This window comes from Streptomyces sp. NPDC101118 (assembly GCF_044759445.1).
Lineage (GTDB): Bacteria > Actinomycetota > Actinomycetes > Streptomycetales > Streptomycetaceae > Streptomyces.
Genome location: NZ_JBIVZG010000007.1, coordinates 243,745 through 301,415 on the forward strand (window position 1 = coordinate 243,745; position 57,671 = coordinate 301,415).

Annotated in this window: 45 protein-coding genes and 1 pseudogene (2 of these 46 only partly in view); 34 read left to right on the forward strand and 12 right to left on the reverse strand. The window is 73.9% G+C overall.

What is annotated here, in order from left to right:
• Window positions 1–622: the 3' portion of a response regulator gene (locus ACIQUQ_RS15160; protein ID WP_403975553.1), read on the forward strand. 32 nt of this gene lie to the left of the window's left edge; the window shows 622 of its 654 coding nt (coding positions 33–654); its start codon lies off the left edge, out of view; it ends in the stop codon at window positions 620–622.
• A gap of 211 nt (window positions 623–833) precedes the next feature.
• On the opposite strand, the gene ACIQUQ_RS15165 is transcribed toward ACIQUQ_RS15160, so the two are convergent.
• From ACIQUQ_RS15165 to ACIQUQ_RS15180, 4 genes are all read right to left on the reverse strand, one after another.
• Complete coding sequence (locus ACIQUQ_RS15165; RefSeq protein WP_403975675.1) at window positions 834–2,039, reverse strand: ABC transporter permease; 1,206 nt, start codon at window positions 2,037–2,039, stop codon at window positions 834–836.
• 77 nt (window positions 2,040–2,116) lie between these two features.
• Complete coding sequence (locus tag ACIQUQ_RS15170) at window positions 2,117–2,821, reverse strand: ABC transporter ATP-binding protein (RefSeq protein ID WP_403975556.1); 705 nt, start codon at window positions 2,819–2,821, stop codon at window positions 2,117–2,119.
• 139 nt (window positions 2,822–2,960) lie between these two features.
• Entirely contained in the window at window positions 2,961–4,076 is a 1,116-nt protein-coding gene (locus ACIQUQ_RS15175; protein ID WP_403975558.1) for a peptidoglycan-binding protein, read from the reverse strand.
• Window positions 4,055–4,612 carry a hypothetical protein gene (locus ACIQUQ_RS15180; RefSeq protein ID WP_403975561.1) on the reverse strand — a complete coding sequence of 186 codons (558 nt, stop codon included), beginning with the start codon at window positions 4,610–4,612 and terminating at the stop codon, window positions 4,055–4,057. The genes ACIQUQ_RS15175 and ACIQUQ_RS15180 overlap by 22 nt, the downstream gene beginning before the upstream one ends.
• A 90-nt stretch (window positions 4,613–4,702) precedes the next feature.
• Here ACIQUQ_RS15180 and ACIQUQ_RS15185 point away from each other — a divergent pair, with 90 nt between their 5' ends.
• From ACIQUQ_RS15185 to ACIQUQ_RS15235, 11 genes are all read left to right on the forward strand, one after another.
• Complete coding sequence (locus tag ACIQUQ_RS15185) at window positions 4,703–5,443, forward strand: response regulator transcription factor (protein WP_403975566.1); 741 nt, start codon at window positions 4,703–4,705, stop codon at window positions 5,441–5,443.
• Window positions 5,443–6,723: an ATP-binding protein gene (locus ACIQUQ_RS15190; RefSeq protein WP_403975568.1), complete on the forward strand. Its 1,281-nt coding sequence runs from the start codon at window positions 5,443–5,445 to the stop codon at window positions 6,721–6,723. Before ACIQUQ_RS15185 ends, ACIQUQ_RS15190 begins: the two co-directional genes overlap by 1 nt.
• Before the next feature lie 130 nt (window positions 6,724–6,853).
• Window positions 6,854–8,092 carry a serine hydrolase domain-containing protein gene (locus ACIQUQ_RS15195; RefSeq protein WP_403975571.1) on the forward strand — a complete coding sequence of 413 codons (1,239 nt, stop codon included), beginning with the start codon at window positions 6,854–6,856 and terminating at the stop codon, window positions 8,090–8,092.
• Between the two features lie 51 nt (window positions 8,093–8,143).
• Window positions 8,144–8,995, forward strand: coding sequence for a hypothetical protein (locus ACIQUQ_RS15200; protein ID WP_403975573.1), 852 nt, complete (start codon window positions 8,144–8,146; stop codon window positions 8,993–8,995).
• A gap of 255 nt (window positions 8,996–9,250) precedes the next feature.
• Window positions 9,251–10,198: a TIGR03619 family F420-dependent LLM class oxidoreductase gene (locus tag ACIQUQ_RS15205; RefSeq protein ID WP_403975575.1), complete on the forward strand. Its 948-nt coding sequence runs from the start codon at window positions 9,251–9,253 to the stop codon at window positions 10,196–10,198.
• Between the two features lie 57 nt (window positions 10,199–10,255).
• Window positions 10,256–11,044 (forward strand): SDR family NAD(P)-dependent oxidoreductase, encoded by a 789-nt coding sequence (locus ACIQUQ_RS15210; protein ID WP_403975577.1) that lies wholly within the window; start codon window positions 10,256–10,258, stop codon window positions 11,042–11,044.
• 104 nt (window positions 11,045–11,148) lie between these two features.
• Window positions 11,149–12,273, forward strand: coding sequence for an LLM class flavin-dependent oxidoreductase (locus ACIQUQ_RS15215; RefSeq protein WP_403975579.1), 1,125 nt, complete (start codon window positions 11,149–11,151; stop codon window positions 12,271–12,273).
• Window positions 12,274–12,662: 389 nt separating this feature from the next.
• Window positions 12,663–14,468 carry an amidohydrolase family protein gene (locus ACIQUQ_RS15220; protein ID WP_403975677.1) on the forward strand — a complete coding sequence of 602 codons (1,806 nt, stop codon included), beginning with the start codon at window positions 12,663–12,665 and terminating at the stop codon, window positions 14,466–14,468.
• Window positions 14,465–15,934: an aldehyde dehydrogenase family protein gene (locus ACIQUQ_RS15225; protein ID WP_403975580.1), complete on the forward strand. Its 1,470-nt coding sequence runs from the start codon at window positions 14,465–14,467 to the stop codon at window positions 15,932–15,934. The genes ACIQUQ_RS15220 and ACIQUQ_RS15225 overlap by 4 nt, the downstream gene beginning before the upstream one ends.
• Window positions 15,935–16,213: 279 nt before the next feature.
• Entirely contained in the window at window positions 16,214–17,788 is a 1,575-nt protein-coding gene (locus ACIQUQ_RS15230; protein WP_403975582.1) for an APC family permease, read from the forward strand.
• A gap of 136 nt (window positions 17,789–17,924) precedes the next feature.
• On the forward strand, window positions 17,925–18,332 hold the full coding sequence (locus ACIQUQ_RS15235; RefSeq protein ID WP_403975585.1) for a hypothetical protein: 408 nt from the start codon (window positions 17,925–17,927) through the stop codon (window positions 18,330–18,332).
• A gap of 151 nt (window positions 18,333–18,483) precedes the next feature.
• Here ACIQUQ_RS15235 and ACIQUQ_RS15240 read toward each other — a convergent pair whose 3' ends face one another.
• The 3 genes from ACIQUQ_RS15240 to ACIQUQ_RS15250 all read right to left on the reverse strand — a co-directional run bounded on the left by ACIQUQ_RS15240 (window position 18,484) and on the right by ACIQUQ_RS15250 (window position 20,303).
• A complete protein-coding gene (locus ACIQUQ_RS15240; protein ID WP_403975587.1) occupies window positions 18,484–19,164 on the reverse strand; it encodes a hypothetical protein in 681 nt (226 codons plus the stop codon).
• Between the two features lie 126 nt (window positions 19,165–19,290).
• Window positions 19,291–19,476, reverse strand: coding sequence for a DUF397 domain-containing protein (locus ACIQUQ_RS15245; RefSeq protein ID WP_403975590.1), 186 nt, complete (start codon window positions 19,474–19,476; stop codon window positions 19,291–19,293).
• Window positions 19,473–20,303 carry a Scr1 family TA system antitoxin-like transcriptional regulator gene (locus ACIQUQ_RS15250; RefSeq protein WP_403658749.1) on the reverse strand — a complete coding sequence of 277 codons (831 nt, stop codon included), beginning with the start codon at window positions 20,301–20,303 and terminating at the stop codon, window positions 19,473–19,475. The genes ACIQUQ_RS15245 and ACIQUQ_RS15250 overlap by 4 nt, the downstream gene beginning before the upstream one ends.
• A 129-nt stretch (window positions 20,304–20,432) precedes the next feature.
• On the opposite strand from ACIQUQ_RS15250, the gene ACIQUQ_RS15255 reads away from it, so the two are divergent.
• The 3 genes from ACIQUQ_RS15255 to ACIQUQ_RS15265 all read left to right on the forward strand — a co-directional run bounded on the left by ACIQUQ_RS15255 (window position 20,433) and on the right by ACIQUQ_RS15265 (window position 24,465).
• Window positions 20,433–20,915 carry an ATP-binding protein gene (locus tag ACIQUQ_RS15255; RefSeq protein ID WP_403975592.1) on the forward strand — a complete coding sequence of 161 codons (483 nt, stop codon included), beginning with the start codon at window positions 20,433–20,435 and terminating at the stop codon, window positions 20,913–20,915.
• Entirely contained in the window at window positions 20,884–23,292 is a 2,409-nt protein-coding gene (locus ACIQUQ_RS15260) for a LuxR C-terminal-related transcriptional regulator (protein WP_403975593.1), read from the forward strand. Before ACIQUQ_RS15255 ends, ACIQUQ_RS15260 begins: the two co-directional genes overlap by 32 nt.
• Before the next feature lie 588 nt (window positions 23,293–23,880).
• Entirely contained in the window at window positions 23,881–24,465 is a 585-nt protein-coding gene (locus ACIQUQ_RS15265; RefSeq protein ID WP_403975594.1) for an SGNH/GDSL hydrolase family protein, read from the forward strand.
• Here ACIQUQ_RS15265 and ACIQUQ_RS15270 read toward each other — a convergent pair.
• Both ACIQUQ_RS15270 and ACIQUQ_RS15275 read right to left on the reverse strand, forming a co-directional pair.
• Entirely contained in the window at window positions 24,462–25,397 is a 936-nt protein-coding gene (locus ACIQUQ_RS15270) for an NAD-dependent epimerase/dehydratase family protein (protein WP_403975596.1), read from the reverse strand. The genes ACIQUQ_RS15265 and ACIQUQ_RS15270 overlap by 4 nt on opposite strands.
• 637 nt (window positions 25,398–26,034) lie before the next feature.
• On the reverse strand, window positions 26,035–27,708 hold the full coding sequence (locus ACIQUQ_RS15275; protein ID WP_403975599.1) for an RICIN domain-containing protein: 1,674 nt from the start codon (window positions 27,706–27,708) through the stop codon (window positions 26,035–26,037).
• Between the two features lie 303 nt (window positions 27,709–28,011).
• Between ACIQUQ_RS15275 and ACIQUQ_RS15280 the strand changes: the two genes are divergently transcribed.
• On the forward strand, window positions 28,012–28,548 hold the full coding sequence (locus tag ACIQUQ_RS15280; protein WP_403975601.1) for an RICIN domain-containing protein: 537 nt from the start codon (window positions 28,012–28,014) through the stop codon (window positions 28,546–28,548).
• A 146-nt stretch (window positions 28,549–28,694) separates the two neighbouring features.
• On the opposite strand, the gene ACIQUQ_RS15285 is transcribed toward ACIQUQ_RS15280, so the two are convergent.
• Complete coding sequence (locus tag ACIQUQ_RS15285; RefSeq protein ID WP_403975603.1) at window positions 28,695–29,999, reverse strand: hypothetical protein; 1,305 nt, start codon at window positions 29,997–29,999, stop codon at window positions 28,695–28,697.
• Window positions 30,000–30,181: 182 nt separating this feature from the next.
• On the opposite strand from ACIQUQ_RS15285, the gene ACIQUQ_RS15290 reads away from it, so the two are divergent.
• The 4 genes from ACIQUQ_RS15290 (at window position 30,182) to ACIQUQ_RS15305 (ending at window position 38,942) form a co-directional block, all read left to right on the forward strand.
• Entirely contained in the window at window positions 30,182–30,838 is a 657-nt protein-coding gene (locus tag ACIQUQ_RS15290; protein WP_403975606.1) for a response regulator transcription factor, read from the forward strand.
• A 1,189-nt stretch (window positions 30,839–32,027) separates the two neighbouring features.
• Entirely contained in the window at window positions 32,028–36,059 is a 4,032-nt protein-coding gene (locus tag ACIQUQ_RS15295) for a hypothetical protein (protein ID WP_403975609.1), read from the forward strand.
• 103 nt (window positions 36,060–36,162) lie between these two features.
• Window positions 36,163–36,864 carry a DUF4255 domain-containing protein gene (locus ACIQUQ_RS15300; protein WP_403975612.1) on the forward strand — a complete coding sequence of 234 codons (702 nt, stop codon included), beginning with the start codon at window positions 36,163–36,165 and terminating at the stop codon, window positions 36,862–36,864.
• Complete coding sequence (locus ACIQUQ_RS15305) at window positions 36,864–38,942, forward strand: ATP-binding protein (protein WP_403975615.1); 2,079 nt, start codon at window positions 36,864–36,866, stop codon at window positions 38,940–38,942. Before ACIQUQ_RS15300 ends, ACIQUQ_RS15305 begins: the two co-directional genes overlap by 1 nt.
• A gap of 100 nt (window positions 38,943–39,042) precedes the next feature.
• Here ACIQUQ_RS15305 and ACIQUQ_RS15310 read toward each other — a convergent pair whose 3' ends face one another.
• Complete coding sequence (locus tag ACIQUQ_RS15310; protein WP_403975617.1) at window positions 39,043–40,329, reverse strand: serine hydrolase domain-containing protein; 1,287 nt, start codon at window positions 40,327–40,329, stop codon at window positions 39,043–39,045.
• A 59-nt stretch (window positions 40,330–40,388) separates the two neighbouring features.
• A pseudogene (locus ACIQUQ_RS15315) lies at window positions 40,389–40,607 on the reverse strand (SAM-dependent methyltransferase); the annotation flags it as partial.
• A 178-nt stretch (window positions 40,608–40,785) separates the two neighbouring features.
• Here ACIQUQ_RS15315 and ACIQUQ_RS15320 point away from each other — a divergent pair.
• From ACIQUQ_RS15320 to ACIQUQ_RS15385, 14 genes are all read left to right on the forward strand, one after another.
• Complete coding sequence (locus tag ACIQUQ_RS15320; RefSeq protein ID WP_403975620.1) at window positions 40,786–41,580, forward strand: DUF4157 domain-containing protein; 795 nt, start codon at window positions 40,786–40,788, stop codon at window positions 41,578–41,580.
• Window positions 41,577–45,401: a hypothetical protein gene (locus tag ACIQUQ_RS15325; RefSeq protein ID WP_403975622.1), complete on the forward strand. Its 3,825-nt coding sequence runs from the start codon at window positions 41,577–41,579 to the stop codon at window positions 45,399–45,401. Before ACIQUQ_RS15320 ends, ACIQUQ_RS15325 begins: the two co-directional genes overlap by 4 nt.
• A gap of 203 nt (window positions 45,402–45,604) precedes the next feature.
• Window positions 45,605–47,191 carry a phage tail sheath family protein gene (locus ACIQUQ_RS15330; protein ID WP_403975625.1) on the forward strand — a complete coding sequence of 529 codons (1,587 nt, stop codon included), beginning with the start codon at window positions 45,605–45,607 and terminating at the stop codon, window positions 47,189–47,191.
• A 37-nt stretch (window positions 47,192–47,228) separates the two neighbouring features.
• On the forward strand, window positions 47,229–47,672 hold the full coding sequence (locus tag ACIQUQ_RS15335; RefSeq protein ID WP_399957710.1) for a phage tail protein: 444 nt from the start codon (window positions 47,229–47,231) through the stop codon (window positions 47,670–47,672).
• Between the two features lie 31 nt (window positions 47,673–47,703).
• Window positions 47,704–48,213 carry a hypothetical protein gene (locus tag ACIQUQ_RS15340; protein WP_403975627.1) on the forward strand — a complete coding sequence of 170 codons (510 nt, stop codon included), beginning with the start codon at window positions 47,704–47,706 and terminating at the stop codon, window positions 48,211–48,213.
• Window positions 48,210–48,368: a DUF6760 family protein gene (locus ACIQUQ_RS15345; protein WP_403975629.1), complete on the forward strand. Its 159-nt coding sequence runs from the start codon at window positions 48,210–48,212 to the stop codon at window positions 48,366–48,368. The genes ACIQUQ_RS15340 and ACIQUQ_RS15345 overlap by 4 nt, the downstream gene beginning before the upstream one ends.
• 594 nt (window positions 48,369–48,962) lie before the next feature.
• A complete protein-coding gene (locus ACIQUQ_RS15350) occupies window positions 48,963–51,371 on the forward strand; it encodes a hypothetical protein (protein WP_403975632.1) in 2,409 nt (802 codons plus the stop codon).
• 99 nt (window positions 51,372–51,470) lie between these two features.
• On the forward strand, window positions 51,471–51,911 hold the full coding sequence (locus ACIQUQ_RS15355) for a phage tail protein (RefSeq protein ID WP_403975634.1): 441 nt from the start codon (window positions 51,471–51,473) through the stop codon (window positions 51,909–51,911).
• Window positions 51,912–51,913: 2 nt separating this feature from the next.
• Window positions 51,914–52,705 (forward strand): LysM peptidoglycan-binding domain-containing protein, encoded by a 792-nt coding sequence (locus tag ACIQUQ_RS15360; RefSeq protein WP_403975637.1) that lies wholly within the window; start codon window positions 51,914–51,916, stop codon window positions 52,703–52,705.
• A 45-nt stretch (window positions 52,706–52,750) separates the two neighbouring features.
• The gene (locus ACIQUQ_RS15365; protein ID WP_403975641.1) at window positions 52,751–54,604 is read left to right on the forward strand and encodes a VgrG-related protein; all 1,854 of its coding nucleotides are present in this window, start codon (window positions 52,751–52,753) and stop codon (window positions 54,602–54,604) included.
• Between the two features lie 27 nt (window positions 54,605–54,631).
• Window positions 54,632–54,913: a PAAR domain-containing protein gene (locus ACIQUQ_RS15370; RefSeq protein WP_403975643.1), complete on the forward strand. Its 282-nt coding sequence runs from the start codon at window positions 54,632–54,634 to the stop codon at window positions 54,911–54,913.
• A 6-nt stretch (window positions 54,914–54,919) separates the two neighbouring features.
• The gene (locus ACIQUQ_RS15375; protein ID WP_403975646.1) at window positions 54,920–55,351 is read left to right on the forward strand and encodes a GPW/gp25 family protein; all 432 of its coding nucleotides are present in this window, start codon (window positions 54,920–54,922) and stop codon (window positions 55,349–55,351) included.
• On the forward strand, window positions 55,348–57,297 hold the full coding sequence (locus tag ACIQUQ_RS15380) for a putative baseplate assembly protein (RefSeq protein ID WP_403975649.1): 1,950 nt from the start codon (window positions 55,348–55,350) through the stop codon (window positions 57,295–57,297). The genes ACIQUQ_RS15375 and ACIQUQ_RS15380 overlap by 4 nt, the downstream gene beginning before the upstream one ends.
• Window positions 57,294–57,671 carry the 5' portion of a phage tail protein gene (locus ACIQUQ_RS15385; protein WP_403975652.1) on the forward strand. It continues 252 nt past the right edge of the window, so only the first 378 of its 630 coding nucleotides appear in the window; its start codon is at window positions 57,294–57,296; its stop codon lies off the right edge, out of view. The genes ACIQUQ_RS15380 and ACIQUQ_RS15385 overlap by 4 nt, the downstream gene beginning before the upstream one ends.

The window sequence follows — 57,671 nt, forward strand, 5'->3', positions numbered from 1 at the left end:
GTTCCGGATGGGGATGGCGGCGCTGCTCGGCTCCCTGGCCGGGGTGAGCGTGGTGGCCGAGGCCGCTTCGCTGCCGGAGGCCGTGGCGGGGGCGGTGGCCGGGGAGCCGGAGGTGGTGGTCATGGACCTCGACCTCGGCGAGGGCGCCGGCTCCGGGGTGGACGCGACGCGGGAGATCCTGCGGGTCCGGCCGCGCACGGCGGTGCTGGTGGTGACGATGCTGGACGACGACGACTCGGTCTTCGCCTCGATGCGGGCCGGGGCCCGCGGGTACCTGCTGAAGGGCGCGGCGCCGGAGGAGATCGAGCGCGCGCTGCACGCCGTGGCCAACGGGGAGGTCATCCTGGGCCCCGCCGTGGCCACCCGGGCGATGGCCTACCTGACCGGCCTGGTGGTGCCGGGCGCCGCCCGAGGCCCCTTCCCCGAGCTGACCGCCCGGGAGCTGGAGGTGCTGGACCTGGTGGCGCGGGGCCTGGACAACACGGCCATCTCCCGGCGTCTGACGCTCTCGCCGAAGACGGTCCGCAACCACCTCTCCAACATCCTGACGAAACTCCAGACGGCCACCCGCGCGGAAGCGATCGTCCGCGCCCGCGAAAGGGGCCTGGGAACGGGCCCCTGACCGGGCCGGCCGCGGGCGGCCTCTGACCGGAAGGCCGCGGTCATCTCCCGCAGAGCCGCCTCCGCCTCCTCGTACGCCGCCTCCCGGTCCTCCCGGTTGCGCCCCCAAGGCCATCGCATGCGCGTTCCCCTCCCCCTGTGTCCGTGGATCATGACACGGGCTCAGGAGAAGGGGACCGGCGTTCCGGGATCCGGGCGCCCGGCCGTGCAGGTCAGGCCGCGTGCAGGGCCAGGGTCGGGGACAGGCGGGAGGCGCGGACCGCCGGGTAGAGGCCCGCCAGCGTGCCGATGACCAGGGTCGCGCCGAAGCCGCCGGTGACCGACCACAGCGGGACCACCCACGGCAGGCCGCCCGCAGCGGCGTACGCGGCCACCGCCGCCGAGCCCAGCGCGATGCCGGCCAGTCCGCCGAGGCCCGACAGGAGCAGGGACTCCGTGACGAACTGGACGCGGACCGCCCCCTTCGTGGCCCCCAGCGAGCGGCGCAGGCCGATCTCGTGGCGCCGCTCCAGCACCGAGATGATCATGGTGTTGGCCACGCCCACCCCGCCGACCAGCAGCGCGATCCCGCCGAGCCCCAGCAGCAGCGTGGAGAACGCGCCTTCGGTGGCCGCCTTGGCCTGGAGCGCGGCCGACGGGTCCGTCACCGACACCGTCTGCGGCGAGCGGGGGTTGGCCGTCTGCGGGATCAGGTTCCGCACTGCGCCCACCCGGGCGTCCGCCGAGCGCTCGTACACGGCCGTCGGGTGTCCGTCGAAGCCCAGCAGGGACTCCGCCGCCGACCAGCCGACCAGGGCCGCCCGCTCGATCTCGGGCGCCAGCGGCACCGGTCCGAGGATGCCCGTCACCGTGAAGTACCGCCCGCCGATGAAGACCTGCCGGCCCGGCGCGGTGATCCCGAGCCGCCGCGCCGCCACGTCGCCCAGCACCACGGCCGGGTACCGGCCCGTCGCGGCGTTCAGCCACGCCCCGCTGCGCACCCCGGCCCGCAGCGTCTCCAGCAGGTCGCCCCGCGCGGCCAGCACCGCGATGCCGCCGGTCTCGTCCGGGGAGATCTTCTCGCTGCGCCGCACCGAGTGCGCCACGGCACCGGTCGCGCCGACGCGCTCCACGCCCTCGATCCGGCCGATCATGCCCGGCGCCTCCTCGGGCAGCTTGGTGTCCTGGCCGGAGAACATCGACTGGCCCGGCGTCACGACCAGCATGTTCGTGCCCAGCGCGTCCAGCTCCCGCAGCAGCTTCGCCTGGCTGGACGAGGAGATGCCGACCACCGCGATCATCGTGGCGATCCCGATCGCGATGCCGAGCGCCGACAGCACCACCCGTACCGGCCGGGCCCGCAGCCCTGCCGAGCCCACGTGCAGCACGTCCCGCAGGGAGAGCCGGGCCGGCCGCAGCCGCGTACGGTCCCGCCGCAGCCGCGTACGGCTCCTCCGCTCCCGCGTACGGTCCCGCCGGGCCGGCCGCTCCCGCGTACGGTCCCGCCGCCCCGCCCTCACGCCACCGCCCCGTTCCACTCGTCCGCCACGATCTCCCCGTCCCGGATCCGCACCTGGCGGGGCAGGGCCGCCGCGATCTCCTGGTCGTGCGTGATCACCGCGATGGTCGCGCCGTCCCGGTTCAGCTCGCGCAGCAGCTCCATCACCGCCTCGCCCGAGGCCGAGTCCAGCGCCCCGGTCGGCTCGTCCGCCAGCAGCAGGTCGGGCTCGCCGGCCACCGCCCGCGCGATCGCCACCCGCTGCTTCTGGCCGCCGGACAGCTGGTGCGGCCGGTGGCCCAGCCGGTCGCCCAACCCCACCCGCTCCAGCGCCCGGACCGCCCGGCGCCGCCGCTCGGCCCGCGGGAGGCCCGAATACAGCAGCCCCTCGGCCACGTTGTCCCGCGCGCTCAGGCCCGGCACCAGATGGAAGGACTGGAAGACGAAGCCGACGTGCCGCGCGCGCAGCGCCGACAGGGCACGGTCGGACAGGGACGGCACGTCGTGGCCGGCGATCGCGACCGTACCGGCCGTGGGCCGGTCCAGGGTGCCCACGATGTGCAGCAGCGTCGACTTCCCCGAGCCCGAGGGGCCCACGAGGCCGAGCAGTTCCCCGGCCGTCACGGTCAGGTCCACGCCCCGCAGCGCCGCGACCCCGCCCGGATACTCCTTGGTCACCCCCTTCAGCTCGACCACGGTGCTCGGCAGCCGCTCGTCCGTCATCAGGACTCCTTCGTGGATACCCCGGCCTTCAGGCCGGGGAGGGAACGGAGCACCCGCGTAGCGGGGCTGGGAAGGCCGGTTCGCCCCGTGGGCGGAACGGCGTCGTCGGTGGCGGCCAGTACGTGGGGCGGGGAGGACGTCAAATCTTCGGCACCCCGACCTTCATGCCCTCCTTCAGCGCCCCGCCCTTGACCTCGACGCGGCCCTGCCCGAACATCCCGAGCTCGACGCGGACTTCGCGGACCCGGGGCCGCCCGTCCGGGCCGTCCTCGACCACCTGGACCCCGAAGCCGCCGCCCGCCAGCGCCAGCAGCGCGTTCACCGGCACCGACAGCACGCCCTTGACCGTCTCCCCGGTCAGCCCGACGGAGACCGGCGTCCGGTCCGGGGCCCTCACCTCGCCGGGCCGGTCGAGGAGCACCGTCACCTCGACCTTCGCGGCGCCGTCCCCGGCACCGCCCGACCCCTGCCCCTGACCCTCGTCCGCGGCGGCACGGCCCACCGAGCCGATCCGCCCGGTCGCGGTCCCGCCGCCCGGCAGCGACACGGTCACCTCGTCCCCGGTCCGGGCGGACGCGGCCCGGCCGACGTCCAGCTTGAAGCGGACCACGCGCTCCGTGCCGGTCAGCGTGAGCACCGGTTTGCCGGGCGCCGCCTGGTCGCCGGTCGCGGCGTCGGCCGCCTGCACCCGCTGCGGGCCGGTGGCGAAGGCCACGTCACCGGGGCCCACCTGCCCGGTCTGCTTCAGCCCGTGGGACTTCTGCCAGCGCTTCACCGCCGTCACCGTGCCCTGGGTGAAGGTCCCGTCGTCCGGGTCCAGGCCCGTGCCGAAGCCCAGCGCCCGCAGGTTGGCCTTGAGCTGCTTGACGTCCTCGCCCTCGTCGCCCGCCTTCAGCGCCCGGTACATCGGCACCGACCCGTACATCAGCCGTACCGGCCGCCCGTCGACCTCGTACAGCCGCCCGTCGCGCGGGACCGCCGAGCCCTCCCCGGCCACCCAGGTCAGCACGCCCTGGGCCGCCGCGTTCAGCTTGCGCTCCTTGGCGTAGCCGAGGGTGCCGTCCACCTGGAGGCCGTTGCCGAGGTCGCCGCGGGTGACGGGCGCGGTGTCGGGCGGCAGCCCGTCCGTACGGCGCTCCTCGCCCCCCGCGTCGCCGCCCGGCTGCGCCACCAGTACGTACCCCCCGCCGCCCGCGGCGGCCAGCACGACCAGACCCGCCACGAGCCACTTCTTCACGGCCGCCCCGCGTTGCACTTCTCCATGGCCTTCTTGAAGGCCTCTTCCTGCCCCTTGGGTATTTCCGTGGCCTTCGTCATCCCGCCCTCGTACGACGGGTCCGGGAGGTCGATCCCGTTGTCCCGCATGCAGCGGACCCACTTCAGCTGGTCGTCCTTCTCCTTCTGGGTGGGGCCGCCGGCGCCGCCCTTCGGGCCGCTGCCGCAGGCCTCCAGCGCCTTCTGGAACTTCTGCGGGTCCGCGTTCGAGCCGCCGCCCAGCGTCATGCCGCGCGGGTCCTCGCCCGGCTTCGGGTCCGGCACGTCCAGGCCCTGCTTGCGCAGGCACTGGCGCAGCTTGAGCGCGGCGTCGGCGTCGGCCCCGCCGCCCGCCGAGGAGCCGGAGCCGGAGCCGGAACCGGAGCCGGACGAGGAACCGGAACCGGCGGAATCCGAGCCGCCCGACGAGGACGAATTCGTGCACGCGGTCACCAGCAGCGCCAGCCCGGTGAGGACGGCCGCCGCGGTCATGGTCACGGGGGAGGACGCACGCCTGCCCGAGGTGTGTGGAGTCATGGCGCCGACCTTGCGCCGAAGCGCGGTTTCGCTTCTCTAACGGCGGACCTTTACAACGCCGAAACCCCCGCCTCGGATAAAGAGGAACGCATGCGAGTTCTGGTGGTGGAGGACGAGGAATTCCTCCGGGAGATGATCGCCGAGGGCCTGCGCCGCGACGCCCTGGCCGTGGACGAAGCCGCCGACGGCCTTGAGGCGCTGCACCGGCTGCGCTTCGGCGCATACGACGTGATGGTCCTCGACCGGGACCTCCCCGGCCTGCACGGCGACGAGGTCTGCCGCCAGGTGGTCCGCGAGGGCCTGCTCACCCGGATCCTGATGCTCACCGCCTCCGGCACCGTGCGCGACCGGGTCGAGGGCCTCGGCCTCGGCGCCGACGACTACCTGACCAAGCCCTTCGCGTACGACGAGCTGCTCGCCCGCGTCCTCGCCCTCGGCCGCCGCGCCCGCCCCGCCCTGCCGCCGGTCCTGGAGCGGGCCGGCATCGTCGTCGACACCGCGCGCCGCGACGCCACCCGGGACGGGCACCGGCTCGCGCTGTCCCGGAAGGAGTTCGCGGTGCTGGAGGCGCTGGTCCGCGCGCAGGGGGCGGTGGTCAGCAGCGACGACCTGATCGAGCAGGTGTGGGAGGAGGACACCAGCTACTCCACCAACGCCGTCCGCGTCACCGTCAGCAAGCTGCGGGCCAAGCTCGGCGAGCCGCCGGTGGTCGAGACGGTCCCGGGTGCCGGCTACCGCATCGCGCCCCCGCAGGACCGCCGGGCGGCGGCCGGTCCTGCCGGCCGGGAAGACCCAGACCCGCAGGGCCCTGCCCCGCAAGGCCGCTCCTGATGCGCCGCGGTCCGGCCCGGCTGCTGCCGGGCAGCGAGCGCGTCCGCCTCACCGCCCTGTACGGCGCGCTGCTGCTGCTCGCCGGCGGCGGACTGGTGGCGCTGGTCTACGTACTGGTCAGCCAGGGCATGCTCGGCAGCCTCACGACCGCCGTGCGGACCACGGCCGCCCGACCCGGCGACGTCGTCGAGGGGACCCGCGTGGACGTGCCCGTCATGGTCCCGGCGCAGAAGCTGCCGCCCGGCACCCTCTCCAAGGAACAGCTGGCGTCCTTCCAGGTCACCCAGAACATCTCCGCCGCCGTCACGGACGCGGCCCTGCACCGGCTGCTGGTGTACTCGCTGATCGCGCTGGCCGTCTTCGCCGTGCTCTCCATCCTGCTGGCCTGGTGGATGGCGGGCCGGGTGCTGCGCCCGGTCGCGGTGATCACCGAGACGGCCCGCCGGCTGTCCGGCGAGAACCTCCACGAGCGGATCGCGCTCGACGCCCCGCCCGGTGAGCTCAAGCGGCTGGCCGACACCTTCGACGGGATGCTGGGGCGGATGGAACAGCTGGTCGCCGCCCAGCGCCGGTTCGCCGCGAACGCCGCCCACGAGCTGCGCACCCCGCTCGCCGTGCAGCGGGCCGCGGCCGAGATCGGGCTGGCGGGTGAGCCGGACGCGGAGCGGGTGGCCCGGATCAGGGCGAAGCTCCTCGCCGTCTGCGACGAGAGCGAGGCGATGATCGAGGGCCTGTTGCTGCTGGCCGCGGCCGAGGAGGGCCCGGGCGCGGCGGGCGGCGCCGGCGCGGACGACGGGGGCCGCGCGGGGGAGGGGCTGCCGGCGGTGCAGCGGGTGGCCCTGCACGAGACGGCCGCCGCGGAGCTGGCCGGCTGCGCGGAGGAGGCCGCCGGGCGCGGCCTGACCGTGGATTCGGCCCTCGCCCCGCTGGTCGTACGCGGCGATCCGGCGCTGCTGGGGCACCTGGTGCGCAACCTGCTCGCCAACGCCGTACGCCACAACCGTGACGGCGGCTCGGTCACGGTCACCACCGGCGCCCGGGAGCTGTCGGTCACGAACACCGGTCCCGTCGTCCCGCCGGGCGAGGTGCCGAGGCTGCTGGAGCCCTTCCGCCGCCGGGAGGCGCGCCGGCACGCGCCCGGCGAGGGCGCGGGGCTCGGCCTGTCGATCGTCGGCGCCATCGCGCGGGCGCACTCGGCCGAACTCACCGCCACCGCGAACCCGGCCCCGGGCGGCGGCCTGACCGTACGCCTGCGCTTCCCGGGGGCCACGACGGACTGACCGCACCACCCGCCTCCCCTGGCGCCGAACGAGTGGAATCGCGGGGCGGGCGCCGGACGGGTGCCGCCCGTCACGCGCTCGGATGGTGATGTGGTTATCCGCTCCCCGGACCTGGAAGAGGCGCCCCGACATGCGACGTACCCCCTCCCGCCGGCTGTTCGCCGCCGCCCTGCTCGTGGCGTCGGTGCTGGCCCCGGTGGCCGTCACCCCCGCGGGGGCCGTGACTCCCGCTTCCGCCGCAGACCGTTACGGCGACGGCGGCGGGGACAGGAAGGACGGCCGGGACGGGGACGGGTGCCCGCGCAACGGCCTGGACCCCGCCCTGACCGCCCGGCTGGACCGGACCGTCGAGCAGGTCCGCACCCAGGCGAACATCCCGGGCGTCGTCGTCGGCCTCTGGCTGCCGGGCCGGGGCTGCTACGTGCGGGCCACCGGCGTCGCCGACAAGACCACCGGCAGCCCGATGCGGGTCGACTCCTACGTACGGATCGGCAGCGAGACCAAGACCTTCACGGTCACCGCGCTGCTGGAGCTGGTCGACCAGGGCAAGGTCGGGCTGGACGACCCGATCGACAAGTACGTCCGCGGGGTGCCGAACGGCGAGAACATCACGCTGCGTCAGCTCGCCGGCATGCGCAGCGGGCTCTTCCCGTACACGTCCGACCCGGACTTCCTCCACGACCTGGTGAGCGAGCCGGAGCGCGCCTTCAACCCGTGGGAGGTGCTGTCGTACGGCTACCGGCACGCCAACACCTTCGCGCCGAACGCCCAGTTCCAGTACTCGAACTCCAACCTGATCCTGCTCGGCCTGGTCATCGAGAAGGTCACCGGCCAGAAGGTGCAGCGCGTCATCGACGAGCGGGTGCTGCGCCCGGCCCGCCTGCACCACACGCTCTTCCCGAAGGGTACGGAGTTCCCCGAGCCGCACCCGCGCGGCTACACCGACCAGACGCTGGACGGCACCACCGCGGACGCCACCGACTGGAACCCCAGCTGGGCCTGGACGGCCGGGGTGATGATCTCGAACTTGCACGACCTGCGCCGCTGGGCCGAGGTCGTCGCCACCGGGAAGCTGCTCAGCCCGGAGACCCAGGCGGAGCGCATGAAGATGCTGCCCACCGGCTTCCCCGGCACGAACTACGGGCTCGGCATCCTGGAGACCAGCGGCTGGATCGGGCACAACGGCTCGATCCCGGGCTACGAGACGGTGACCGTCTACCTGCCGGAGGAGAAGGCCACCATGGTCCTGATGCTCAACACCGACTCCCAGGTCGGCGGTCAGGAGCCCTCCACGCTCCTCGCCCGGGCGGTCACCCAGGTGGTGACGCCGGATCACGTGTACGACGGCGGAGGAATCGGCCCCCGTTAGAAATTTGAGTGATCAACAGAACCAAACGCACCATGTGTACGGTTTAGGGCGATGAGCAAACACGCCCGGCACCGGACAAGGACGCGGCGGCCCGCACGGCTCGGCCGGCGCTGGCCCCTCGCTGCGGCCGGCGCCGCCCTCGCCGGGCTGGCCGCCTGGCTGTGCGGCGTGCCCTTCGACCTCGGCGGGGACCTCGGTGCGGCGAAGGGCAACCAGGAGCTCCGGGGCGACGCGACGCACGGGGACGGCGACCACCCCAGCCGCGGGGAGCACCGGCCGGCGGCGCCGCACGCCGGGCCGCCGGCTCCGGCGCCGCCGAAGGTGATCCCCGGGCTCAGCGACGCCACCCGGGCGCGGATCCCCGCCGATTCCCGGCAGGTCGTCCTGGTGAGCGGCAAGGGCAAGGACTCCTCGTACAACACCGTCACCCTCTACGGCCGCGCCGAGGGCTCCCGCGACTGGACCGCCGGACCGAGCTGGCAGGGCCGCAACGGCGCCAAGGGCTGGTCCACCGACCGCCGGTACGGCGACCTCACCTCCCCCATCGGCGTGTTCGCCCTCACGGACGCGGGCGGCCTGCTGTCGGCGCCCCCGGGGACCAGGCTCCCGTACGACCAGGACGAGGCCTTCGTGCCCGGCGGGGTCGGCGTCGAGGGGGAGTCCCTGGCCGGCTCCTTCGACTACGTGGTGGCCATCGACTTCAACCGCAGGCCCGGCACGTCCCCGCTCGACCCGGAGAAGCCCGAGGGCGAGGACAAGGGCGGCAACATCTGGCTGCACGTCGACCACGACGGCCCGTCCCAGGGCTGCGTCGGCATCCCGGCGGCCGCGATGCGGAAGGTCCTGGAGACGCTGGACCCCGCCCAGCACCCGGTGATCGTGATGGGCCCGGCGGGCATGTAGCCCCGGCGCCCCCGCTTTCCCCCGCCCCGCTTTCCCCCGCCCGGCTTTCCCGTGCCGGCGCACGCCCGTTCCCCCCTGCGCCCGTGCCCCCGCACTCCCGCCGGGCCGCCCGCCGGGCCCCGCCCGCCGGCATTCCGGACCTCCGGCCTTTTGGTCCCTCCCTCCCCCTTGCCTGACGGGGCGTCAGCTACCAGCATGGGCCCCGCATCCATATGACGAATCGTCAGATGACCCGATGGTGAAGGCGGGCGGCCCATGGGACGCGTGTTTCCTGAAGGACGGCTGGTGTACGGGATGCAGCTCCCGATCCAGTCGCAGAGCTCCATCTACGCCGAGCCCTGGGAGGCCACGGCGACCGCCGCCGACCTGGCGGAGATAGCCCGGGCCGCCGACCGGGCCGGCTTCGGCTACCTCGCCTCCTGCGACCACGTCGCCATCCCGCGGCGGCTCGCGCAGGCGATGAGCACGGTCTGGTACGACCCGGTGGCCACGCTGTCCTTCCTGGCCGCCGTGACCGAGCGGGTCCGGCTGCTCAGCCACGTCGCGATCGTCGGCCTGCGGCACCCCCTGATCAGCGCCAAGCAGTACGCGACCCTCGACCAGCTGTCCGGGGGGCGGCTGATCCTGGGCGTGGGCGCGGGGCACGTGCAGGAGGAGTTCGAGGTGCTGGGCGTGGACTTCGCCCGGCGCGGGCCGGTGCTCGACGAGACCGTCGACGCGCTGCGGGCGGCCCTGGGGGAGGAGGAGTTCCCCGAGTTCGAGGGCGCGCTCTTCCGCTTCCGGGACCTCGGGCAGCTGCCGCGGCCGGTCCAGTCCCGGGTGCCGGTGTGGGTGGGCGGGTCCTCGCCCGCAGCAGTGCGCCGGGCGGCCGTGCGCGGCGACGGCTGGCTGCCGCAGGGCGACCCGCGCGACCGGCTGCCGGGCCAGATCGCCCGTATCAGGGAACTGCGCGAGGCGGCCGGGATCACCGACCCGATCGAGATCGGCGCGATCACCGAGCCGCTGTACGTCGGCGAGCCCGGCTGGGACACCGGCCGCCGCACCCGCACCGGCAAGCCGGAGGCCCTCGCGGCGGCCCTGCGCGAGTACGCCGACCTGGGCGTCGACCAGGTCCAGGTGCGCTTCCGGTGCCGCGACCGCGCCGAACTCGTGGACCAGATCACGGCCTTCGGCGCCGAGGTCGCGCCGCACCTCAACGACTGAAGCGGCCGGACGGCCACGGAACGACCGACCGCACGACCACCGACGAAGGAGCACCTGATGGGCAAGCTGGACGGACGGGTCGTCATCATCACGGGCGCCGCGCGCGGCCAGGGCGAGCAGGAGGCCAGGCTGTTCGCCGCCGAGGGCGCGAAGGTGCTGCTCGGTGACGTGCTGGACGCCCAGGGCGAGGCCGTCGCCAAGGAGCTGGGCACCGAGAACGCCCGCTACGTGCACATGGACGTCAGCCGCGAGGAGGACTGGGCGGCGGCCGTGGCCGCGGCCAAGGAGGCCTTCGGCGGCCGGGTCGACGGCCTGGTCAACAACGCCGGGATCCTGCGCTTCAACGAGCTGACCGCCACCCCGCTGGCGGAGTTCCAGCAGCTGGTGCAGGTCAACCAGGTGGGCGCGTTCCTCGGCATCAAGCACGTGGCCCCCGAGATCGAGGCGGCCGGCGGCGGCACCATCGTCAACACCTCTTCGTACACGGGCCTGACGGGCATGGCCTTCGTGGGCTCGTACGCCGCGACCAAGGCCGCCATCGTGGGCCTGACCCGGGTGGCCGCGCTGGAGCTGGCCGCCAAGGGCATCCGGGTCAACGCGATGTGCCCGGGGGCCGTGGACACCCCGATGGCGAACCCGGGACTGCTGGACCCGGAGAACCTCACGGACGAGGCGCGCGACGCGATGGCGGACCTCTACAAGCGGGTGGTGCCGCTCGGGCGGGTCGGCCTGCCGGAGGAGGTGGCCAAGCTGGCCCTCTTCCTGACCAGCGAGGACTCCTCGTATATCACCGGCCAGCCGTTCGTCATCGACGGTGGGTGGATGGCGGGCGTCAGCATCCTCTAGCCGCACCTGACGCAGTGTCAGGTATTGACGCCGCGTCCCCCCGGTGGAACAGTCGAACGCATCGATCTGACGATGCGTCAGAAAAAGAAGGACGGTGAACCCCCTTGGAATTCGGTCTCTTCGTGCAGGGATACGTGCCTGAGGCGCGCTCCAAGGTCGACCCCGAGGCAGAGCACAAGGCGCTGATCGAGGAGACCGAGTACGTCATCCAGGCCGACAAGTCCGGCTTCAAGTACGCCTGGGCCTCCGAGCACCACTTCCTGGAGGAGTACTCGCACCTCTCGGCCAACGAGGTCTTCCTCGGCTACCTGGCGCACGCCACCGAGCGGATCCACCTCGGCTCCGGCATCTTCAACCCCCTCGCGCAGGTGAACCACCCGGTCAAGGTGGCCGAGAAGGTCGCCATGCTCGACCACCTCTCCAAGGGCCGCTTCGAGTTCGGCACCGGCCGCGGCGCGGGCAGCCACGAGATCCTCGGCTTCCTGCCGGGCATCGAGGACATGAACCACACCAAGGAGATCTGGGAGGAGACCATCGCGGAGTTCCCCAAGATGTTCCTCCAGGAGGAATACGAGGGGTTCCAGGGCAAGCACTGGTCGCTGCCCCCGCGGAAGGTCTTCCCCAAGCCGTACGGCAAGGCCCACCCGGCCATGTGGTACGCCGCCGGCTCCCCCTCCTCGTACGCGATGGCCGCGAAGAAGGGCCTGGGCGTGCTGGGCTTCAGCGTCCAGAAGGTCTCCGACATGGAGTGGGTGCTGGAGCAGTACAAGACGGCGATCCAGGAGGCGAAGGCGATAGGCGCCTTCGTGAACGACAACGTCATGGTCACCTCGACCGCGATCTGCGCCGAGACCCACGAGAAGGCGGTCGAGATCGCGGTCAACGCGAACATGAACCGCTTCCAGTCGCTGGTCTTCCGCTACCACGACACCTTCCCGCGGCCCGAGGCGATCCCGGAGTGGCCCGAGACCCTGCCGGAGTACAACGCCGAGATCATCGAGCTCCTGATCGCCGAGGAGCTGCTGATCTGCGGCGACCCGTCGGAGGTCCTGGCCCAGTGCAAGCGGTGGGAGCAGGCGGGGGCGGACCAGCTGTCCTTCGGCCTGCCGACGGGTGTCTCGTACGAGGACACGATGACGACGATCAAGCTGATCGGCGAGCACGTGATCCCGAAGATCGACACCGACCCGGTCCACCGGACGACGCGCTTCCGCGAAGCGTCCGCCTGACGGTGTGCGGCGGTCCGGTACGGCTCCCCGGCCGGCGCCGCGCCCGCGGGTGCCGCGCCCCCCGGACCCCTTGCGGGGGCTCCGCCCCCACACCCCCGCTCCTCAAACGCCGGAGGGGCTGAATCGCCGGCGGCGCAGCCCCGGGAACCTCGGCCCGTCCGGCGCTTGAGGGCACAGGGGGGTCCGGGGGTTCCCCCGGTGAACGGGAGAAGGGTGGGCCGGGGCAACTTCCCCCCCCCCCCGAGAACGGGGGCGGCGTCTTCCCGGACCGCCGCCCCGCACCGGCCCCGGCCGGGAGGCACCCGTGGCCGCGGCCGGCCCGGCGCCCCCCGGCCGGGGCACGCGGGCGCCCGGACCCGCGCACCCGGCACAAGCCCGGGCAACCAGCCCTGGGCACGGGACCGGTACCGACAGGCACCCCGCAGGGGACCGGTACACGTAGGAGAAGGGACGTCATGCTCGACCACCTCATCACCGGCGCCACCGTCGTGGACGGCACCGGCGCCCCGGCCCGCGCGGCGGACGTCGGCATCAGGGACGGCCGCATCGCGGTGATCGCGGAGCCCGGCACCGTCACCGAAGCGGCCCGGACCACCGAGGACGCCACCGGCCTCGTCCTCTGCCCCGGCTTCGTCGACCCGCACACCCACTACGACGCCCAGCTCTTCTGGGACCCCTACGCCACCCCCTCCATGAACCACGGCGTCACCACGGTCGCCGGCGGCAACTGCGGCTTCACCCTCGCCCCGCTCCACCCGGACCGCCCCGAGGACGCCGACTACACCCGCCGCATGATGAGCAAGGTCGAGGGCATGGCCCTCAAGGCCCTCGAAGAGGGCGTCGACTGGAGCTGGCACACCTTCGGCGAGTACCTCGACGCCCTGGAGGGGCGGATAGCCGTCAACGCCGGCTTCATGGTCGGGCACTGCGCCCTGCGCCGGCACGTGATGGGCGAGGACGCGGTCGGCGGGCAGCCCACCCCCGAGCAGCTGGACGCGATGCTCCGCCTCTTCCACGAGGCCATGGACGCCGGCGCCTGGGGCCTGTCCACCACCCAGAGCTCCACCCACTCCGACGGCGACGGGCAGCCCGTCGCCTCCCGCCACGCGAAGCCCGACGAGCTGCTCGCCCTCTCGCGGGCCGTCGCCGAGCACGAGGGCACCCAGCTGGAGGCCATCGTCGCCGGCTGCCTCGACCAGTTCGCCGACGAGGAGATCGACCTCTTCGTCGAGATGAGCGCAGCGGCCGGGCGGCCGCTCAACTGGAACGTCCTGACCATCGACGCGTCGGTCCCCGAGCGCGTCCCGCGCCAGCTGGTGCCCAGCGAGCGCGCCCGCAAGGCCGGCGGCCGGATCGTCGCCCTCACCATGCCGATCCTCACGCCGATGAACATGTCCCTCGGCACCTTCTGCGCACTCAACCTCATCCCCGGCTGGGGCGAGGTCCTCGGCCTGCCGGTGCCCGAGCGCATCGAGCGGCTCCGCGACCCCGCCGTACGCGCCGAGCTGCTGCGCCGCGCCGACAGCAAGGAGGCCGGAGTCTTCCGGCGGCTGGCCGACTTCGGCCGGTACGTCATCGGCGACACGTACAGCGAGGAGAACGAGGGCCTCAGCGGCCGGGTCGTGAAGGACATCGCCGCGGAGCGCGGCCAGGACGCCTTCCAGTGCCTGGTCGAGATCTGCGCCAACGACGACCTCAGAACCGTCCTGTGGCCGATGCCCACGGACAACGACCCCGCCACCTGGGCGCTGCGGGCCGAGACCTGGCAGCACGAGGACGTCCTGCTGGGCGGCTCCGACGCGGGCGCCCACCTGGACCGGATGTGCGGGGCGCCGTACACGACCCGGTTCCTCGGCGACTGCCTGCGCGGACGGAAGCTCGTGCCGCTGGAGCAGGCGGTCAGGATGCTCACCGACGACCCCGCGCAGCTCTTCGGCCTGCGCGAGCGCGGCCGGATCCAGGAGGGCTGGCACGCGGACCTCGTCCTCTTCGACCCCGAGCGGATCGAGGCGGGCCCGGCGACGCTGGTGCACGACCTGCCCGGCGACAGCCCCCGGCTGGACTCGCGGGCGATCGGCGTGGTCTCCGTACGGGTCAACGGCGTGGAGACCATCCGCGACGACCAGGTCACCGGGGCGGTGCCGGGCACGGTGCTCCGCTCGGGCCGCGACACGAGGACGGTGAGCACCCGATGACGCGGGAGACCAGGCAGCGGCTGTACGTCGGCGGCGAGTGGGTGGAGCCGGCGGGCGGGCACTACGAGGTGGTGAACCCGGCCGACGAGTCGGTGGTCGGCCTGGCTCCGGAGGCCTCGAAGGAGCAGGTGCACGAGGCGGCCGCGGCCGCCCGCGAGGCGTTCGGGCCCTGGTCGCGGACCCGGCCGGAGGAGCGCGCCGCGATCCTGGACCGGGCGGCGGACATCATCCAGCGCGAGTACGAGCCCTGGGCGCAGCTCGCGCAGGCCGAGACCGGCGCCACCCCGGGGATCGCCCGCGGGATGCAGGTCGGGGTGGGCGTGGCGCGCTTCCGGAGGTACGCGAAGGGTGCCCTGGAGCCGGTGGAGCGGGGGCTCCCGCCGCAGGTCACCGAGGCCGGCCCGATGGGGAAGGCGAGCGTGCTGGGGGCGCTGGAGGTGCGCCAGCCGGTCGGTGTGGTCACCTGCATCACCTCGTACAACAACCCGTGGGCCAACCCGTCGGGCAAGATCGCGCCCGCGCTGGCCATGGGCAACACGGTGGTCGTGAAGCCGGCGCCGCAGGACCCGCTGTCGGTGTTCCGGATGGCCGAGGCGCTGCACGAGGCCGGGGTCCCGGCGGGCGTGGTGAACGTGGTGGGCGGGCAGTCGGTGGGCGTGGGCGAGGCCGCGGTCGACTCCCCGGACGTGGACATGGTGTCGTTCACCGGGTCGACGGCCGTGGGCCGGGCGATCGCGGAGGTCTGCGGGCGCGGGATGAAGCGGCAGCTGATGGAGCTGGGCGGCAAGGGCGCGGCGGTGGTCTTCGACGACGCCGACCTGGACGCGGCCGTGATGGGCATCGGCACGACGTTCTCCTTCTACAGCGGCCAGATCTGCACGGCCCCGACGCGGGTGCTGGCGCAGCGCGGCATCCACGACCGGCTGGTGGAGAAGCTGACCGGCTACCTGGCCTTCATGAAGGTGGGCCACCCGGCGGAGCAGGGCACCGTGGTCGGCCCGGTGATCTCCGCGGCGCACCGCGACCGCGTGGAGTCGTACGTGGAGCTGGGCCGCAAGGAGGGAGCCCGGGTCGTGGCGGGCGGCGAGCGGCCGGTGGTGGGGGACGGGCGCGGGTTCTACGTCGCCCCGACGCTGCTGGCGGACTGCACGAACGAGATGCGGGTGGTCCGGGAGGAGATCTTCGGCCCCGTGGTGGTGGTCGTCCCCTTCGACACGGAGGAGGAGGCGGTGGCCCTCGCCAACGACAGCGACTACGGGCTGCTCAGCTACGTGTGGGGCGGCGACGTGTCGCGGGCGTTCCGGGTCGCGCGGCAGATGCGGGCGGGCGGGGTGGGCGTGAACACCATCGGCCGGAACATGGAGGCGCCGTTCGGCGGGTTCAAGCAGAGCGGGGTGGGGCGGGACGTGGGCTCGTACGCGCTGCACGCCTACAGCGAGATGCAGTCGATCGTCTGGACGACGTGACGGCACAGGGTGACCGCAGGGCCCACATAGTGGGACGAACCAGGGCGTGAAAATCGCCACTGGAAAGTTTTGAAGCGGACAAAACGGACGGGGGTGCGGTTTCCGCATACCGGAACCCCCTGTCCGGTCCCGGCGAAAGGGTGCCTCGGCGGGTTTGTGAACCTTGAATTACGTCTACGTGAACAGGCCTGACCTCAAGAATCCAAGGCACTTCGGCGTGCAGGGAACCGGACTTAAAGCCTCCGGATAAGGAAACCGCAGCGTCTAACGTCCTTACTCATGACACAGCTGGACGCCCGACCCCTGGTCGGAGACACGGTAAGCGGCGCGGCCGACGGTGGGAGCCAGGCCCACGACGTCCGCAGCAAGGGACTCGGCAAGGGCTCCGTCGGCCTGCTCGGCAGTGCCGTCATCGGCATCTCCACCGTCGCCCCCGTGTACTGCCTGACCTCCACGCTCGGCTCCACCGCCGGCGAGGTCGGCCTCCAGATGCCCGCCGTCTTCCTCGCGGGCTTCCTCCCGATGCTCCTGGTGGCCTTCGCCTACCGCGAGCTCAACAAGGCCATGCCGGACTGCGGCACCTCCTTCACCTGGACCGTGAAGGCCTTCGGCCCCCGGATCGGCTGGATGTGCGGCTGGGGCCTGGTGATCGCCACGATCATCGTGCTCTCCAACCTGGCCGGCGTCGCGACCTCCTACTTCTGGCTGCTGGCCGGCGAGATCACGAACAACCCGTCGGTCGCGGCCCTCGACGACAACAAGTTCGTCCACATCGCGACCTGCCTGACGCTCATCGCGCTCGCCACCGCCATCAGCTACCGCGGCATGACCGCCACCAAGGGCGTCCAGTACGCCCTGGTCGGCCTCCAGCTCGCGGTCCTCGCGATCTTCGTCGCGATGGCCTTCCAGAAGGCCTCCGCCGGCACCTTCGACACCGGCCTGGACTTCTCCTGGCAGTGGATGAACCCCTTCGCGGTCGAGTCCATGGCGGCCTTCACCGCCGGCCTCTCGCTCTCGATCTTCATGTACTGGGGCTGGGACGCCTGCCTGGCCACCAACGAGGAGACCACCGGCTCCGCCAAGACCCCCGGCCGCGCCTCCCTGATCGCGATGGTCGTCCTGGTCGGCTCCTACCTGGCCACCGGCATCGCCGCCCAGATGGCCGTCGGCTCCGGTGACAAGGGCCTCGGCCTCGCCAACCCGGAGACCTCCGACAACGTCTTCGCCGCCCTCGCCGGCCCCGTCATGGGCCCGATGCTCGGGGTGCTGCTCTTCGTCGCCGTCCTGGCCTCCGCCGCCGCCTCCCTCCAGACCACCTTCATCCCGGTGGCGCGGACGGTGCTGGCGATGTCCACGTACGAGGCGCTGCCGCCCTCGTACGCCAAGGTCCACCCGAAGTTCAAGACCCCGGGCCGCGCCACCGTCATGGCGGGCGTCGCCACCGGCCTCTTCTACACGGTGATGACCCTGGTCAGCGAGAACGTCCTGACCGACACGATCTTCGCGCTCGGCCTGATGATCTGCTTCTACTACTCGCTGACGGCCTTCGCCTGCGCCTGGTACTTCCGCAAGGAGCTGCGCCGCTCGTCCCGCGACCTGTTCTTCAAGGGCGTCTTCCCGGTCCTGGGCGGCGTGCTCCTGGCCGCGGTCTTCACGAAGACCCTCATCGACATGTGGGACCCCGCCTACGGCTCCGGCTCCACGGTCCTCGGCGTCGGCAGCGTCTTCGTCATCGGCGTCGGCCTGCTGGCCCTCGGTCTGGTGATCATGTTCGTGACCGAGCGCCGCAGCCCGGCCTTCTTCCGGGGCCAGGTGCTCACCAAGGAGACGCCGGCGCTGGTGGTCGAGGACTGAGGTCCGCGCCCGAGGCCCCGTCCGCCTTCCCCAGCTGTGTCAACGCCGGACGCCCGGTACCGCCGATCGCGGTATCGGGCGTCCGGTCTTCCACGAGTTCTGTGACCGTCCCGGGGGCCGCTTCGTTGTCCCGGTCATGAACAACACCCCCATCAAGCGTGCTGTTGCTGCCCTCTCCCTCGCCGGGGCGGCCCTCGGCCTCGCCGCCACCGCGGCGCAGGCGGCTCCCCTCCCCGACCTGCCGGACGTCCCCGTCGCCGGCATCGACGACATCACGGAGCTCCCGGCCGCCGGCGTGCCGGACGTGGCCGCCCTCACCGAGGGCCAGCTGAAGCACGTCCCCGACCTGCCCGCCGGCCAGGTCACCGACGCGGCCATCGGCCTGGTGGAGGACCCGAAGAAGACGCTGGACGAGGCCCAGTTCGCCACCGTGGCCGCCGACGAGGCCCTCGGTACCACCCTGACCGGCACCGGCCCGGCCTTCGCCCCGCCGGTCGACGCGGTCCGCGGCTGGGCGGCCGAGGGCGTCGACTCCCTCAGCTGAAGCCCTGCACCGGAGCGACACCCGCGCCCCCGGGTGCCGTCGACCTCCGCACGCGGCCGGGCGGACCTGGTTCCGGCCCGGCCGCCTCGGCCGGGCGGGCCGGCCCGCCCGGAGGGCGGACTGGGGCGGGCCGGGCGCCGTGGACCGGGGCTCAGGCGGACTGGCCGACCGTGTCCTCGTACAGCTCGGTGAAGTAGAGACCGATCAGGTCGATGAAGTTCACGAGGTGCCGCTCGGCGGCGGCGAAGTCGCCGTCGGCCCAGCCCCTGACCGCGCGGTCGACGGCCGACCACATCAGGTCGTCGTGGTCGTGCTCGTCGTCGTAGTCGAGGTGGGCCTGCGAGCCCTTGACCATCTCCAGGCCGTAGGTGGTCGCGGCGTGGGTGGTGATGATCTGGTTGTAGCGGTCGGAGTACCACTCGACCAGCCAGTTCCAGACCATGGTGGGGATCGGCCCCTCCTGGTTGATCGAGAAGTACATGTACCCCATCAGGTACTCCGTGGAGGGGTACACCCGCATCGCGTCGACCTCGTCCTTGGAAAGGCCGAAGTGCTTGAGGTCGCGGAGGAACATCCCCTCGTGGTTGTTCTCCTCGGCCAGGTACTGGGCGAGGATCGAGGCGAGCCGGTTGTCCTTGTAGCCGATCTTGTAGAGGCCGTAGGCGTCCACCTCGTTGTTCAGGCGGATGCGGAGGACCGTCTCCACTAAGTGGCGGCGGTAGTAGTCGCGGTCGATCCACTCGCCCGCGTGGAACTCGCGGGCCTTCGGCACCTTGCGGAACAACCGCTCCATGCCGTCCGCCGCCAGCTTTTCCAGTCGTTCCCGTGACACGTTCTGCCCCCATGTGCTCGTCGTGCGTGCACGCTGTCGTGCGTGGCCGGATCCCGGCCGCGGGCCCCACGCTGGTTCAGGGGTCCGGGCCGGGTCAACGACCGTTCAAGACAGGGGGAGTTATGGCTAGATGTGCGCGACGAAGGCCGCCCAGGCGGTGGACGTGACCTGGAAGGAGGGGAGGGTGGTGTCCTTGGAGTCGCGGACGTGGATGGTGGTGGAGTCGTTCTGGGTGAGGGCCACTTCGACGCAGCTGTCGCCCTCGCTGCCGCTGTAACTGCTCTTGAACCAGGTCAGCTCGGCGTTGCTCATAGCGCTCCTCGCAATCGCTTCAACAGGCTCACGGAGTCCGCGTAGCTGAGAGCCTGTGAGCGCAGTTTGGCATAGCGCTGATGGAGGACGCTGACGGCTTTCACGTCCGTCGTCACCTGGCCTGTCTTCTGGCCTTCGCTGTATGCGAGCCATGTGTTGTCTTCTGTTTCGAGTAGCTGCACGGGGCCGTCGGTACCGGCGTGTTCGGGCTGCTTGAGCGGCATGATCTGAATCTCGACGTTGGTGAGCGGGCAGACCTCCAGCAGGTGGTCGATCAGCCCTCGCGTCACGTCCGGCCCGCCCGTTTCCCGCTCGATCACCGACTGCTCGATGATGAAGCTGAAGGCGGTCAGCGGCCTTCGCGTGAGAAGGCGTTGTCGTTGCAGCCGCGCCGACACGCGGTCCTCGATCTCCTCGTCCGTCGGAGGCGGCGGCACGTTCATGATGACCGCCCGCGCGTAAGCCTCGGTCTGCAACAGGCCCGGGACGACGCGGCACTCGTACGTGTACAAGCTGACGGCCGTCTCCTCCAGCTGCGCCCACGGCCGGAACCAGGACGCCAGCCCCTTCTGTTTCATCAGGTGCTTCGCGGCCGCCCGGATCGCCCCGAAGGCATCCAAGGCCTCCTCCGCGTTGTCGATGAACTTCTGCTGCGGAAAGCGGCGGCCTTGCTCGAACGAGCCCACCGACTGGACCGAGTAGTCGACCAGCGGGGCGAACTGCTCCTGGGTGTAGCCGGCCCGCTTGCGGAAGATCTTGACGACCTCCCCGAAGGTCCTGAGTGCGGGATCGGGCTCCACGTCGTACTCACCATCACCGTTAGCCATGGTCTACCTCCCCGACGGGCAATCGTCACGTTACGTGAACCACGCTGTCCAGCGCACGGACTCGTACAAGTCCCCTTGTACGAGTCCGTGTGCTGGTGAAATTCCCTGGCCAACGCTGGAGTTGGACTCATGTCAGAGCCAGAGCGGCACCCCACCGCCCCCGTACGCGTGTTCACTCAGCGTTTCAGTTCCACCCGCCGCGGCGCCCGACTGGCCCGGCGGCTGGCGCTGCTCCAGCTCCACGACTGGGGCATCCCGCACCGCACGTCCCGGTCCGTCGCCGCGGAACAGGTGCTGGCCGAGCTGGCCGCCAACGCCATCACCCACGGGCGGGTGGCCGGCCGGGACTTCGAGGTGCGGCTCACCCTCACGGGTGGCGGCGCGGTGCTCCGTATCGAGGTGGCCGACGCCCGCGGCGACCGGCGGCCGGAAATCCGCGTCGGGGACGGGGTGTCCGGGTACGGAATGCGGCTGGTTGACGCCTATGCGGATGCCTGGGGCGTCACCGACAGGGTCATCGGCAAGACAGTCTGGGCGGAGTTGGGCGCGTCCCTCTCCCCGCCCGCCCTACCATCCCCTCATGGCGATCCCCTGGCCCTTCTTCGGCCGTGAGGCGGAGCTTGCGCGGGTGGCGCGTGCCCTCGGGGCGGACGGCGTCGGCGGGGTGGTCGTGGCGGGGCTGCCCGGGACCGGGAAGTCCTGGCTGCTGGCCGAGGCCCGGCGGGCGCTGGAGCGGGAGGGGCGGCCGGTTTTCGTCGCGGAGACCTCCGAGGAGGCGCGGGAGGTGCCGTTCGGGGCGCTCAGTCCGCTGCTGCCGGTGCTCGTCCCCGAGCGGGGTGCGCTCAACCTCTTGCGGTGGGCCCGCGAGGTGCTGCTCGACGAGGGCGAGCGTGCCGGCGCGGGCGCTGGTGACGGTGCCGGCGCCGGTGAGGTGCCCGTGCTGTGCGTGGACGACGTACAGCTGATGGATCCGCTGTCCGCCGCGCTCGTGCGGCGGATGGTGCGGGCCGGGGAGTTACGGCTGCTGGCCGCCGGGGCCGTGCCCGACGGGCTGCGGCGGCTGTGGGAGGACCGGCTGCTGGAGCGGGTGGAGGTCGGGCCCTTCACGCGGGAGGAGACCGAGGCGCTGCTCGGGCCGCTGGAGCGGCGGGCGGCCCGGCGGCTGTACGAGCGCTCGCGCGGCCATCCTCTCTTCCTGAGGGAGCTGGCCCTGACCGGCGAGGAGCTGCCGGACCGGGTTGTCGCGCACGTGACGGCCCGGGTCGGCGGGGCGCGGGAGGCGCTGGAACTGGTCGCGCTCGGGGAGCCGGTGGCGTTGTCCGCGCTGGGCGAGCTGGTCGACGTATCGCTGCTTGAGGAGGCGGAGGCGCGGGGGCTGATCGTGGTGGCCGGGCCCTGGGTGCGGCTGGCGCACCCGCTGTACGCGGAGGTGTTGCGCGGGAGTTGTCCGCGGACGCGGGAAGGGCGGCACCGGCGGGCGCTCGTACGGGCCCTGGGCGGGGCCGGGCTGCTGGCCGGGGCGCGGGAGGCGTGGGCCGGGCGGGATCCCGGCGGGACGGTGCGGCTGGCCTCGGCGGCGTGGGAGGCCGGGGCCGGTGTGGGGGCGGCGCTGCTGCTGGCGGCGGCGCTGATCTGGACCGAGCGGTACGCCGAGGCGGAGGCGGTGCTCGGGGAGTGCGAGGCGTTGCCGATGGAGCGGGCGGAGCGGGCCCGGCACGCGGTGCTGCGGGCGTACGGGCTGAGCTGGGGGCTGCGGCGGTTCGACGATGCCGAGCGGGTGCTGGGCGAGGCGGAGGGCGTGCTGGGCGCGGAGGCGGTCGGGCGCCGGGTCGCGTTGCGGGGGGCGGCCGAGGACTACCGGGGGGCGTTGGAGCTGGCTTCCGCGGGGGGTGGGGGTGGTGGTGCGGGTCGGGGTGTGGGGAGTGGTGCTGCGGGGGGTGGTGGTGCTGGGGCTGGTGGTGCCGGAGGTTCTGGGGCTGGTGGTGCCGGAGGAGAGGGTGCCGCGCTGCTGACCGGGATCGCCGTGGCGCGTGCGTACACCGGGCGGCCCCTGATGGCGCGGTCCGTGCTGGTGCGGGCCGGGGAGGTGGTGGGCGGGGATCCGACCGAGGTGCTGCCGCTGCGGCTGGCCGCGTACGCCGCCGAGTTCTGGGCCGGGGACCTTGCCGGGGCGTGGCGGGCCGCCGACGCGTACGCCGAGGCCCTGGGGCGGCGCGGGGACGCGCTGTACGGGGCGGTGCTGCTGTGGCGGGGGCAGGTACGGGCGGCGCTGGCGCGCCTGCGGGGCTCGCACCCCGGGGCCGCCGCCCATGCCGCCGCGCTGGTCGGGGACGCGGAGATGGCCGAGCGGTACTTGGCGGCCGGGGGCGACCAGTGGGCGGAGCTGGCGCGGCCGTGGGTGGCCGTTGCGGGCGGGCGGGTGTCGGAGGCGGTCGAGCTGGCCTCCTCGTATGCCTCGCGAGCCGGAGCCGCCGGCCTGGTGGGCTTCGAGCTCCTGGCGCTGCACGACGTGGCGCGGCTGGGCGGCGCGCGCAAGGTGGCGGCGCGGGTGGCCGCGCTGGAACACGAGGGGGCCCTGGCTGCGGTGTGCGCCGGGCACGTGGCGGCGGCGGCCGAGCGGTCGGGGGCAGGCCTGTGGGCGGTGTCCCTGGAGTTCGAACGGCTGGGGTACCTGCTGTTCGCGGCCGAGGCCGCCGCGGGTGCGCTGCGGGCCGGCGCACCGGGGGCGGCGGCCCGGGCGCACATGCTGGCGGCGCGCTGCGAGGGCGCGCGCACGCCGCTGCTGGCGGGGCTGGCGGCACCCGCGCTGACCCGGCGCGAACTGGAGGTGGCCGGCCTGGCGGCCACCGGCCTCACCTCCCGCACCATCGCCACCCGCCTGGGCCTGTCCCCCCGCACGGTGGACAACCACCTGACCAGTGCCTACGCGAAGCTGGGCGTCACCAGCCGGGGGGACCTGGCAGCGGTACTGGGGAACCCGGGGGCGTAGGGGGCGGGGGATGTCGGGCGGGGGTGTCGGGCGGAGCCGGCGTGGGGCACGTGACCGGAGGGGCGGCACCCCCCTGGCCGGTCTCAGGGATCTGGACGTATCTGGGGCCGTCCGCCGACCGAGGGTTTCCGGGCCGGGGCACCCTGTCAAGGGCGCTCCGCTGCGCTCCGCGTCGCCTGCGGCGATTCCACTTCGTTCCACCCTTGACAGGCCACCCCGGCCCGGAAGGCAAAGACCTCGGCGGACAACCCCAGAAAAAACGCCCTGGCCACTCCTCATGCATTCCGGTACCGGGTGCGCGTCCCAGTGTCGGGGTGCAGCCCCGCCCCACGGGGCGGACGCACCACCGTCCGCAGGCCCCCCAGCCGTCTCAGCGGCCTCCGGGCCGCCTGCGCCCCTTCATAAGCCGCCAACGATCGCTACGCGCTTCTCCCGTCATGCGACGGCCCGCTCGTCGTGGTTGGACGCCTACGACCGGCCGGCAGCCGTCCGTGGGCCGAACAAGGGATCATGATGGTGAGGCCGCAGACGAGCGGTGATCCGAGACTCGGGCGGGGGAGAGGCATGATTCGGCTGGCGGACGGGCCCATGACGTGGGTGGCCGCGGGGGACAGCATCACGCAGGGCGTGTTGCACACCCACGGGGCCCGGGGATGGGTCGAGCACCTTCAGGAGCGGGTGCGGTGGCAGTCGGGCCGGCTCACCGACATCGTCGTCAACACCGGGGTCTCCGCCTGGACGGCAACGGACGTGCTCGGGGCCCATGACCACCTCATCGGCCGCTTCGCGCCCGACGTGCTGTCCGTGTCACTCGGCACCAACGACTGCCTGGCCGGCGAGGCCGGACTGCCCGCCTTCCACGACGCGATGCAGAAGATCATCGAGATGGCGGGCCACCACACCCAGGTGGTCCTCCAGACCCCCGTGCTCGTGGCCGCGTCCGGGCGGGAGCGCCGGTCGGCCCTGCCGGCCTACTGCCAGGCAGTACGCGACATCGCCGCGGACACCGGCGCCCTGCTCGTCGACCACGAGACCCACTGGCGCAACCACTTCGGTGACATGGACCCGATCCCGTGGCTCGACGACCCCGCCCACCCCAACGCCAAGGGCCATCTGGAAATGGCCAACCACCTGTTCCGGACGCTGGGGCTTGGTGAGCTGGAAGGCCTCTAGCGGCCCCGCCACCAGTCCACGGTCGCTTTGACCTGCGCGTCGAGGGGCGTGGGTCGGAGGGCAAACTCGGACTCGTAAGCCGCGCAATCGACCACGAACGGCTCGTCGAACTGGTAGCGGATCTCCTTCAGTTCACGCAGGAGGGGCGAGAAGAGGCCCGCCAGTGTCAGGACCGCGGGCGGGAGGGCGCGAACCTGCACCGGACCGCTGCCGGCCTCCCCGGCCAGCAGTTCGACCATCTGGCGGGTGGACCGGGCGGGCACCGTCGGTACGTGCCACGCCCGCCCCCACGCCCGCTCCTCGCCCGCCAACTCGACCAGCGCTCCGGCCACGTCCGGCAGGTAAGTCCAGCTGTGCGGGGCGTCCGGATCGCCAAGAGAGGAAACGGACTTCCCGCGCATCACCCGCGGCACGACCCGTCCCGCCAGGTGACCGCCTTCGACCACGCCAGGGCCGAAGAAGTCCGAAGCCCGCACCTCCACCGCCCGGATGCGCCCCTGCTCGTGCAACGCCCGAGCCTGCTCCCAAGCCGCGGCGCGCACCCGCCCCTTCGGGCCGGTCGCCGCCAGCGGCAGGTCCTCGGTCATCGGCCCGGACACCGGCCCGTACCCGTAAAGATTGCCCAGCATGACCAGCACGGCCCCGCTGGCCTCGGCCGCCGCGCACAGCGCGCCGGCGAGCGCCGGCCATGCATCCGCCCACTGGTGATAGGCCGGCGAGGCACACCCGTACAACGCCACAGCCCCCTGTGCGGCCCCGGCCAGCCGCTCACCGTCCGACGCGTCCAGCGCGACGTGCTCGATCCCCGCCTCCGGCGACCGCCCGGCCCCGCCCGCCCTCGTGATGACGCGAACCTCGTGTCCCTGCCCGGCCAACAGCCGAGCGGTGGCAGCCCCAGCGGGCCCGAACCCCACAACCACATGAAGACTCACATACGAACACTAGCGCGACACCTCCCCGCGGGCCGCCCATCGTGCCGAGCTGTTCGCACCACCGACGTGCCCCGCCGCCCGCCGAGACGTGAGAAGCACGCAGTGGCCGTTGGCGGCCTATGTCCGGCCCCAGACGGCCGTCGGTCGCCGTGAGGCAGGAGCGCGTAGCGATTTGTGGCGGCTTATGAAGGGGCACGGGCGGCCCGGAAGTCGCTGAGACGGGCGGGGGGCCTACGGACGCTGACGCGTCCGCCCCTTGGGGCGGGGGCCCGCCCACCCCCGGCTCCGGGCACCGGGGCCGACTCCGGGTTTCCGTCCGGCCGCCGGGTGGCGGAGCCACCGGCCGGACCCCCATCGCTACTGGCCGGCCCTGGGCTTTGCCCCCTGACCGTCCCTCCTGGAGCCTCCCGCCACTCGTCGTACGCCCGGGGCGGGGTGGGCGGTCAAGGGTGGAACGAAGTGGAATCGCCGCAGGCGACGCGGAGCGCAGCGGAGCGCCCTTGACGGGCCGCCCCGCCCCGGAAACACCCTCAAGTGGCGGGTGGCTCCAGGACCCATCCACAACACCGGCCCACTGCGGATGCATCCGGCCCAACAAGGTGCCGCGTGCCTGCACGGGATGCCTCCGCCCCGCCCCTCACACCCTCCACAACAACCACGGGTCTTCGCGGCAGTCCTGCTGGGTGACCTGTTCGCCGGGCTGGGCGCCCGCGCGGGCGGCCACGCACTTGCCGCTGTTCAGGTTGAGCAACTGCCATGCCCGCAGCGAGCCGTTGTAGCGGAGCGCCCAGAACTGGTCGGGGAACAGGCCCTGCCGGTCGCCGCACAGGTACTGGGTGACCAGGGCGTCGTTCGTCGTGCGGGCCGCGTCGACCGAGAGGCACAGGCCGCTGAACCGGTTGCGGACCGAGTAGACCGGCCCGGCCGGTCCGGTGGCCTCCTGGATGACGTACCAGGACCGTTCGGGGTTCTCGACGCAGCCCGCCTGTACGAGCGCGTCCGACGGTGTGGAACTGCCCGCGGGAACGGCCAGGCAGAGGCCGCTGCCGGCGTTGTTCAGCCGGAGCAGCCCGGACGGCGGGTGGGTGGCCGTGGGCGTGGGAGACGCCGAAGGCGTCGGAGAAGAGGAGGGAAGGGTGGGCGGCGCAGAGGTGGCCGGCCGCGGGGGAGGCGGCGCGGGCAAGGTGACCCGCGCCGTGGCGCTCGGCGCCGTGCCCACCGGCAGCGTGCCCACCGGCAGCGTGGGCACGGCGGGCGCAGGGCTCGTACCGGTCGCCGCCCCCGGCGGGACGAAGAGCCCCGGGGCGGAGGGCGGTCCCGCCACCGGCTGCACCGTGGCACCGGCACCGGCACCGGCACCGGCCCCCGCCGTTCCGGCAGGGCCCCGCCCGGCCAGGACGACGACGGCCGTGGTCGCGAGGGCGGCGACGCCGAGCACGGCGGCCGCGACGAACGCCGTCGCGGCGGCGCCGAGCCGCCGTACGGGATCCCGGGGCGGGGGCCCGTACGGTGCGGGCACGCCTGTCCCGGGCCGGTCCGTGCGCTCGAGCACGACGCCGTCAGCCGAATCCGTCCACGGTAACCGGCCTCCCCCGCGCAGGGCCGTCGCCTCCTCCAGGAGCTGGGCCACCTCCCACTCCAGGTGCTCCAGCGCGCCGTCCGTACGGGCCAGGGCCAAGGCCAGCTCGCTCTCGGCCGGGCCGGTTCCCGAGGCCGGCAGGGCTGCGCGCTGCTGGGCGAGGAGGCCCTCGGTCACCTGGCGGGCGGCGTGACCGACGGCCCAGGCGACACCGAGCCGGTCGACGGCGCGGTCGAGAAGGCCGTACGGAACGAGGTCGGTCCGTGAACCCACGGCACCCACCCCACCAGAACCTTCATCTTCCTCACCCTCACCCCCATCCCCCACCCCCGGCAGCAGCATCGCGATGATCGACACCAGACTCCGCACCAGCCGGGCCGACGCGCCCAGGTCCTCCTCGGCGCGCCGCAGCGCCTCCGCCACGTCGGGCGCGGGCCCCTCCGCCACGTCCGCCAGCAGCGCCGCCTCGTGCAGCCGCCGCGCGCGGGCCAGCGTGGCCGCCAGGCCGCGGGCGTCCCGTACCCGGTCCCGCACCACGCCGTTGAGCCGGCCCAGCGGGATGATCCGTGCCCCGCAGCGGTACTCGCTCCACATGGTCTTGCCGCCGCCGTAGCGGCGGGCCATCTCGCGGACGGTCAGCTCCCCGGTGAGCTCCACGAGCAGCCCGGCCAGCTCGTTGGCCTCCGTCGTCGCACCCTTCATCGCGCCCTGCGGGCGCCCTGGCCTGGCCACTTCCGCTGCCCCTCCACCGCCGGCCACCGCCGACCACGATGTCCGCGGACAACCCGTGGCCGCCCGCCCCGGTGGACCAAGCAACACCGCGGCGCCCCCACCGTCCACCCGGCCCGGGCTCGTTGGCGGGAAAGGGGTGGGGATGCGACGCGCGCCCGCCCCTGGACGCCAGGTTGTCCACCCGCCGCACGCCGCGGACCTGCGGACCCGGACAACCCCGGCGGCGGCCAATCCGATGCCCCGGAAGCGTGTGCCGGGCCAGCCGCACCACCACTCGCAACAACCACCACGAAAGGCAACACGGTGACGTTACTCAAGCGCGCTGCCGCAGCCCTCGCATGCTCGGCGGCACTGCTCCTCACCCTGGGCACGGCACAGACGGCCGCCGCACAGGAGCAGGGCGAGACCGGGACCGCCGCGACGTACGTGCACATCAAGAACGGCAACAGCGGCCAGTGCCTGGCCGTACCCGGAGGCAGCACCGAAGCCGGCAAGGGCCTCATCCAGTGGGGCTGTGGCAACTGGAACGACCACTACTGGTCCTTCCAGTACGGGTTCACCAGCGGCGGCATCGCGTACTACCGCCTGGAGAACCTCAACAGCCACCAGTGCCTCGCCGTCCCCGGCGGCAGCAAGACAGCCGGCACCCAGGTGATCCAGTGGCCCTGCGGCACCTGGAACGACCACTACTGGGGCGTCCAGTACACCTCGGGCGGCACCCGGCTCGTGAACTACAACAGCGGCCAGTGCCTGGCCATCCCGGGCGCGAGCACGACGCAGGGCGAGAAGGTCATCCAGTGGCCCTGCGGAACCTGGCGCGACCACTACTGGACCTGGTAGCCGCCCGCGCGCCCGCACAAAGGGACACGGAGAAGCACGAGGGACCACGGGGGAACGGGGGAACGGGGGAACGGGGCACGGGGGAACGGGGTGGCCGCAGCGCGCACGCGCCGCGGCCACCCCGCACGTCGTCCCGTGTCCCGTCCCTACTCCAACGTCCCGCTGAACAGCGCCGCCGTGCTGCACCGCGTGGGCACCGGCCCCGACGGCGGCCGGCCCACCGTCCGGCACGTGATCGTGACCGTGATCTCCTGCTTCGGGCCCGCCAGGATGGCCGAGGCCCAGTGGAAGTCCTGTTCGCGGAAGTTCTCCAGGGCCGGGGCCAGCAGCGGCTTGCCGCCCACCGAGATGGTGACCGTGCCGGTGTCGCCCTGGGGGTTCTCCAGGACCAGGTCGGTCAGGCGGAGCACCTTGTCGTCCGGGACCTTGTAGGTGGCCGAGTCCGTGCCGCCCGCCGGGGCCGACGCGGTGAGCCGGGACGCGAAGAGGTTGGCCTGCGGCTGGGGTCCCGGGCCCTCGCCCGGCTTGACGGAGACCGAGGGCGACGGCGAGGCGTTCGGGCCGGGCTTGCCGCCCCCGCCGCCACCGCTCCCGTTCTCCTTGGCCTTCTCGGCCTCCTTCTTCGCCTCCGCTGCATGCGACTGCGCCGCCTTGACCGGCTCCTTCACCGCCTCCTTGGCCGCCGACCTGACCACCGGCCGCAGCAGCCCGAACCACAGCCCGGCCAGCAGGGCGAGCACGAGGAACAGGAGGAGAAGCGCCCGCAGCAGCCCCGGCGAGATCACCGGCCGCTGGAGCAGCGTGCCGTCCAGTGCCACCGGCGGCACCTCGGGCGCGCCCTCAGGGCCCGCCGCGGGGACCGCGTGCACCTGGAAGACGTGCGTGACCGGGGTCCCGCGCCACAGGAGCCGCTTCGGTTTCACGGGGACCTTGACGAAGGCCGCCCGGCCCGGGTCCACCACCGTGGCCCCAGTGGGCAGCTTGAACTTCAGGAGTTCCCCTGCGTCCTTGCCCGAAAGGGCAACGGACACCGGGTAGTTGCCCCGGTTGTCGATCGCAGCCTGGAAGGTGGCGCCGCCCCGCCCGGTGCCCATGCGCGGCGACAGCTCCGCGCCGAAGTCGGCATACGGGCGGATGTGCAGGACGCCCTCCGGCACCGTCTGGTGCTGGGGCTGTTCCTGGGGGAGCACGCGTACGCCGTACGTGAGTTCCCCTGGTGGGACGGTCGTGTCGCGGGGCGGCCGGACCACCAGCTCCACCTGGCCCGCGGTGTCCGGGTACAGCGATATCGAGGCGGGCTCGACCACCGACCACCGCGCGGCGGGCCCGAGCACCTCGAAGCCGTACGCCTCGACGACGTTCCCGCTGTTGCGGATTTCCAGCGGGATCCGGGCCTCTTCTCCTGGCAGCACCGAAGTCGGAGAGGCGTCCAGATGAGCGGAAGTGGTCATGAAAGGACGGTAGGGAGCGCGCCGAACCCCCCGCCGGACCCGTAGGGACACACCCGAGGGCACGCTGCGTTGCCCGTTGAGTCCGCGTGGAGTGCCTGCTGATTGCCCGGGTGTTCACTGGACGCACGGAGAGGTGGGGCTCTCGCGTGGGCGCGGGGGCGCTGAGCAAGGGGGGCACGTACATGCGGTACCACGGTGTGAGCGGCGCGGAGCGCATCCCGGTGCGGCTGACGGCGCAGGACCCGATCTCCCAGGCGGGCCTGGCCGGGCAGCTGAGGAACTGCCCGGAGCTGCGCCTGCTGGGCGAGGACGAGGAGGTGTCCGAGGACCAGCCCTGCGTGGCAGTGGTCTCCGCCGACCGGGTCGGCGACGCCGAGACCCAGACGCTGCGCCGCTTCCAGCGGGCCGGGCAGGGCCGGATCGTGCTGGTGGCCACGGAGATCGACGACGCGGGGCTGGTGGCGGCCGTCGAGTGCGGGGTCGTGGGCGTCGTACGGAGGGCCGAGGCTTCCGCCGACCGGCTCGTGCAGGTCATCACGGCCGCGGCGCGCGGGGAGGGCAGCGTGCCGGCGGACCTGCTGGGGCGGCTGCTGGACCAGGTGGGACGGCTGCAGAGGCAGGTGCTGGACCCGCGCGGGCTGGCCTTCACCGGGCTCGCGCCGCGCGAGGTCGACGTGCTGCGGCTGGTCGCCGAGGGCAGCGACACGGCGGAGATCGCACGGGCGCTGGCGTTCTCCGAGCGGACGGTCAAGAACATCCTGCACGACGTCACCACCCGCCTCCAGCTGCGCAACCGCTCGCACGCGGTGGCGTACGCGATGCGGCAGGGCTTCATCTAGGGGGCGGGGCCGGGCGCAGGCCCGGGCAGGCAGGGCGGCCCGGCCACCCGGGGATGTGGTCACCCGGGGCCTGGCCACCGGCGGCCCGGTCACCTGCGGATGCGGTCACCCGAGGCCCGGCCACCCGCGGCCCGGTCACCCGCGCCCCCGGCCGCACCCGCGCCCCCGGGCACACCCGCGGGCCGGCCGTCCCGGCTGCCCGGCGGCCTCCGGGCCCCGGCCCTTCCGGGCCCCGGCCCTTCCGGGCCCCGGCCCTTCCGGGCCCCGGCCCTTCCGGGCCCCGGCCCTTCCGGGCCCCGGCCCTTCCGGGCGCCCAGGCTTCCGGCTCGTGCGGCTTCGGGCCGCGGTCCCGGCGGCCCCGCCCGCCCCCACCCCTGCCTCTTCGGGCAGCCGCCGCTACCCGAACCGCTGCCCGTCTCCGGCTGCAGGCGGGCCGGACCCCGCGCCAGGGTTTTCGTGAGGATGGGGGACGCGCGTGCGACGAGGTGGACGACGAGCAGTACGGGCCCTGCCGACCGGCACGCCCGCCGCCGGCGATGCCGGCGCCTCCGGGACGGCTGCGCCGGGCGACCCCGAGACGCAGGCCGGTGTGTCCGGGGCCGCCGGTGTGTCCGGGGCCGGAGGCCCCGGGGCCGACCGCTCCGCGCGGCACGGCCGCGTCCGAGCCGCCCTCGCATCCGTGGCCCGCGCCTTGCGCGACACCCGCACTCCCCGCCCTGAGCCGGAGCCGCGTACGCCCCGTCCTGAGCCGGAGCCGCGGACCCCTCGTCCTGAGCCGGAGCCGCGTACGCCCCGTCCTGAGCCGGAGCCGCGTACGCCCCGTCCTGAGCCGGAGCCGCGTACGCCCCGTCCCGAGCCGGAGCCGCGCACTCCCCGCCCTGAGCCGGAGCCGCGGACGCCCCGTCCTGAGCCGGAGCCGCGCACTCCCCGCCCCGAGCCGGAGCCGCGGACCCCCCGTCCTGAGCCGGAGCCGCGTACGCCGCGTCCTGAGCCGGAGCCGCGGACCCCCCGTCCCGAGCCGGAGCCGCGGACCCCTGGTGGCCGCGGTGCCTTCCGCTCGCGCGGCGGTGCCGGTGCAGGCCACCCCGTACGCATCCCAGGCCCACCACGCCTCCTACGTTTCCCGCGCCCCCCACGCCCCCCGCGCCCGCCCCTGACCCGCCGCCGTGGCTTCGTCCTGCTGGTCGCCATGACCCTGCTGGCCGTGACGCCGGCCGGCACCCCGGTCGTGGCGGCGGCTTCTGGTGGGAAGCCCGCCCAGGCCCCGGCCACCGCCCCCGGCGTCGCCGCTCCCGAGGACCCGGCGGACCCCGGACGCCTCGCGTACACCGACTACGGCACCCACCGGAGCCTCGGCACCATCGTGCGCGGGCAGCCCCCGCGTCGTCTCCTCCCCGTCGGGCAGGCCGGGCGCAACGACTGCCAGGCCACGGCCCGCGGTGACGACACGGTCTTCGTGAGCATGCGCAACGGAGAGGACGAGGGCCTGTTCCGGCGCACCGGCGACGGGCCCCCGCGCCTGGTCCTGCAGCGCAAGGGGTGGCGGATCGCCGACCCGGTGCTCTCCCCGGACCGTACGAAGATCGCCTTCGTGTCCTGGCAGGACGGCTTCGTCGACAACTACGACTGCGACGACACCCGCCGCTTCCCCCTCACCGGCAGCACCGTCGGCGTCTGGGTCGTCGGCACCGACGGCCAGGGCCTGCGCGAGGCAGTCAAGAACGCAGACTGGGCCGACTGGTCCCCGGACGGCAGCCAGTTCGTCTTCACGCGGGACGAGAAGGCCTACCGCGTCCCCGTCGCCGGCGGCACGGAGACCAAGGTCTCGTACGGCGACGAGAAGGCGTACAAGCCCGTCTGGGAGCCCTCCGACGCCGCCGGCCGCAACCGCGTCGCGTACGTCACCGAACTCGGTGACCGCTACGACCAGGCCCTGGCCACCGTCTTCGCCACCGACGGCGGCAGCCGGCCGTCCAGGGTGCTGGCCGTCGGCGACCAGGGGCGCTGGCAGCGCAAGGGCGCCGCCTGGTCGCCCGACGGGAGGCAGCTGGCCTTCCTCACCGGCGAGCCCTACCTCGTCGACGCCGACCGCGACCCCTGCACCACCTGCGGCGCCGGCACCCCGCTCTTCCCCGACGGCGTACGGGACTTCGACACCGAGACGGTCGGCTGGTACACCCCCGCCGGGGGCGAGCCCGTCGTACTGATCGGCGGCACCGACCCCGAGTACTTCGCCCTCGACGAATCCCGTGCCGCCGCCCCGTACGACCGCACCGAACTGCGTGCCGGCAAGACCACGGAGACCGACCTCTCCGACGCCGCGTACGCGCCCGACGGCACCCGCATGGCCTTCGTCCGCAGCACCGAGAACTCCTACGAGTACGAGGTCGAGCGCGTCCTCGTCGGCGACACCGGGCGGCTGTCCGAGGCCGTCCCGCTCAAGTACGACCGCGAACTCGACGGCGAGGAGCACCAGTCCCGCCCCGCCTGGTCGCCGGACGGCACCCGGGTGGCCTTCAGCCGCTGGCTGGTCACCTACGAGGAGGATCCCGAGTCCGACCGCGTCCGGCGCATCGTCGGCGACGCCCGCATCGCGGTCGTCGACGTCTCCCGCGGCATCGAGGACGGCAGGCTGCTCTACCTCGTCGCGGAGCGCCGCGAGTCCGAACTCAACTGCTACAGCGACGACCGGGACCCCACCTGGTCCTCCGACGGCAGGACCCTCGCCTTCTCCCGGGCCAGCGACTGCTGGTCGCCCATCACCTCCGACGGCGGCTCGGACCGGCTCGCCCGCGCCGTGAACCCGTACGAGGAGCGCCACATCTGGAAGGCCGAGGCCCGGGACGGCGGCGCCACCGCCGACCTCACCCGCAACCAGTGCGATTCCCAGTGGTGCGGGGTGATCGACCTGCGGCCCGCCTTCCGGCCCGGCACCCACGAGATCGCCTTCACCCGCCACCAGGTGCTGTCCGGGCCCGGCCTGACCTCCCGGCCCGCCACGGAGGGCGGGGCGGCCGCACCCGCCACATCCGCCACTGCGGCGGCACCCGCCACATCCGCCACTGCGGCGGCACCCGTCGCACCCGCCCCACCCGCCGCGGCCGCCCCGCCCTCCGTGGCCGTGGTCCCCGGCGGCTACGACGGCCCCAGCATCGTGCTCGACCTCCGGGACGACGACCCCACCGAGTGCCGCTCGCTCGTCCCCGCCGGCATCGGCTGCCCGACGACCGTGCCCGGTGGCGACGGCGAGGGCACCCCGGACTTCGAGTGGCCCGACAACCCCGCCTGGACACCGGACGGCAGCCGCTTCGCCATCGACTTCCGCGTCGACGGCGAGGAGGGCACCGACGACTTCCGCATCGCGGTCTTCGACGCCGACGGCAGCGACGGCACGGAACTGCGGGCCCGGTGGAACAGCGAGCAGGCCACCCCCACCTGGAAGCCCAGCGCCGACCTGCGCACCTACCTCACCACCTCCGACAGCCCGCTCCTCCTCGGCCAGACCGGCACGCTCACGCTCGTCGTGTGGAACCTCGGCATCGCCCACGCGCCCCGCGTCCGGGCGCAGTTCACGCTGCCGCCCGGCCTTGAGGCGGTCGGGCCGCCCGAGCCCTCCACCGGGACCGGGCTCGCCCCCGGCACCTGCGCGGCCGACCTGACCTGCGTGTTCGACCCGGTGCCGAGCGGCCAGAAGGGCCGCGCCACCCTCCGGGTCAAGGGCGTCGCCACCGGCGAGCAGAGGGCCACCGTCACCGCGTCCTCCGCCCTGCCGGACCACCTGCCGGGCGACAACAGCGCCGAGGCCGTCATCAACGTGGTCGTCCCCGACCTCGCCGTGACCGCGACCGCCACCCCGCCCGTCATCAACATCCGCGAGCGCTCGACGGTCGAGTTCACGGTCCGCAACGGCGGCACGGCCGCGGCCCGGGACGTCCTCCTCAAGCTGGTCGTACCGCCCGGCCTGACCCTCGTCAGCGGCACCGAATGCCCGCCCGCCGGCTGTGCCCTGGGTACGGTCGAGCCCGGCGCGGAACAAAAGCTGACCCTCGTCTACACCGCGGAGAACGCCTTCTCCGGCGCCATCGAGGGCACCGTTTCCGCGAGCACCCCCGACAACAACCCGGAGAACGACCGGGCGTCGGTGGACCTCACGGTCGTCGACCCTCGGCTGCCCGACCCGGCCGTCACCGTCACCGCCACCCCGGCGGTGATCCGCACCGGCTTCCTCTCCGACGTCGTCTACACGGTGCGCAACCTCGGCGACGCCCCGGCCAGGGCCGTCACGCTGACCACCCTCCTGCCGCCCGGCATGCGCGTGGTCTCCGCGACCCCGGCCTGCCCGGACACCGGCTGCGCCCTCGGCGACCTCGCCCCCGGCGCCTCGGTGACCGTCACGCGGAAGGCCACCTCCGACGCCCCGCTCGTCGGCGAGGCCGTCGGCACGGTCACCACCCCCGGCGCGGACTCCAACCCGGGCAACAACACCGCCGCCGCGCCCATCACCGTGCTCAAGCGGGACAGCACACCGCCGGACAACCCCACGCCGCCGCGGCTCCGCGCCGACCCGTCGGTCACCGTGGACGCCACGCCCCGCACCGCCTACACCGGCGGCCGGATCAGCGCGCGGATCGTGGTGCGCAACGAGGGTGTGGCCAGGGCGACCGGGCTGCGGCTGGTGGTCGCGGTGCCGCGCGGGGTGGGCGTCGTATCGGTGTCGAAGCCGCAGTGCCTGACCCCGGCCGGCTGCCCGCTCCCGGACCTGCGGTCCGTGGACCGTACGGACGTACGGCTGGTGCTGGGCGCGAACAGCGGGCTGACCGGCGCGATCACCGCCACGGTCAGCACGACCGGTACGGACTCCCGGCCCGCCAACAACACCGCGCGGGCGCCGCTGACCGTGAAGGAGCCCACGCTGACCCTGATCCCGCCGCTCGGGCCGCCCGGTTCGGTGACCCAGGCCTCGGGCACCCAGTTCCCGCCCGGGGCCACGCTCCGGCTGCGCTGGAGCCGGGGCGTGACGGTGGCGTCCGCGCCGGTGGTCGTGCGGGCGGACGGCACCTTCTCGGCGCCGATGCTGATCCTCGTCCAGGACACGCTGGGGGAGCGGGAGCTGAGGGTCGCGCAGGCCGGCGTACGGACCCCTCTCTTCCGGGAGCTGACGGCCCCGTACCTGGTGGTGCCGGGCGTGCTCCAGCCGTCCGACTTCCAGTGGCGCAGGTGAGAGGCGGTTCCGTGGCAGGCGCGGGTGAAGTGAAGTGAATTGCGGTGCTGTTCGGTTTGGTGCAGTGCGGTGCGGCGCTGATGATGATGCGTGAGGTGCGTGGGTGATCCACGAGGTGGACGAGGCCCTGCGGGCGCTGGTGCGCGGCGAGGCGCTGGGCGAGGGCGCGGACGTGGAGGTCGTCTTCGACGCGCCGACCCGCGACTGGGCGGCCCGGCGCAACACGCCGACCGTGAACCTCTACCTGTACGACATCCGCGAGGACATGCGGCGCCGCTCGCGCGGGCGGCGGAACCTCTACGACGAGCAGGGGCGGGTGACGGCGCGGACGCTGCCCCCGCGCTACTTCAAGCTCTCGTACCTGATCAGCGCGTGGACGCAGCGGCCCGAGGACGAACACCGGCTGCTGTCGGCGCTGCTGGCCTGCTTCCTGCGGCACGAGGCCCTGCCGGCGGCCGGGCTCGGCCCGGAGCTCGCGTCGACCGGGCTGCCCGTGCCGGTGTCGATCGCGCTGCCGCCGCCGGAGGACCGGGCCTTCGCCGACGTCTGGTCGGCGCTCGGCGGCGAGCTGAAGCCGTCGCTGGACGTGGTGGTGAGCGCGCCGGTGGCGACGGCGCCGGTCTGGGAGGCCGGGCCGCCGGTCGAGGAGGGACTGGCCGTGAACATGTCCGACATCCACGGGGACGGCGCGCCCGGGGAGCAGGATCCCGGTGGGAGCGCGGCGGACGAGGGGGTACCGGCTGACGGCGACACCGCGGCGTCCCGTGTGCCCTGGCCGCGGGCGCGGGCCCGGCGGCGGCGCTGATGGAGCACCTGCTGGCGCGGCTGGCCGTCGTGGAGGCGCGGGTGCGGCGGGCCGTGGAGGTGCGGCGGGCCGGGGACCCCGAGCCCGACGACCCCTTCCGGGGGCTGTACCTGTCGGACGAGGCGGTGCGCCGGATCCTGGACGAGCCGGAGGCGCTGCCGGAGCCGGACGTGCCGCCCGGCTGGGACGGGCCGCCCGGCTGGGAGGGGCCGCCCGGCTGGGAGGGGCCGCCCGGCTGGGACGGGCCGGTGCCCGACGGCTCCCGGCTGGCGCTGCTGGCCCGGAACTTCGGGCTGGGCGAGCTGGACGTGGAGCTGCTGCTGATCGCGCTCGCGCCCGATCTGGACCGCCGGTTCGAGCCGCTGTACGGGTACCTCAACGACGACGTCACCCGGCGCCGGCCCAGCGTGGGGCTGGCGCTGAACCTGTGCGGGGTGCCGGCGGTCTCTGCGGGGGCGCGGGCCCGGCTGTCGGCGGCGGGCCCGCTGGTGGCGCGCGGGCTGCTGCTGGTGGAGGAGCCGGAGCGGCCGCTGCTGAGCCGTTCGCTGCGGGTGCCGGACCGGGTGGCGGCGTTCCTGCTGGGTGACGACACGCCGGATCCGGCCCTGGTGGACCTGCTGGTGCCGGGGCGGGCGGGCCGGCTGCCCGCGGGGGCGCTGGGTGAGCTGCCGGAGCGGCTGGCGGGTGCGCTGCGGGGGGACGGGGCGCCTGCGGGGGCCGCCGTGCGGCTCGTGTACGTGCGGGAGGCCGCCGGCGGGGTCGCGCTCACGCTCGGGGTGGAGGCGCTGGCCGGAGCCGGGTGCGGGGCCTTCGTACTGGACCTGGGCAGGCTGGCCCGGCAGGCCGACGCGGGGGCGCTGGTGGCCGCCGCGGGGCGGGAGGCGGCCCTGGCCGGTGCCGGGCTGGTGGCGGGCCCGGTGGAGGAGCTGGGCGAGAAGCCGGAGCTGCTGCGGGCGGTGGCGGGGCTGCCGGTGCCGGTGCTGCTCGCGGGGCGGGCGGGGTGGGATCCGGCCTGGTCGGACCGGGTGCCGCTGTTGGTGGAGGTCGAGCGGCTGGGCGCGGCGGCGCGGGCCGCGCTGTGGGAGGCGGTGCTCGGTACGGGCGTGGGCGGCGCGGTGGCGGCGTTCACGCTGACGCCGGAGCAGATGGAGCGGGCGGCCGAGACGGCGCGGCAGCAGGCGCTGCTGGGCGGCGGTCCGGTGTCGGAGGCGCACGTGCTCCAGGGGGCGCGGGCCCAGAACACCTCGGGCCTGGAGCGGCTGGCCCGCCGGATCACCCCGGGCGTCGGCTGGGAGGACCTGGTGCTGCCGCCCGTGGTGCTGGGCCAGCTGCGGGAGCTCGCCGCGCGGGCGCGGCACCGGGACCGGGTGCTCGGGGACTGGGCGATGCGGCCGGGCGGCGGGCGGGGGCGCGGTGTGATGGCGCTGTTCGCCGGGGACTCGGGTACGGGCAAGACGATGTCGGCCGAGGTGATCGCGGGGGCCCTGGGCCTGGACCTGTACACCGTCGACCTGGCCACGGTGGTCGACAAGTACGTGGGCGAGACCGAGAAGAACCTGGAGCGCATCTTCACCGAGGCCGCGGGCGTGAACGGCGTACTGCTCTTCGACGAGGCGGACGCGGTCTTCGGCAAGCGGTCGGAGGTGAAGGACGCGCACGACCGGTACGCGAACGTGGAGAGCGCCTACCTGCTGCAGCGGATGGAGACCTTCGACGGCCTTGCGGTGCTGGCCACCAACCTGCGGGCCAACCTGGACGAGGCGTTCACGCGGCGTCTGGACCTGCTGGTGGACTTCCCGCTGCCGGACGCCGTGCAGCGGACCGCGCTGTGGGACCGCTGCCTCGGTCCCTCGCTGCCCCGCGGGGAGGACCTGGACCTGGAGTTCTGCGGGAAGGCCTTCGAACTGGCCGGCGGCGACATCCGGTCGGCCGCGGTGACGGCCGCCTACCTGGCGGCGGATGCGGGGCGGCCGGTGGCGATGGCGGACCTGGTGGCGGCGGTGGCGCGGGAGTACCGCAAGCTCGGACGGCTGTGCCTGGAGAGCGAGTTCGGCCCGTACGTGCGCTGGGCGCGGTGACCCCGTCCGGCGGTGCACCGGACGGGGCGGGGGCCTGGCGGGACGGGCGAGGCGAGGCGGGCCGGGAGTAGCGGGCGGAGGGTCAGGAGCGGGCGGAGGGTCAGGAGCCGGACGGGCTGGGCGTCGACGTCGACGGTGCCTGGTTGGCCGCCGGCAGGAAGTACACGTGCTTCGGTGACACGACCTGGGTGATGGCCTGGCCGAACAGGGTGGTCGGCTCCTGCCCCTGGTACGTGATGTCGGTGTTGATCAGCACGACGATCGTGGCGTCCGGGCCCGGCAGGTAGATCGTCAGGGACTCGTACCCCGGCAGCGAGCCGTTGTGCCCGATCCAGCCCTGGACGTTGAAGATGCCCAGCCCGTAGTAGGCGCCCGGGATGGTGGTCGGCGGTGCCTGGAGCCGCTGCGCCTGCGTGGCGGGGGTCAGCAGGGTGCCGGTGGCGACCACCCTGGCCCAGCGCGTCAGGTCGTCCAGGGTGGAGATCATGGCGCCGGCCGCCCAGCCCCAGGACGGGTTCCACTCGGTCGAGTTCTCGACCTTCCCGCTCAGGGTCTGGTTCGTGTAGCCCTGGGCGTGCGGCGAGGGGAAGGCAGCGTTCGTCGGGAAGCTGGTGCGGTCGAGGCCGGCGCGCTCCGCGACGTCCTTCTCGATGACCTCGTCGAGCGGGCGGCCGGTGATCTTCTCCACGACCAGGCCCAGCAGGATGAGGTTGGTGTTGCAGTAGTCGAACTGCGCCCCGGGCTGGAACGACACCGGGTGCTTGAAGGAGTAGTCGAGCAGTTCCTGCGGGGTGAAGGGCCGGTCCGGGTTGCCGAAGAAGGCCTTCTGGAAGTCCGGGTCGAGCGAGTAGTTGTACAGGCCGCTGCGCATGCCGGCGAGGTTCCGCAGGGTGATCTTGTCGCCGTTCGGCACGTCGTCGATGTACTTCGAGATCGGGTCGTCGAGGCCGATCTTCTTCTGGTCCACCAGCTCCAGCATGGCGGTCACCGTGAAGGTCTTGGTCTCGCTGCCGATGCGCATGTACAGGTTCGGGGTCATCGGCTGCCCGGTGGACTTGTCGGCGACGCCGAAGGTCTTCACGTACGTGCCCTTGCCGGGCGCCGAGACGTGGACGATGACGCCGGGGACGCTCGCCTCGCGCATCACGCGCCTGATCTCGGCGTCGAGTTGGCGCATGACCTCGGGGGTGAGGGTCGTGAAGTCGCTGTCGGGCACGTCGGACGAGGAGTCGCCCGGCAACGCGAAGGCGGAGGCGGAGGGCGGGAGACCGGTTGCGGCCTGCGCGGAGGCGCTTCCCGCGGTCGCCGTCACGGCCGGTACGGCGAGCAGTCCGGCCGCCGTGGCGGCCAGCCAGGTCCTGCGCAGACGCTTTCCCCAGTACCGCACGGCGGTCTCCTCTCCACCAGGGACAGGGCTCCGTCCTCCAGCGTAGGCACGCCCCCCGCGAGGCCGCACGCCAGGCCCACGGCCGCCGGGTCCGCGGCGACGCCGTCCAGCAACCCGGCCCGGCGGGCCGGCAGCCGTACGAGGTCGCCGGTGCCGCAGCCGACGTCCAGCGCCCGGCCGAAGCGGTCGGGCAGCTGCCGCAGGATCCACGGGTGGTAGTGGGCGTTGTGGTCCCAGGGGTGGGCGGCGTTGGAGCGGTGCAGGGCGTCGAAGACCACGTCGAGGGCGGGGCGGGAGGAGAGTGGCGTGCCGGGCACGGGCCCGTCCCAGCAGGGGCGGCGCAAGGAAGGGGTAGGGCGACTGCCTCAAAGGGCAGGAAGGGGTGCCCTGTTGGGGCTGCGCGGGTGAAGGCCCCGGCGGGCGGGCGGCGGCATCGTGGACCGGGGAGGCGACGACATGCGTGAACACGAGCACGACGGCGAGTGCTCCGAGGGCCCCCGGCCCAGGACGGAGCAGGACCAGGACCGTGCCCCGGACGCGCTGCTGCTCAAGGCGGCGGCGGGCGGACGGGCCGACGTACTCGGCCCCGGCGGCATGCTGCGCCTCCAGCGGGCGCTCGGTAACAGGGCCGCCTCGGCCTCCGTGCAGCGCTCCTCCGTGCACGGCGTGGTCGGCTCCGGCGGCCAGGCGCTGGACCCGGAGGTGCGGTCCGACATGGAGGCCCGGCTGGGCCACGACTTCGGGGACGTACGGGTCCACACCGACGGCGCCGCGCACGACTCCGCCAAGGAGGTCGGCGCCCACGCCTACACCGTCGGCTCGCACGTCGTCTTCCAGCGCGACGCCTACGACCCCGGCTCCCACCAGGGCCGTACCACCCTCGCCCACGAGCTGACCCACGTCGTGCAGCAGCGCTCCGGCCCGGTCGACGGCACCGAGACCGCCGGGGGCATCAAGGTCAGCGACCCGGGCGACCGCTTCGAGCGGGAGGCGGTGGCCAACGCCGAGCGCGTGATGGCGGCGCCCGCGCCCGTACAGGCGGTACGGGAGGGCGGCGGCGGTACGCCGGCCGGGTCCGGCGCGGTGGCCGCCGTGCAGCGCGATGCCGAGGAGGGCGTGCAGCGCGATGCCGAGCAGCCCGTGCAGCGCGATGCCGAGGAGGGCGCCGAGGAAGCCCCGGCCGTGCAGGGGCTGTTCGTCCAGCGGGCCGGGGCCGAGGAGGCCGAAGAGGACGAGGCGCCGGCGGAGTGAAGGCCGCCGCGGACCGGTCCCCGGGTGACGAGCCGGTACGGGACGGCGCCGGACCGCGGCGTCCCGTGCAGTCCGGCACGCCCGCCGGGGCCCGCCCGCGGCCCGTGGACGCCCGTACGCTCCAGCGCCTCCAGGCGCGCGCGGGGAACGCGGCGGTGTCCCGCCTGGTCGCGAAGCCGGCCGGTGGTGGCGGGTCGGTCAACGGGGCCGGGCCGTCGGCGGGGGCCGGGCCGGCGGCAGGGCCCGTTGCCGCGGCCGTCGCAGGGACCTCCGCCCCCGCGAGGACACCGGACGCGGGGAAGGTGCCGGACGCCGGCCCCGTCGTACAGCGGCTGGACTCCCTGCCCGCGCCGCCCGGCGGGCTGACGCCGGCCACCGACCCGCGCTTCAAGCGGGTCGCGGACGACCTCCGCGCCAAGAAGGCGGTGCTCACCAAGCACCCCACTGCCGCCTCGCAGGCCAAGGCCGCCCAGGACGCGGCCAAGCCGCCCGCCGACGACAAGGAGGCGCAGGCCAAGCAGGCCCAGGCGGGCGAGATGGGCGCGGCGAAGCCCGGCACGTTCGACAAGGCGGCCTTCGTCGCGGCCGTGTCGGCGGCCATCGCCGCCAAGGCGCCCAAGACCCTGGACGAGGCGGACAAGTTCACCCAGTCCGGGAAGACGGACGACATCAAGTCCCAGGTCTCCGGCCAGGTCAAGGCGGGCAAGGAGGGCTCGGCCAAGGACATCACCGACAAGACCAAGGCGGCCCCGGACCCGTCGAAGGCGGTGGAGAAGCCGGTCACCCCGCTGCCCGGGCAGCCGGCCCCGCCGACGCTCGCGCCGCCGGACCCCAAGGCGGCCTCCGTGGCCCCCGCCCCGGCCGCGCAGACCGATCTGAGCACGGGGCCCAAGGAGACCGACGGCATGCTGGCGGAGGCCAAGGTCACCCCGGACATGCTGGCGAACTCCAACGAGGAGCAGTTCAAGCAGACCCTGGACGCCAAGAAGGAGGCCGACACCCACGCGGCCACGGCGCCCCAGCAGTTCCGGGCGGCGGAGGCGGCCCGGATCGCCGCCGAGCAGGGCGGCGCGGCCGCGGCCGGGCCGGCCGGGGTGCAGGCGATGACGGCGGCCCGGGCGGGCTCGGCGCAGCAGGTGGCGTCGGGGCAGGGCGCGGCGCAGTCGAAGGAGGAGCGGGAGCGGGCCCGGGTCGCGGCCGAGATCAAGGGGATCTTCGACGCGACGAAGAAGGAGGTCGAGGACCTCCTCGGCGCCCTGGACACGGAGGTGGACCAGGCCTTCGACGCGGGCCAGAAGGCGGCCAAGGCGGCCTTCGACGCCGACCACCAGGCCAAGATGAAGGCCTGGAAGGACGAGCGGTACTCGGGCATCGCGGGTGCGGCCCGTTGGGTGGCGGACGCGGTGCTGGACCCGCCGCCGCGCGCCAACCAGATCTTCGCGGAGGCGCGCGGCGTCTACGAGCGCGAGATGCGCAACGTCATCTCGAACGTCGCCGACCTGATCGGGAAACGGCTCGCCGACGCCACGAACAAGATCGCGCAGGGCAGGCAGAAGATCGCCGAGAAGGTGGCGGAACAGCCCAAGAGCCTGCGGCAGTTCGCGCAGCAGGCGGCGAACGACATCGGGGGCGAGTTCTCGGCGCTGGAGTCCTCGGTCGCGGAGAAGTCGCAGTCCCTGGCGCAGGACCTGGCGGACAAGTACGTTGCGGCGCGCGACGAGCTCGACAAGGAGATCGAGGCCCTCCAGGAGGCGAACAAGGGCCTGTTGAGCAAGGCGAAGGACGCGGTCGCGGGCACGGTCGAGACGGTCCTGAAGCTGAAGGACATGCTGCTGGGCGTGCTGGCCAGGGCGGCCGGCGCCATCGACAAGATCATCGCGAACCCGATCGGCTTCCTCGGCAACCTGGTGAACGCCGTCAAGGCGGGCGTCATGGGCTTCGCCGCCCGCATCGGCGAGCACCTGAAGAACGGCCTGAAGCAGTGGCTGTTCGGCCAGCTGTCGGCGGGCGGCATCGAGATCCCGGAGACCTTCGACGCCAAGGGGATCATCAGGCTGATCCTCTCCATCCTGGGGCTCACCTGGTCGAACATCCGCACCCGGATCGTGGCGCAGATCGGCGAGCCGGCGATGAAGGCCCTGGAGACCACCTTCGAGATGGTCCAGGTGCTGGTGACGGAGGGGGTGGGCGGCCTCTGGAAGTGGATCGTCGACAAGCTGTCCGACCTGAAGGACACGGTCGTCGGCGCGATCAAGGACTTCGTGATCGAGAAGATCGTCACGGCCGGCATCACGTGGATCGTCTCGCTGCTGAACCCGGCGTCGGCCTTCGTGCGGGCCTGCAAGGCGATCTACGACGTGGTGATGTTCTTCGTGAACCGCGCGGCGCAGATCAAGTCCTTCGTGGACTCGGTGCTCGACTCGATCGAGGGCATCGCGGCCGGCGGCGGTGGCGGCGTCCCCGCCCTGATCGAGGGCGCCCTCTCCAAGGCGATCCCGGTGGTCCTGGACTTCCTGGCGAGCCTGCTGGGCCTGGGCGGCATCTCGGCCAAGATCAAGGAGATCCTGACCAAGGTCCAGGCCCCGGTGATGAAGGCCGTCGACTGGGTGGTCGGCAAGATCGCGGGCGCGGGCAGGAAACTGCTGCGCAAGCTGAAGTCGAAGGCCCAGGGCGGCGACGACTCCCCGGAGGGCAAGCAGGCCCGCCTGGACAAGGCGATGTCCGCCGCCCTGCGCGCGGTCAACGCGCTGCCGGGCCGGGACATCCCGAAGACCCTGATGACTCCCGTCCTCGCGGCGATCCGCATGCGGTACGGGCTGGTCAGGCTGGAGGCCGTCAAGGACGGGGACTTCTGGGCCATCGAAGGAAAGGTCAACCCGGACAAGCGGGAGCGCAGCAGCAAGGGCAGCAAGGGCAACGCTGCCGTCATGGACCTGGCGCGCACGGACATGACGACAAAGGGGGCTCTGGCCAACTCGATCAAGGCACTGCGGGCGCAGGCCCTCCAGATCAAGGCGACGCACGGCCTCGACCGGGCGGTCGTCAAGAAGGACCACCCGAAATACTGGGTCGAGCTCAAGAAGGGCACCAGCCTGGCGAACCTCGACTTCCACGGGGTCCTGGTCCACCAGGGCGGCAGGGGCGCCGCAGGAGCGGCCGCGCCCGGCCCCAACCAGTCCCTGTCGCCGCGGGAGACCGACCGGGACGGGAAGTCGATCACCGTCCACGCGCAGGCCCACATCGTCTTCGCCGCCGACCTGGAGGCCCGCCACCTGCCGCGGCCGCTGCTCGTGAACGGCCGGACGCGCGACGAGGCGGCCGACGAGCACGGCGGCACCGGTTTCGAGTTCACTCCCGAGGCCGCCCGTACGGCGTCGGCCGGCCGGGGCGAGTACAACAAGGACGAGGCCCTGCTGCGCACGTGGAACATCGGCGAAGGGCAGCGGGACAACCACGCCAGCCATGCCGAGGGACAGGTGGTCAGCTGGCTGGAGGGCGTCGCGTCCAGGGGCGGCCCCGCCGTCAAGTCCATCCACCTGCGGGTGAGCGGAAAGTTCGAGCCCTGCGTGCAGTGCTCCAACGTGCTGCGCAGCCTGCTCGCCAACCTCCGCAGGACGCAGGGCGCGCCGGTCGACTCGACGCTCGACTACGGCGAGGTGAAGAACCCCTACCGCTCCGACGACAAGGGCAACATCTCGGGCTTCCGGTCCGGCCCCGGCGGTGAGCGGGACCGGGCCGACGCCCACGAGGAGTGGGGCCGGCGCATCACGCCCGCGGGAGTGCTGGGCGAGGACACCGAGATCACCATCCGCTTCCACTGACCCGGAGGGGTCGCCCGGCCCAGGTGCGGGCGGCACGGAGCGGCACCCCGGCCCGGCGGCCTCCGGCACCCCGCCCCGGAACGCACCGGCTTTGCCCGAAGGGGCAGATCGGGATTCCCCGGCGGCCGTACGGGAGGTCATGACCCACCACCCGGCCGGGGCAGAAGGTGGGGGCGACCGTCACGTCCCAGGGGAGGGCCCGGATGCCGTCGTACAAGTCGCCAGGCGTCTACGTCGAAGAGGTCGAGGCCGGCTCGCGCCCGATCGAAGGCGTCGGCACCGCCGTCGCCGCGTTCGTCGGACTCGCCGCGGCGGGCCCGTACAACGCCCCGACCCTGGTGACGAACTGGTCCCAGTTCACCGCCACCTTCGGCGACTTCATCGAGGGCTCCTACCTCGCCCACGCGGTCTACGGCTACTTCCTGAACGGCGGCGGCACCTGCTACGTCGTCCGCGTCGGCGGCACCGGTGACGAGCCCGCGCCCCCGGCCGCCGTACCGGCCCCCGCCACCGCCGGCGGCAAACGCGGCAAGGCCGCCCTGCCCGCCGGCCCCCGCGCCGCACTCGGCGGCTTCCACGTCGCGGCCCTGGAGGGCACCGGCGAGGGCATCAGCGTCGAGGTCGCCAACGCCCCCGGCGACTCCCCCGCGGAGGACGCCTTCACGCTGAACGTCAAGCGCGGCGACCGCGTCGAGGAGACCTGGGAGGTCTCCGCCAAGCGCAGCCAGCGCAACTACGTCGTCACGCTCGTCCGGGAGCGGTCCCGGCTGGTGCTCGTCGAGGACGCCGGCCCGGCCCAGGTCCTGGCCCGCCCCGAGAACCAGACCGTCGAGGTGCCCCCGGCACCGGCGCCGGCGGTGCCCGCCGTCCCCGTCTCGGCGAGCCCCGGCGACTACATCGGCAGCGCCGACGAGCGCACCGGCTTCGCCGGCCTGGAGACCATCGACGAGATCACCATGCTGGCCGTGCCCGACGTGATGAGCGCCTACCAGCAGGGCGCGCTCGACGCGGAGGGCGTGAAGGCCGTACAGCTCGCGATGATCGCCCACTGCGAGCTGATGGGGAACCGCGTCGCGATCATCGACCCGCTGCCCGACCTCTCCCCGCAGCGGGTGAAGGAGTGGCGGATGGTCGGCGCGGGCTACGACTCCAAGTACGCGGCCCTCTACTACCCCTGGATCAAGGTGGCCGACCCCGCGGCCCCGAACCAGATGAAGTTCATCCCGCCGAGCGGCGCGATGGCGGGCGTGTGGGCGCGCAACGACGAGAGCCGCGGCGTGCACAAGGCGCCGGCCAACGAGGTGGTCCGGGGGGCCGTGGACCTCGCCGTGCACCTGACCAAGGGCGAGCAGGACCTGCTCAACCCGAACGGCGTCAACTGCATCCGTGCCTTCCCCGGCCGCGGCATCCGGGTCTGGGGCGCGCGCACCCTCTCCTCCGACCCGGCCTGGCGGTACCTCAACGTCCGCCGGCTCTTCAACTACATCGAGGACTCGATCCTGATCGGCACCCAGTGGGTCGTCTTCGAGCCGAACGACGAGGCGCTGTGGGCCCGGATCCGCCGCACGATCTCGGCGTTCCTCGTCAACGAGTGGCGCCGGGGTGCGCTGTTCGGGCTCACGCCCGACGAGGCGTTCTACGTCAAGTGCGACCGCGAGACCAACCCCGCGGAGGGGATCGACGCCGGCGAGGTGGTCTGCGAGATCGGCATCGCACCGGTCAAGCCGGCCGAGTTCGTCATCTTCCGGCTCGCCCAGTTCTCGGGCGGCACGAGCCTCGTCAACGAGTGAGTCAGGGCTAGTTACTTAAGGGGTTAGGGGTACTGCTGTGGCGCTTCCCGACATGGACACCTCCGTCGGTCACTCCTTCGGGCTGGAGATCGACGGCGTCGTGATCAAGCAGATCAACGAGGTGTCGGGCCTGAAGATGGAGCAGGACGTCATCGAGCTGAAGCAGAACACGGCCGACGGCAAATACGTGATCAAGAAACTGCCGGGCCGCGCGAAGGCCGGCGAGGTCACGCTGACCCGCGGCCTCACCGCCGACAACAGCTTCGAGAAATGGATCAAGGACGCCCGCTTCGGCAAGATGGCCACCGCCCGCAAGGGCGGTGCGATCATCGTCTTCGACTACGAGGGCGTGCCGATCAAGCGGTACACCCTGGTCAACGCGTGGCCGAAGAGTCTGGAGATCAGCTCGCTCAAGGCCGGCGACACGAGCGTGCTGACCGAGAAGCTCGTCATCACGTACGAGCAGATGGACGTGGCGTGACGGGCTGGGCACGGCGGGGGTGCGTGCGCTGATGCGTCGACAGTTTGCGCCCGAGCCGGGTCCGGTGGCCCAGGAGGGGCCGTTCGCCGGGCCGGCACAGGGGCAGGGGCGGGCGCAGGGGGCGGGCGCGGCGGCCGCCGTGCCGGAGGCCCTCGCGCCCGTACGCGAGACCATGCGGACCGAGTTCACCTTCGAGCTGCCGCGCGGGTACGTGGACGGCGCGGGCCAGGTCCACCGTACGGGCGTCATGCGGCTGGCCACCGCCCGCGACGAACTCGTACCGCTGCGGGACGACCGGGTCCGTGAGAACCCGGCGTACCTGTCGGTGGTGCTGCTGGGGCGGGTGGTGGAGCGGATCGGTTCCGTGACCGACATCCACGCCGGGGTCATCGAGGACCTCTTCGCCTCCGACCTGGCGTTCCTCCAGGACTTCTACCGGCGGATCAACGCCGAGGGGCACACGCGGGCCCAGGTCACCTGCCCCTCCTGCGCCACCGGCTTCGCGGTCGACCTGGCAGGTGGGCGCCTGGGGGAATCGTGACGTACGCGACGGACGCCCTGTACGACGAAGTCGCGTACATCGCCTACCACTTCCACTGGGGCATGGACCCGATCCTGGACCTGGAGCACCCGGAGCGCCGCCGGTACGTCGACCAGATCGCCCGCCTGAACCGCCAGGCGTCCGGAGGGCGGTGAGCCGTGGGGATGTGGGGGTGGCTCAGGGGGCGGTTCGCGGCCGACGCGGGTGGGGCGGGGGCCGCTGAGGGGGGCGTGCCTCCTGGTGCGGACGCCTCGGGCGGTACCGGTCGGGTCGCTCACGAGGCGGGCGGTGGCGGGTGGCGTGAACTGCCGGTGCAACGGCTGACGTTCGGCGCGCCCGGGCTCGTCACGGACCCGGAGGGGTTCGGATCCGGGCTGGCCAGCTGGGAGAACCCCTCCTTGTCCCGGGCGCTGGGTCACGCCGTGACGCAGGAGGCGCCTTCGGGGGTGGTGCACGGGGTCGCGGAGCCGCGGCTGCCCGTGCCGACTGCCGTCCAGCGGTGGGCTGCCCCGGGGTCGGGGAGCACGGCTCACGAGGCGCCGGTGGCGGGTGGTGCTGGGGGTTCTGCGGGTTCAGTGGGTTCTGCGGGTTCTGCGAGTTCAGTGGGGTTTGAGAGGTCTGTGGGTTCTGCAGGCTCTGGGGCTTCTGTGGAGGCCGGGGCCGGGGCCGGGGCCTGGGCCCGGGTGTCTGCGCCGGCTGACGTGCGGGTGCAGCGTGCTGCGGAGCTTCCGGGCGGCGAGGGGCCCGAAGTGCCGGGTGCGCAGGCGCCCGAGGACTCGGGAGGTGCGCCGGAGGAGGTGCCGGACGTGGCCGGGCTGCCGGTGCAGCGGGCCGCCGGGGTGCCGGATGCGGACGGGCCCCCGGTGCGGCCCGGTGCCGCGTTGCCGGATGCGCCCCTGCTGGGCGAGCGCGCGCCGGTGGGCGTCGTGGGCGGGGCCGGAGCGGAGACCGGGGAGGGTTCCGGTGCCGGGGCGGACGGCGGGCGCGTGGTGGTGCCGGCCGAGCCTCCGGTACCGGTGTTCACCGTGGCCCGGGCGGTGGAGCTGCCGCTGCGGCGGCTGCCGGTCGCGCCGCTGCCGTCGGTGCTGTCGGTGCCGTCGGTGCCGTCAGTGCCTTCGGTCCGTGAGGCGGATGCGGGGGCGGTGGCGGAGCTGCCGGCGGCCGCTGCCGGGGACGGGTCGTCCGCTCCGGCTGTTGAGACCGGTGGGGCGGAGCCGGCCGTGCCGTCGGTGCAGCGCACGGCCGGGGTGCCGGGCGCGCCCCGTGCGGCCGGGGAGCCGGCCGTGCCGCGGGATGCGGGCCCGTCGGTCCCGCCCGCGCCCGAGGTGCGGCCCCTGGTCGGGGAGCGGATGCCGGCCGTGGAGGCGGAGGTGCCGGTCCAGCGTGCGACCGGTGGTGCCGATGTGCCGGAGGGTGTGGGGCTGAGCGGCATGCCCTTGGCTTCTCCTTCGGGTGGGGGTACCGTGCCGGGCCCGCCCGTGTCCGGCGGTGCGGACGCGCTGCCGGTGCAGCGGACCGTGCCGGACGAGGACGTGGAGCCGGTGCCCGTGGATGCGCCCGGTCCGGGGGCCGTGGGTGAGCCGGAGGTGCGGCCGCTGCTCGGGGAGCAGCCGCTGGTGCCCGCGGTGGCCGGCCCGGAGGGCGGTGCGGACTCGGGTACGCCGCCGCTCACGGGTGCGGGTACGGAGGCCGGCTTCCCGGTGCCGCCCGCCGGGCCCGGGCCCGCGGCGCCCGTACAGCGCGAGGACGGGACCGTACCGCCGGTGCGGCGCGAGACCCGGCCCGAGGCTCAGGTGCGGCACGAGACGGGGCCCGAGCCGACGGTGCAGCGCGCGTTCCAGGCACCGGAACCCGAGGTACGGCAGACGTACGGGCTGCCCGTGCCCGTACCCCCGTACGCCGACCCGGGCGCACCCGCACCCGCCGAACCCGCCGCCCCCGTACAGCGGTCGGCGACGGACGAGGACATCCCGCCCGAGGTACGCCCCCTGCTGGGCGAGCGCGGCTTCGAGCCCGTGAGCGGCGACCAGGACCCGGGACCGGCACCGGCCCCGCACCCGGCCGCCCCCGGAACCGGCAGCCCGGCCCCCCTGCCCCCCGCTCCGGTCCAGCGCGCCACCCGCCGGCCCGGCCTCGGCGCACCCCTGCCCGCGGTACCGGAGGCGCAGCGCACCACCGCCCCCGGGGCCCCCGCCCGCCCCCGCACCGGACGCATCGGCGCCCCGCTCCCGCAGGTCCCCGCCCCGGCACTCCAGCGCACCCAGGACCCGGCGCCCCTCCCGCCGGCGGCCCCCGCCCCGGAAGCCGCACCGCCCGCGCCCGGGCCCACCACCCACCCGGCGCCACCGCCGGCGCCCACCCCGCCGGCAGCGCCGGCAGCCCCCCTCCCCGTCGTCCCCGCCCTCCCGCTCCAGCGGACCCCGCCCCTGCTCCCGCAGCCGGCCGACGACCCGGTCGCAGGGCTGGTCGGCGACCGCCCCCTGCAACTCCACGCCGTCCCGGCACCCGAGCACCCCGCACCGGGAGCCCCCGCTCCGGACCCCGCGGAACCCGTGGTCGTACCGGTCACGTGGAGCACCCCGGGAGCCCCTGGAGGCCCCGGCACGGTCCAGCGCTCGACGGCACCGCAGCCGGCCACGGCCGCACCGCCGAGCCCCGTGTCCGCGGGGCCCGCCTCCGTAAGTCCCGTACCAGTGGCCTCCGTACCCGTGGCCTCCGTACCCGTGGGACCCGTACGCCTCGACGCACCGGGACCCTTCGCGGCCCCTGGACCCTTCGCCGCACCGGGACCCGTCGCCGCACCCGCGCCCCCCGCACCGCAGTACCTCCAGCGCGAGCCCACCGGAGCCCCCACCACCGCCCCCGCCCCCACCCCAGAAGCCACGGCCTTCATCTGGACCCCGCCCACCCTCCAGCGCGAGCCCGAGGACGCCGCAGCCGCACCCGCACCGGCACCCGCACCCCCCACCCCGGAACCCGCGGCGGCAGCCCCACCACCTCCAGCGGCGGCCCCCAGCGCCCCACCACCCAACGCACCGCCCAAGGAATCGACCGACGAACTGGTCCGCCGGCTCATCGGCCCGCTGAGCCGCCTGCTCCGCGCCGAACTCCGTCTGGACCGCGAACGCGCCGGCCTCCGCATCGACCCCCGCCACTGACCCGCCCCGCCCCCCGGCCACCACCCCCGCCCCGCCCCCGACCACCACCCCCGCCACTGACCGCCCCGCCCCTGACCGCCACACGAGGGAAACAAGGACATGGCCCGAGACCCCGACCCCGCCGTCAGCGTCTGCTTCATGGTCGAGATCGACAACATCAGCCTCGGCGCGTTCAACAGCTGCGAGGGCCTCGGCTGCGAGGTCGTCATGGAGCAGCGCGAGGAGGGCGGCAACAACGGGTACGTCTGGCAGCTCCCCTCCCGCATCAAGTACTCGAACATCAAGCTCAGCCGCCCCGTCACCAAGGACACCGAGAAGGTCACCGCCTGGCTCTCCGGCATGATCAACGGCGTCGCCCGCAAGACCGCGCACATCAGCGCCATGACGGTCGACGGCACGGTCGTGGCCCGCTGGAGCCTGATGGACGTCGTGCCGGTGCGCTGGACCGGGCCGCAGCTGAACCCCGAGACGGTCAAGGTCGCCACCGAGACCCTGGAGATCGCGCACCACGGCTTCCTCAACGCGGGCGGGGGCAAGTAGCCATGCCTCCGCCGCCCGGACAGCCCGTCGCGTTCATCGCCTCCGCCCCGCCGGCGGCCCCGTCCAACGACCCGAACGGCAACGGCGCGAGCGGCTCCCGCCCCAAGCTGGAGCGGGCGTACCTGGAGCTGCGCCAGCCGCCCGCCGACGGCGGCACGACCACGCCCGGGCCGCGGATGGGCCAGATCGACTTCCAGTTCAACCCCAAGGAGCTGACCCTCGCCAAGACGGCGAAGTGGGAGCGCAAGACCGCCAAGGGGGCCAAGAAGGCCGGGCCCGCCGAGTTCAAGGGGGCCGGTCCCTCCAAGCTGACGCTGGAGATGTTCTTCGACGCGACCGGTGTGCAGGACGACCGGGTCGTGAAGTCGGTCGAGGAGCTGCTGGGCTGCTGCGTGCCCACGGACCAGACCCACCAGAAGCAGCAGGGCGTGCCGCCCTGGGTGATCTTCCACTGGGGCGGGCTCACCGGCTTCGTCGGCTACGTCAGCCAAGTCCAGGCGAAGTACACCCTGTTCACCCCGGGCGGCCTGCCGATCCGCGCCACCTGCCAGGTCACCCTGGAGGAGATCAGCGGCCCGATGCCCGGCCAGAACCCCACCTCGGGCGCACTGGCCGCGCGGCGCGTGCACCGCGTGGTCTCCGGCGACACGCTCGCGCTGCTGGCCTGGCGGGAGTACGGGGACCCGGCGGCCTGGCGGGACATCGCCGAGGCCAACGGCATCGACGACCCGATGCGGCTCGCCCCGGGCACGGAACTCCTCCTCCCGGGAGCCGAGGAACTCGGCGCGCAGTGACCGTACGCAGTCAGACCTCCTCCACACCCTCAGGGAGAAGCCCCCATGGCCGGTGAGACCTTCGCCAACACCCTCGCGGTCGAGGTGAACGGCCAGCCCCTGCCCGCGCCCGTCGCCGAGACGATCGTGTCCGCGTACGTCGACGACAGCACCCAGTTGCCCGACCTCTTCCTCATCCGCTTCCGCGACCCGCACCACCTCGTCCTGGAGCAGACCGGCATCACCATCGGCACCAAGGTGAAGCTCTTCGCCCGCTCCGGCGACGACCCGCAGCGCGTGCTCCTCGTGTCCGGCGAGGTCACCGCGGTCGAGATCGACCTGGACGCCACCGGCACCTTCACCGTGGTGCGGGGCCTGGACCACGCGCACCGCTTCTTCCGCGGCCGGAAGGTCGCCGGGTACCGGCAGATGACCGCGTCCGACATCGCCGTCCAGGTGGCCCGCAGGGCCGGGCTGCCGGTCGGGCAGGTCGACGCGACGACGACGGTGTACGAGCACGTGGCGCAGCCCGGGGTCACCGACTGGGAGTTCCTGCACCGGCTGGCCGACCTGGCCGGTGCCGAGGTCGCGGTCGTGGACGGCAGGTTCGTGTTCCGGGTGCCGGCGAAGGCCGCGGCGGCCCCCGCCACCTCCACCCGCCCGCAGGCCAGCCCGTACGTCCTCGAGTTCGGCCGGAACCTGCTCCGCTGCCACGCCTCCGTGACCGCCGCCGACCAGGTCCAGCAGGTCGAGGTGCGGGGCTGGGACGTGCAGGCCAAGGCGGCGGTGGTGGGGCGGGCCCCGGCGGACCGGAGCGACCGGCTGCAGCTCGGGCTGACCCCGGGGCAGGCGGCGGACCCGTTCGGCAAGGCGGTGTTCCTGGCCACGGACACCCCGTACGGTACCCAGGCGGAGGCCGACCAGGCGGCGAAGGCGCTGGCCGCGGACCTGGCGGCGAGCTTCGCGGAGCTGGACGCGGTGGCGATGGGCATCCCGCAGCTGAGGGCCGGCACGGCGGTGACCCTCGCGAACGTCGGGAAGCCCTTCGAGGGCAAGTACACGGTCTCCGCGAGCCGGCACGTCTTCGACCCCGACACCGGCTACCAGACCTGGCTGACCGTGGGCGGCAGGTCCAACCGGTCGCTGTACGGGCTGGCCTCGGGCGGCTCGGGCGGGCCGGCCCAGGACCGGATCGGCGGCCTGGTCAACGCGACCGTCACCGACACCCGCGACCCGGAGGACCGGGGCCGGGTCAAGCTGGCCTTCCCCTGGCTGTCGGGCGAGTACGTGAGCGACTGGGCCCGCACCGCGGGCGCGGGCGGCAAGGGCGGCGGCGGGGTGTTCGGGCCCGAGGTGGGCGACGAGGTGCTGGTCGGCTTCGAGCAGGGCCGGGTGGACCACCCGTACGTCATCGGCGGGCTCTACAACGGCCAGGACAAGCCGTCGAAGCACGAGGGCCCCCTCGTGGACTCCACCAGCGGCAAGACCAACCGGCGCTCCCTGGTGACCCGTACGGGCAACCGGCTGGAGCTGCTGGACGCGGCCAACGGCCCCAAGGGCGTCCGGCTGGCCACCGGGGACGGCAAGCTCACCCTCCACCTCGACCAGAAGGCCACCTCGGTGGTCGTGCACAGCGACGGCAAGGTGGAGATCACCGCCAAGGAAAAGGTCACCGTCAAGGCGGACCAGGGCATCAGCGTGGACGCGGGCACCGGGAAGCTCGAACTCTCCGGCCAGTCGGTCTCTGTGACCGCCAAGACCGGGGTGGAGGTCGACGGCGGCGCGGGCGCGCTGAACCTCAAGACGAACGGCCAGGTGGACGTGAAGGGCACCACCGTCGGCGTCAACGGCCAGGCCAGCACCGAGATCAAGGGCGGGGCGAGCTGCTCGATCAGTGCCGCGCTCGTCCGCATCAACTGATACGTCACAGAAGAGGAGTTGGCGGACATGCCCCCTGCCGCGCGTGTAGGCGACCCCACCGGGCACCCCGGGGTCATCGGGCCGCCCGGGGTCCCCACCGTGCTCATCGGCGGGCTGCCCGCGGCCGTCGTCTCGACCCCGCACATCTGCTCCTTCCCGCCCCCGGCCGTCCACCCGCCCAGCGTGATCGCCCCGCCCGGCTGCCCGACCGTGCTGATCGGCGGCATGCCGGCGGCCCGGATGGGCGACATGGCCGCGTGCGGGGCGCCGGTCATCATGGGCGCGGTCAACGTGCTGATCGGCGGGTGAGCGGGCGTGGGTGAGCAGTTCATCGGCGCCGGCTGGGGCTTCCCCGTACGCACGGACGCGACCGGCGCGGTCGCCCTGGTCGGCGGGGACGTGGAGATCGAGGAGAGCATGCGGCTGATCCTCGGCACCGCGCCCGGGGAGCGGCCGATGCGGCCGCAGTTCGGTTGCGCGATCCACGACTTCGTCTTCGCGCCGGCCGACGCGGCGACCGCCGCGCACATCGCCTACGAGGTGCGGCTGTCGCTGGAGCGCTGGGAGCCCCGGATCGAGCTGGTCGACGTGGCGGTCACCTTCGACTCCGGCGACGAGGGCACCCTCTACATCGACGTCCGGTACGCGCTCCGCGGCACCAACGACCCCCGGAACCTGGTCTTCCCGTTCTACGTGATCCCGGAGCACGAGGCGGACGGCGGCCCGGAGGGAGCGGTGACGGGATGAGCCTGCCCCAGCCCAACCTGGACGACCGCCGCTTCCAGGACCTCGTCGACGAGGCCAAGCGGATGGTCCAGCAGCGCTGCCCGGAGTGGAGCGACCACAACGTCTCCGACCCGGGCGTCACGCTGATCGAGGCCTTCGCGCACATGACGGACCAGCTGATCTACCGGCTGAACCGGGTGCCCGACAAGAACCACCTCGCCTTCCTCGACCTGATCGGCCTCACCCTCTACCCGCCCGCAGCCGCCCGCACCGACGTGACCTTCTGGCTCTCGGCGCCCCAGCCGGAGACCGTCCTGGTCCGCGAGGGCACCGAGGTGGCCACCCACCGCACCGAGACCGAGGAGGCCGTGGTCTTCTCGACCGTCGGCGACCTGGCCGTCGTGCCCGTCGAACTCGCCGTCCTGGCCACGCAGTCCGCCGAGCCGGGCGCTCCGGCCGCCGAGCGCGGACCAGAGCTCGCCGGCGGGCGGGGCGTGCCGTGCTTCCAGCCGGTGCCCCGGCCGGGGGACGCCCTGCTGTTCGGCCTGTCCCGGCCGGCGCCGGCCTGCGTGGTGGCGCTCCGCCTGGACTTCCCGGTGGCCGGCCACGGCATCGACCCCGAGGACCCGCCGCTGCGCTGGGAGGCGTGGACCGGCGAGGAGTGGACGCGCTGCGAGGTCGACCGGGACGGCACCGGCGGCTTCAACCGTCCCGGGGACGTGCTGGTCCAGCTGCCGCCTGGTCACGCGGCCTCCGTCGAGGCCCGCACCCGGGCCGGCTGGCTGCGCTGCGTGGTCACCGACCGGGTGCCGGGGCGGCGGGCGTACTCGGCGACGCCGGAGCTGCTGGCGGCCGAGGCCTTCACCGTCGGCGGGACCGCGCCCGCGCTGCACGCGGAGCGGCTGGGCGAGGAACTGCTGGGCGTCTCCGAGGGCGTGCCCGGGCAGGTCTTCCGGCTGGACCGGGCGCCCGTGGTCGAGGGCGGGCCGCCGTTCGTGGTGGAGACGCCCGGCCGCGAGGGCGCCTGGGAGAGCTGGCAGGTGAAGCCCCACTTCGCCGAGTCGGGGAGGGACGACCGGCACGTGCGGCTCGACCGGGCCACCGGCGAGGTCTCCTTCGGGCCCGCCGTGCGGGAGCCGGACGGGCGGCTGCGCCAGTACGGGGCGGTGCCGGCGAAGGGGGTGCCGGTCCGGGTGCGCGCGTACCTGGCGGGCGGCGGCCGGCGGGGCAACGTGGCCCGGCGCGCGCTGTCGGTGCTGCGCAGCTCCATCCCGTACGTCGCCCGGGTGGAGAACCGCCGGGCCGCCTCCGGGGGCGTGGACGGCGAGGACGTGGCGAACGCGCGGCTGCGCGGGGCGCTGGCGCTGCGCAGCCGGGAGCGGGCGGTGACGGCCGAGGACTACGAGTACCTCGCCCGGCAGGCCGCCCCGCAGGTGGCGCGGGTGCGCTGCGTGGACGCGGGGGGCGGCGGGGTGCGGGTGCTGCTGGTGCCGGCGGCCGAGGACGACGGGGAGGGGCAGCTGGAGTTCGGGCAGCTGTTCTGCCCGCCGGCCCTGCTGGCGAAGGTGTCGGGGCAGCTGGACGAGCGGCGGATGCTGGGCACCCGGCTGGTCGTGGAGCCGCCGTACTACCAGGGCGTGACGGTGGTGGCCGAGCTGCTCGCCGCGCCGGGCCTGCCGCAGGCGCGGGTGCGGCGCGACGCCCTCGCGGCGCTCTACCGGTACCTCAACCCGGTGACCGGCGGCCCGGACGGGCGCGGCTGGCCCTTCGGGCGGGCCGTGCACAGCGGGGAGGTGTACGCGGTGCTCCAGCAGGTGCCGGGGGTGGACACGGTGGAGGGCGTCCTGCTGTTCCCGGCCGACATGGAGACCCTGCACCGGCTGGACCAGGTGGAGCGGATCCCCCTGGACGCGGGCTCGCTGGTCTTCTCGTACGACCACCAGGTCCGCGTGGGCGGCGGCCGGTGACCGCGGGGGAGGCCGGGGGCGGGCGGCGCCTGGTGCCCGGGCTGGTGTCGCGGTACCCGCTGGGCGCGCAGCTGCCGGCCGTGTACGCGGACGACGACAACGCCCAGCGGATCACGGAGGGCCTGGACGAGGTGCTGGCGCCGGTGCTGGCCGTGCTGGACTGCCTGCCCGCCTACCTCGACCCGCGCCTGGCGCCCGAGGACTTCCGCGCCCTCCTCGGGGCGTGGGTGGGCGCCGAGGGCCCGCAGGTCGCGGGGGCGGTACGCGGCCACGCCCGCCGCGGCACGGCCGAAGGCCTGGCGAAGGGCATCCGCCAGGCCTTCGGGGTGGAGCCGGAGATCGAGGAGAGCGGCGCGGCGACCTGGTCGGCCACC

Coding starts and splice junctions, on each gene's coding strand:
- ACIQUQ_RS15170 (WP_403975556.1), bottom strand. CDS start 2,821: ATGACGGACGAGCGGCTGCCGAGCACCGTGGTCGAGCTGAAGGGGGTG.
- ACIQUQ_RS15180 (WP_403975561.1), bottom strand. CDS start 4,612: ATGACTCCACACACCTCGGGCAGGCGTGCGTCCTCCCCCGTGACCATG.
- ACIQUQ_RS15185 (WP_403975566.1), top strand. CDS start 4,703: ATGCGAGTTCTGGTGGTGGAGGACGAGGAATTCCTCCGGGAGATGATC.
- ACIQUQ_RS15190 (WP_403975568.1), top strand. CDS start 5,443: ATGCGCCGCGGTCCGGCCCGGCTGCTGCCGGGCAGCGAGCGCGTCCGC.
- ACIQUQ_RS15195 (WP_403975571.1), top strand. CDS start 6,854: ATGCGACGTACCCCCTCCCGCCGGCTGTTCGCCGCCGCCCTGCTCGTG.
- ACIQUQ_RS15200 (WP_403975573.1), top strand. CDS start 8,144: ATGAGCAAACACGCCCGGCACCGGACAAGGACGCGGCGGCCCGCACGG.
- ACIQUQ_RS15205 (WP_403975575.1), top strand. CDS start 9,251: ATGGGACGCGTGTTTCCTGAAGGACGGCTGGTGTACGGGATGCAGCTC.
- ACIQUQ_RS15210 (WP_403975577.1), top strand. CDS start 10,256: ATGGGCAAGCTGGACGGACGGGTCGTCATCATCACGGGCGCCGCGCGC.
- ACIQUQ_RS15225 (WP_403975580.1), top strand. CDS start 14,465: ATGACGCGGGAGACCAGGCAGCGGCTGTACGTCGGCGGCGAGTGGGTG.
- ACIQUQ_RS15230 (WP_403975582.1), top strand. CDS start 16,214: ATGACACAGCTGGACGCCCGACCCCTGGTCGGAGACACGGTAAGCGGC.
- ACIQUQ_RS15235 (WP_403975585.1), top strand. CDS start 17,925: ATGAACAACACCCCCATCAAGCGTGCTGTTGCTGCCCTCTCCCTCGCC.
- ACIQUQ_RS15245 (WP_403975590.1), bottom strand. CDS start 19,476: ATGAGCAACGCCGAGCTGACCTGGTTCAAGAGCAGTTACAGCGGCAGC.
- ACIQUQ_RS15250 (WP_403658749.1), bottom strand. CDS start 20,303: ATGGCTAACGGTGATGGTGAGTACGACGTGGAGCCCGATCCCGCACTC.
- ACIQUQ_RS15255 (WP_403975592.1), top strand. CDS start 20,433: ATGTCAGAGCCAGAGCGGCACCCCACCGCCCCCGTACGCGTGTTCACT.
- ACIQUQ_RS15260 (WP_403975593.1), top strand. CDS start 20,884: ATGGCGATCCCCTGGCCCTTCTTCGGCCGTGAGGCGGAGCTTGCGCGG.
- ACIQUQ_RS15265 (WP_403975594.1), top strand. CDS start 23,881: ATGACGTGGGTGGCCGCGGGGGACAGCATCACGCAGGGCGTGTTGCAC.
- ACIQUQ_RS15285 (WP_403975603.1), bottom strand. CDS start 29,999: ATGACCACTTCCGCTCATCTGGACGCCTCTCCGACTTCGGTGCTGCCA.
- ACIQUQ_RS15290 (WP_403975606.1), top strand. CDS start 30,182: ATGCGGTACCACGGTGTGAGCGGCGCGGAGCGCATCCCGGTGCGGCTG.
- ACIQUQ_RS15295 (WP_403975609.1), top strand. CDS start 32,028: ATGACCCTGCTGGCCGTGACGCCGGCCGGCACCCCGGTCGTGGCGGCG.
- ACIQUQ_RS15305 (WP_403975615.1), top strand. CDS start 36,864: ATGGAGCACCTGCTGGCGCGGCTGGCCGTCGTGGAGGCGCGGGTGCGG.
- ACIQUQ_RS15320 (WP_403975620.1), top strand. CDS start 40,786: ATGCGTGAACACGAGCACGACGGCGAGTGCTCCGAGGGCCCCCGGCCC.
- ACIQUQ_RS15330 (WP_403975625.1), top strand. CDS start 45,605: ATGCCGTCGTACAAGTCGCCAGGCGTCTACGTCGAAGAGGTCGAGGCC.
- ACIQUQ_RS15340 (WP_403975627.1), top strand. CDS start 47,704: ATGCGTCGACAGTTTGCGCCCGAGCCGGGTCCGGTGGCCCAGGAGGGG.
- ACIQUQ_RS15355 (WP_403975634.1), top strand. CDS start 51,471: ATGGCCCGAGACCCCGACCCCGCCGTCAGCGTCTGCTTCATGGTCGAG.
- ACIQUQ_RS15360 (WP_403975637.1), top strand. CDS start 51,914: ATGCCTCCGCCGCCCGGACAGCCCGTCGCGTTCATCGCCTCCGCCCCG.
- ACIQUQ_RS15365 (WP_403975641.1), top strand. CDS start 52,751: ATGGCCGGTGAGACCTTCGCCAACACCCTCGCGGTCGAGGTGAACGGC.
- ACIQUQ_RS15370 (WP_403975643.1), top strand. CDS start 54,632: ATGCCCCCTGCCGCGCGTGTAGGCGACCCCACCGGGCACCCCGGGGTC.
- ACIQUQ_RS15380 (WP_403975649.1), top strand. CDS start 55,348: ATGAGCCTGCCCCAGCCCAACCTGGACGACCGCCGCTTCCAGGACCTC.